At 73.6% G+C, this 47,017-nt stretch carries 35 protein-coding genes and 1 pseudogene; 16 read left to right on the forward strand and 20 right to left on the reverse strand.

All coding sequences use genetic code 11. The features are described from left to right. Positions 1-45: 45 nt before the first annotated feature. Positions 46-435 carry a hypothetical protein gene (locus FMEAI12_RS39900; protein ID WP_112106380.1) on the reverse strand — a complete coding sequence of 130 codons (390 nt, stop codon included), beginning with the start codon at positions 433-435 and terminating at the stop codon, positions 46-48. A gap of 118 nt (positions 436-553) precedes the next feature. Between FMEAI12_RS39900 and FMEAI12_RS14075 the strand changes: the two genes are divergently transcribed. The 3 genes from FMEAI12_RS14075 (at position 554) to FMEAI12_RS14090 (ending at position 7,595) form a co-directional block, all read left to right on the forward strand. After that, entirely contained in the window at positions 554-3,976 is a 3,423-nt protein-coding gene (locus tag FMEAI12_RS14075; protein WP_368672071.1) for a SpoIIE family protein phosphatase, read from the forward strand. A 185-nt stretch (positions 3,977-4,161) separates the two neighbouring features. After that, positions 4,162-4,995 (forward strand): ABC transporter ATP-binding protein, encoded by an 834-nt coding sequence (locus FMEAI12_RS14080; protein ID WP_112106381.1) that lies wholly within the window; start codon positions 4,162-4,164, stop codon positions 4,993-4,995. 2,258 nt (positions 4,996-7,253) lie between these two features. Further along, positions 7,254-7,595 carry an Lsr2 family protein gene (locus FMEAI12_RS14090; RefSeq protein ID WP_006542630.1) on the forward strand — a complete coding sequence of 114 codons (342 nt, stop codon included), beginning with the start codon at positions 7,254-7,256 and terminating at the stop codon, positions 7,593-7,595. A 257-nt stretch (positions 7,596-7,852) separates the two neighbouring features. Here the strand turns inward: FMEAI12_RS14090 and FMEAI12_RS14095 are convergent, their stop codons facing one another. Further along, positions 7,853-9,259 (reverse strand): aminopeptidase P family protein, encoded by a 1,407-nt coding sequence (locus tag FMEAI12_RS14095; RefSeq protein WP_071061332.1) that lies wholly within the window; start codon positions 9,257-9,259, stop codon positions 7,853-7,855. 460 nt (positions 9,260-9,719) lie between these two features. On the opposite strand from FMEAI12_RS14095, the gene FMEAI12_RS39905 reads away from it, so the two are divergent. The 3 genes and pseudogenes from FMEAI12_RS39905 to FMEAI12_RS14105 all read left to right on the forward strand — a co-directional run bounded on the left by FMEAI12_RS39905 (position 9,720) and on the right by FMEAI12_RS14105 (position 13,116). Next, positions 9,720-9,893, forward strand: a complete 174-nt coding sequence (locus FMEAI12_RS39905; protein WP_368672072.1) for a CoA transferase — start codon at positions 9,720-9,722, stop codon at positions 9,891-9,893. Then, a pseudogene (locus FMEAI12_RS14100) lies at positions 9,860-10,851 on the forward strand (CaiB/BaiF CoA transferase family protein). The gene FMEAI12_RS39905 and the pseudogene FMEAI12_RS14100 overlap by 34 nt, the downstream one beginning before the upstream one ends. A 549-nt stretch (positions 10,852-11,400) precedes the next feature. Beyond that, a complete protein-coding gene (locus FMEAI12_RS14105) occupies positions 11,401-13,116 on the forward strand; it encodes an LCP family protein (RefSeq protein WP_235013991.1) in 1,716 nt (571 codons plus the stop codon). A gap of 76 nt (positions 13,117-13,192) precedes the next feature. On the opposite strand, the gene FMEAI12_RS14110 is transcribed toward FMEAI12_RS14105, so the two are convergent. The 4 genes from FMEAI12_RS14110 to ppgK form a co-directional block, all read right to left on the reverse strand. After that, on the reverse strand, positions 13,193-14,278 hold the full coding sequence (locus FMEAI12_RS14110; protein ID WP_071061328.1) for a YihY/virulence factor BrkB family protein: 1,086 nt from the start codon (positions 14,276-14,278) through the stop codon (positions 13,193-13,195). Between the two features lie 188 nt (positions 14,279-14,466). Continuing rightward, the gene (locus FMEAI12_RS14115) at positions 14,467-14,667 is read right to left on the reverse strand and encodes a hypothetical protein (protein ID WP_020458878.1); all 201 of its coding nucleotides are present in this window, start codon (positions 14,665-14,667) and stop codon (positions 14,467-14,469) included. Between the two features lie 156 nt (positions 14,668-14,823). Continuing rightward, positions 14,824-17,094 (reverse strand): septation protein SepH, encoded by a 2,271-nt coding sequence (gene sepH / locus FMEAI12_RS14120; protein ID WP_112106383.1) that lies wholly within the window; start codon positions 17,092-17,094, stop codon positions 14,824-14,826. Between the two features lie 317 nt (positions 17,095-17,411). Next, positions 17,412-18,239: a polyphosphate--glucose phosphotransferase gene (gene ppgK, locus FMEAI12_RS14125; protein ID WP_041253742.1), complete on the reverse strand. Its 828-nt coding sequence runs from the start codon at positions 18,237-18,239 to the stop codon at positions 17,412-17,414. A 362-nt stretch (positions 18,240-18,601) separates the two neighbouring features. On the opposite strand from ppgK, the gene moaA reads away from it, so the two are divergent. The 3 genes from moaA to FMEAI12_RS14140 are packed head-to-tail and all read left to right on the forward strand — an operon-like array spanning position 18,602 to position 20,597. Then, positions 18,602-19,588, forward strand: a complete 987-nt coding sequence (gene moaA / locus FMEAI12_RS14130; protein WP_071061326.1) for a GTP 3',8-cyclase MoaA — start codon at positions 18,602-18,604, stop codon at positions 19,586-19,588. Next, positions 19,585-20,238: a molybdenum cofactor guanylyltransferase gene (locus FMEAI12_RS14135; protein ID WP_112106384.1), complete on the forward strand. Its 654-nt coding sequence runs from the start codon at positions 19,585-19,587 to the stop codon at positions 20,236-20,238. Before moaA ends, FMEAI12_RS14135 begins: the two co-directional genes overlap by 4 nt. Then, positions 20,238-20,597: a DUF6457 domain-containing protein gene (locus FMEAI12_RS14140; RefSeq protein WP_112106385.1), complete on the forward strand. Its 360-nt coding sequence runs from the start codon at positions 20,238-20,240 to the stop codon at positions 20,595-20,597. Before FMEAI12_RS14135 ends, FMEAI12_RS14140 begins: the two co-directional genes overlap by 1 nt. Positions 20,598-20,607: 10 nt before the next feature. Here FMEAI12_RS14140 and FMEAI12_RS14145 read toward each other — a convergent pair whose 3' ends face one another. Beyond that, the gene (locus tag FMEAI12_RS14145; RefSeq protein WP_112106386.1) at positions 20,608-21,042 is read right to left on the reverse strand and encodes a hypothetical protein; all 435 of its coding nucleotides are present in this window, start codon (positions 21,040-21,042) and stop codon (positions 20,608-20,610) included. Between the two features lie 403 nt (positions 21,043-21,445). On the opposite strand from FMEAI12_RS14145, the gene FMEAI12_RS14150 reads away from it, so the two are divergent. Both FMEAI12_RS14150 and FMEAI12_RS14155 read left to right on the forward strand, forming a co-directional pair. Then, positions 21,446-22,111 carry a hypothetical protein gene (locus FMEAI12_RS14150; RefSeq protein ID WP_071061321.1) on the forward strand — a complete coding sequence of 222 codons (666 nt, stop codon included), beginning with the start codon at positions 21,446-21,448 and terminating at the stop codon, positions 22,109-22,111. A 2-nt stretch (positions 22,112-22,113) separates the two neighbouring features. After that, the gene (locus FMEAI12_RS14155; RefSeq protein ID WP_112106387.1) at positions 22,114-24,522 is read left to right on the forward strand and encodes an AAA family ATPase; all 2,409 of its coding nucleotides are present in this window, start codon (positions 22,114-22,116) and stop codon (positions 24,520-24,522) included. Between the two features lie 438 nt (positions 24,523-24,960). Here FMEAI12_RS14155 and FMEAI12_RS14160 read toward each other — a convergent pair whose 3' ends face one another. After that, positions 24,961-26,625: an MFS transporter gene (locus FMEAI12_RS14160; RefSeq protein ID WP_235013992.1), complete on the reverse strand. Its 1,665-nt coding sequence runs from the start codon at positions 26,623-26,625 to the stop codon at positions 24,961-24,963. Between the two features lie 327 nt (positions 26,626-26,952). Between FMEAI12_RS14160 and FMEAI12_RS14165 the strand changes: the two genes are divergently transcribed. After that, positions 26,953-27,483, forward strand: a complete 531-nt coding sequence (locus FMEAI12_RS14165; RefSeq protein ID WP_235013993.1) for a DUF222 domain-containing protein — start codon at positions 26,953-26,955, stop codon at positions 27,481-27,483. A 252-nt stretch (positions 27,484-27,735) separates the two neighbouring features. Here FMEAI12_RS14165 and FMEAI12_RS14170 read toward each other — a convergent pair whose 3' ends face one another. The 10 genes from FMEAI12_RS14170 to FMEAI12_RS14215 form a co-directional block, all read right to left on the reverse strand. Next, positions 27,736-29,139 (reverse strand): acyl-CoA carboxylase subunit beta, encoded by a 1,404-nt coding sequence (locus tag FMEAI12_RS14170; protein WP_041253743.1) that lies wholly within the window; start codon positions 29,137-29,139, stop codon positions 27,736-27,738. A gap of 179 nt (positions 29,140-29,318) precedes the next feature. After that, positions 29,319-30,545, reverse strand: coding sequence for a beta-ketoacyl-ACP synthase II (locus FMEAI12_RS14175; protein WP_071061315.1), 1,227 nt, complete (start codon positions 30,543-30,545; stop codon positions 29,319-29,321). After that, entirely contained in the window at positions 30,542-30,790 is a 249-nt protein-coding gene (locus FMEAI12_RS14180) for an acyl carrier protein (RefSeq protein ID WP_020458891.1), read from the reverse strand. Before FMEAI12_RS14180 ends, FMEAI12_RS14175 begins: the two co-directional genes overlap by 4 nt. 17 nt (positions 30,791-30,807) lie before the next feature. Further along, a complete protein-coding gene (locus FMEAI12_RS14185; RefSeq protein ID WP_112106388.1) occupies positions 30,808-30,990 on the reverse strand; it encodes a hypothetical protein in 183 nt (60 codons plus the stop codon). Continuing rightward, complete coding sequence (locus FMEAI12_RS14190; RefSeq protein WP_071061313.1) at positions 30,981-31,919, reverse strand: beta-ketoacyl-ACP synthase III; 939 nt, start codon at positions 31,917-31,919, stop codon at positions 30,981-30,983. The genes FMEAI12_RS14185 and FMEAI12_RS14190 overlap by 10 nt, the downstream gene beginning before the upstream one ends. Beyond that, positions 31,916-32,902 (reverse strand): ACP S-malonyltransferase, encoded by a 987-nt coding sequence (locus FMEAI12_RS14195; RefSeq protein WP_112106389.1) that lies wholly within the window; start codon positions 32,900-32,902, stop codon positions 31,916-31,918. Before FMEAI12_RS14195 ends, FMEAI12_RS14190 begins: the two co-directional genes overlap by 4 nt. 244 nt (positions 32,903-33,146) lie before the next feature. Further along, on the reverse strand, positions 33,147-34,754 hold the full coding sequence (locus FMEAI12_RS14200; protein ID WP_235013994.1) for a CdaR family transcriptional regulator: 1,608 nt from the start codon (positions 34,752-34,754) through the stop codon (positions 33,147-33,149). A gap of 9 nt (positions 34,755-34,763) precedes the next feature. After that, complete coding sequence (locus tag FMEAI12_RS14205; protein WP_112106390.1) at positions 34,764-35,294, reverse strand: transglycosylase SLT domain-containing protein; 531 nt, start codon at positions 35,292-35,294, stop codon at positions 34,764-34,766. 82 nt (positions 35,295-35,376) lie between these two features. Then, complete coding sequence (locus FMEAI12_RS14210; RefSeq protein ID WP_112106391.1) at positions 35,377-36,132, reverse strand: tyrosine-protein phosphatase; 756 nt, start codon at positions 36,130-36,132, stop codon at positions 35,377-35,379. A gap of 7 nt (positions 36,133-36,139) precedes the next feature. After that, positions 36,140-36,880, reverse strand: a complete 741-nt coding sequence (locus FMEAI12_RS14215; RefSeq protein WP_071061306.1) for a NeuD/PglB/VioB family sugar acetyltransferase — start codon at positions 36,878-36,880, stop codon at positions 36,140-36,142. Positions 36,881-37,082: 202 nt separating this feature from the next. Between FMEAI12_RS14215 and FMEAI12_RS14220 the strand changes: the two genes are divergently transcribed. Continuing rightward, a complete protein-coding gene (locus FMEAI12_RS14220) occupies positions 37,083-38,054 on the forward strand; it encodes an NAD-dependent epimerase/dehydratase family protein (protein ID WP_112106398.1) in 972 nt (323 codons plus the stop codon). A gap of 30 nt (positions 38,055-38,084) precedes the next feature. On the opposite strand, the gene FMEAI12_RS14225 is transcribed toward FMEAI12_RS14220, so the two are convergent. After that, on the reverse strand, positions 38,085-39,980 hold the full coding sequence (locus FMEAI12_RS14225; RefSeq protein ID WP_235013995.1) for a nucleoside-diphosphate sugar epimerase/dehydratase: 1,896 nt from the start codon (positions 39,978-39,980) through the stop codon (positions 38,085-38,087). Between the two features lie 157 nt (positions 39,981-40,137). Between FMEAI12_RS14225 and FMEAI12_RS14230 the strand changes: the two genes are divergently transcribed. From FMEAI12_RS14230 to FMEAI12_RS36205, 3 genes are all read left to right on the forward strand, one after another. Continuing rightward, on the forward strand, positions 40,138-42,204 hold the full coding sequence (locus FMEAI12_RS14230; RefSeq protein WP_112106393.1) for a polysaccharide biosynthesis tyrosine autokinase: 2,067 nt from the start codon (positions 40,138-40,140) through the stop codon (positions 42,202-42,204). A gap of 167 nt (positions 42,205-42,371) precedes the next feature. Beyond that, on the forward strand, positions 42,372-44,126 hold the full coding sequence (locus tag FMEAI12_RS14235) for a DUF4012 domain-containing protein (protein WP_112106399.1): 1,755 nt from the start codon (positions 42,372-42,374) through the stop codon (positions 44,124-44,126). A 98-nt stretch (positions 44,127-44,224) separates the two neighbouring features. Next, entirely contained in the window at positions 44,225-45,379 is a 1,155-nt protein-coding gene (locus tag FMEAI12_RS36205; RefSeq protein WP_146776704.1) for a hypothetical protein, read from the forward strand. Between the two features lie 114 nt (positions 45,380-45,493). Here the strand turns inward: FMEAI12_RS36205 and FMEAI12_RS14245 are convergent, their stop codons facing one another. Continuing rightward, positions 45,494-46,831, reverse strand: coding sequence for an FAD-binding oxidoreductase (locus FMEAI12_RS14245; RefSeq protein WP_304598623.1), 1,338 nt, complete (start codon positions 46,829-46,831; stop codon positions 45,494-45,496). Positions 46,832-47,017 lie beyond the last annotated feature (186 nt).

Genomic DNA, 47,017 nt, shown 5'->3' on the forward strand with positions numbered 1-47,017 from the left:
CGGAGGGCGTCCCCCGCGGGCCGGCGGGCCGGTCGGCTGGCCTTCCTACGCTGACGTCACCGGCGGGGCGATGCCCGCCGGCCCGCGGGGGACGCCCTCCGAATGGGAGCCCCTCGTGGGGGACGGCGACGCGCCGGCGCTGGCGTCCTCGATCGGCCTGCCGCCGCCCCCGCCCGGCTCGCCGCCGCCGGGCGAGCCGCCGTCCGCCGGGTCCGGGGGAGTGGGACAGCTACCCGCCGCAGGCGTTCCCGCCGGTTCATCGCCGGACATCGTGCCGCTGGCCGGGCTGATCCCGGGGCCGCCGCCGTCGGTGTCACCGCCCGCGGGCGAGAACACGCCGGCGCCGCCGGTGCCCCCGCCGGGGGAGTCCGCTCCGCCGGCACCGCCGCCGACCGTGGCCGCGCCGTCGTCCGAGTTCCCGCCGTCGGGGTCCACACCTGCAGGGCAGGCCGCTGCCGGGCAGGAACCGCCCGGACAGGAGCTGTCCGGGCCCCCGGTGGGCGGGCCTGCGCCGTCTGGGCAGGTTCCGTCCGCGCACGGGCAGGCCGGGCCTGTGGCGTCCGCGTCGCCCGGTGGCGAGCGCGGTTTCCCCGGCGACTTCGGGCCCGGTTTCGCGGTCACACCCGGCTTCCCACCCGGGCAACCGCCGCACGGGCCGGCGTCGTCTGACTTTGGTACGCCCTGGGGGCCGCCGGCCCTCGAACCCGGCCCCGGGGCCGGCCCGGGCGGAGTCGGCGCCACCGGGGCGGGTCACGACGGGCCGGTCCCGGCCGGGCCGTCCCACCCGGGCGGTGGCGGGGCGTCCGAGGGCGCGGATCTCGCCGGGCTGGCGCTGCGGGAGGCCCTGTTCGACCAGGCCCCCGTCGGCCTCGCCCTGTACGACGCCGGCGGCCGCTACATCCGGGTGAACGACGTCCTCGCGCGGCTCAACGGCCGCCCGGCCGCCGAGCACCTGGGCCGCACTATGTCCGAGCTCCTCGGGGAGATCGGCCAGGAGATGGACGGCCTGCTGTCCCGTGTCCTGCGCACGGGCGAGGCGGTGACCGACCTCGAGATCGGAGTCGCCACCGGCGGCGCCGGGCCGAACCAGACCTGGTCGGCGAGCTGGTATCCGGCCACCGACCGGCTCGGTGCCCGCGCCGGCGCGGTCCTCGTCGCCCTCGACGCGACCCGCGCGAAGACCGCCGAGCGGGACCACGCCCGCGCCGTCGGCCGGGAGCGGGCGCTGGGCGAGGCCACCGCGGCGGACGTCTTCCACGCCGGCGAGGACGGCGCGCTCGACACCGACCTGCCCCGCTGGCGCGCTGCCACCGGCCAGAACGGCGCGCAGGCCGCCGGTTTCGGCTGGCTGGACGCGATCCATCCCGATGACCGCGAGCGGGTCGCCCGGGCCTGGCACGGCGCGATCGAGCGCCGCGAGCCGTTCGACGCCGAGTTCGGTGTCCCGGACGTCACCGGGACACATCGGACGATCACCGCCCGGCTGGTGCCCGTGGTGGACGGGCCGCAGGCCGAGTGGATCGGTGTGCTGACCGACGTCACCGAGGCCCGTTCCGCCCGCGACCCGCGACCCGCGCAGGACGGCGTGCCGGACGAGGCAACCTGGCGCCGTGAGCAGTCGTGGAGGCTGACCTCCGCCCTCGGCCGGGCGGTGACCGTCGACGACGTCGTCGCGGCGGTGCTCGACAGCGGCGGGCGGGCCGCGCGCGCCGTGGGCCGCGGCGTGGCGCTGATCGACGAGAGCGACGACCGGCTCCGGTTCCGCTCCCTGGTCGGCACCTCGGCGCAGTACGCCGAGCGCTGGTCGGAGGTCGGGCTCGGCGCCATCCACCCGCTCGCCGAGGTCATCCGCGGCCGGCGGCCGCTGTTCCTGCGCAGCCGCGACGAGCTCGGTGGGCGCTGGCCCGTTGCCGACCTGCTCGGCGCGGTCGAGTCGGGGCCGGAGCACGCCTGGGCGCTGCTGCCGCTCGCGACGACCGACGTGCCCTTCGGCGTCCTCCACCTCGGGTTCCCCTCGCCGCGCGAGTTCGACACCGACGACCAGGCGTTCCTGATGGCGATGGCCGAGCAGTGCGCGCAGGCCCTCGAGCGCGCGACCCTGTTCGAGCGGCTGGCCGCCGACACCGCGCGCAGCCGGCGGGACCGCGACGAGGCCGAGGCCGAGCTGACGGCGGCGCTGGCGGCGGCGGACGTCCAGCAGTCGGCGGCGGGCGCCGCGCGGCGCAGGCTGGAGCAGCTCGCCCGTGCGGGCGAGGCGGTGGCCTCGGCCACCAGCCCGGAGCGTGCTCTGTCGGCGCTGGCCGCGGCGGTTGCCGGGGAGATCGCCGACGTCTGCGTCATCCACCTGCTGCCGCCCGCGGACGAGACCGAGACGTCCGTAGCGCCCGGGCCCGGATTGCCGGGGTCGCGTCCGGCGGTGTTCGCGGCCCGTGACGGACTCACCGCCGCGGCGCCGCCCGGTGCTCCCGCGCTTGTTTTGCCGGGGGCGGGCCCGCTCGCCGCGGTCGCCGTCGGCGCCGCGCCCGTGCTCCTGCCCGCCAGCCCCGACGCCCCGTTCCTGGACGGCGCCCTGACCCCCGAGCTGGCCCGCTGGGTACGGGAGGCCGGGGGGCACAGCGCCGCGGCGGTGCCGATCACGTTCCGGGGCCGCCCGGCCGGCGTGCTGACGGCGATCGCCGCCGGTGAGCGCCCCGCCTTCACCACGGACGACCTGCCCTTCCTGACCGAGGTCGCGGCCCGCACAGCGTCCGCCCTGGAACGCGCCGAGGCCGGTGGCCGCGACGGTGGCGACGCGCTGGCGCTCCAGAAGGCGCTGCTGCCGCGCACCCTGGCCCCGGCGGGCCTCGACCTGGCCACCCGGTACCTGCCCGCGGGCGAGGACGACCAGGTCGGCGGCGACTGGTTCGACGTCATCGACCTCGGCGCCGGGCGGGTGGCGCTGGTCATCGGCGATGTGATGGGACGCGGTGTGCGCGCTGCCGCTCTCATGGGGCAGCTCCGCAGCGCCGTGCGCACCTGCGCCCGGCTGGACCTGCCACCGGCCGAGGTCCTCATCCAACTCGACGGGCTCGTCGCCGACCTCGGCGAGGACCTGATCGCCACCTGCATCTACGCCGTCGTGGAGACCGACACCGGACTGCTGACCCTCGCCAGCGCCGGGCACCCGCCGCCCCTGGTGGTCGCCCCGGACGGCCTGGTCTCCCGGCTCTACATGGCGGCCGCGACCCCGCTCGGCCTCGCCTGCGACGCGATGACCGAGTACACCGTCTCGCTCGGGCCCGGCTCGCTGCTGGCCCTGTTCACCGACGGACTCGTGCGCGGGCGCGGGCTGGACATCGACGCCGGGGTCTCGAACCTGGCCGCCGTCCTGGCCCGCCCGGCCGAGGAGTGGGACGGCCGGCTCGGCGACCTGGCCCGGGCCGCCTGCGCGGCGCGGGTCGGCGCGGGCGGCCCGCCGCCCGGCGACGACGTCGCGCTGCTGCTGGCCCGGCTGCCCGTGCCGGACCCGCTGGCCGAGCCGCTGGACGTCTCCGCCGATCCCTCGGTGGGGCTCAGCCAGGTCCGCGCGCAGGTGCGGGTGGCGCTGGAGAACGCCCTGACAGAGCCGCCGGTGATCGACACCGTGGTGCTCGTGCTCTCCGAGCTCGTCGGCAACGCGCTGGTGCACGGGCGGACCCCGCTGTCGGTCCGGGTACGGCGGATGGCGGCGTCGAGCCCGGCGGGTGCCGGTGCGGCGGGCGGCGGCTCGGTGGGTGGCGGTTCGGCAGGTAGCGGTTCGGCAGGTAATGGTGCCCGGCGCATCCTGGTCGAGGTGGGCGACGCGGGCGGCCGGATGCCCCGTCGCCGCCGGGCCGGTCCCGACGACGAGACCGGCCGCGGGCTCGATCTGGTCGGCCGGCTCGCGCTGCGCTGGGGCGTGCGGCCCGTCGGCGACGGCAAGCTGGTGTGGGCGGAGATCGACCCGAGCCGGGTCTGACGTCCAGCCGGGCTGGGCGCCGGGCCCGGCGCCCAGCCCGGCTGGACGACCTGAGAGGGATCGTCGCCCAACGGGCGGCGGAGCTGTGCCCGGCGGGTGTGCTCCGGTGGGGGCACGGTGGTGTGTTCGCGCCGGCAGGTCCACCCGCCTCCGGCCGGGGCCGCGCCTCGCGTAACGTGAGCGCCATGCCGGACGCGGTGCTGCGCCTCGACAAGGTCACGGTCAGGCGCGACGGGGTTGACCTGTTGCGGGACGTGAGCTGGGTGGTGAACCAGGGCGAGCGCTGGGTGGTGCTCGGGCCGAACGGCGCGGGCAAGACCACCCTGCTGCAGATCGCCTCCTCCCGCCTGTTCCCCACCGCCGGCACGGCCGATCTTCTCGGCGCGCGCCTGGGCCGGGTGAACCTGCATGACCTGCGTTACCGGGTCGGCGTCGTCAGTCCGGTGCTCACCGACGCGCCGCCGCCCGACGAGCGGGTCCTCGACGCCGTCGTCACCGCCGGCTGGTCCGTGCTGGGCCGCGCCGACGAGGCGTATGACGACGTCGACCTGCGCCGTGCCGCGGACCTGCTCGGCCAGTTCGGCTGCCGGGGCCTGGTCGAGCGCACCTTCGGCACGCTGTCGGAGGGGGAGCGCAAGCGGGTCCAGATCGCCCGGGCGCTGATGACCGACCCCGAGCTCCTGCTGCTGGACGAGCCGGCCGGCGGGTTGGACCTCGGCGCGCGGGAGGCCCTGCTGCGGCTGCTGACCCGGTTCGCAGCCGATCCGGTCGCCCCGGTCACCGTGTTGGTCAGCCATCACGTCGAGGAGATCCCGGTCGGCGTGACGCACGCGCTTCTGCTGCGCCGTGGCCAGGTACTCGCCGCCGGGCCGGTGGCGGAGGTCATGCTCTCCGAACGGCTCTCGGCCTGTTTCGGGATTCCGCTGGAGATAACGTCCTCGGCGGGCCGGTACGCGGCCCGCCTGGCGGCTCCGGCCCCCCGGCCGCGCCCGCCGGCTCCGGCGCCGGCGCCGGCCTGAGCGCTCCACGATGACCGACCCGGCGCTGACCCCGAGCGCTTCAGAGCTGATCTGAACGGTCCGCAGGACCGACCGGAACGGTCCGCGAGACGGGCCTGAGCGCGTTTCGGCGCCGGCGCCGTGCCGGCGCGGGCGGGCAGGCGGGCGGGCGCGGAGAAAGAACGGCCGCGAGATGCCTGGGCCGGTAGGCGCCATCGGCAGCGCCGCGGTCATCCGCAAAGGCGGTGTCTGGCCCGGCGCACCACGACACAGGTCGACCCTGTGCGACACGGGCGCTCACGCCAGGCCAACCACCACTCCCTCCCCGACCTCGACTCCGCCGTGCCGAAGCGTGGCCGTTGAGTGAGTCCATGGACTCACTCAACGGCCACGCTTCTCCAGAGGAGCAGTTAGGCACCAGTCAAATCAGATAGAAGCTGCGCATACCGGACGTCGCGGACGGCTTGGCTGGCAGGGGCTGGAGGCACGGACGGGGCGGGTGGCCGGCGCCCAACGGCGTCGGGCGGGTCGGGGCAGCTCGGCGCCCGACGGGCCGACCAGCACCTGCCGCGGCCCGCATATAACCCGCGCGCTTTACCTGGAACGTGCCGGAGGTGTCAGGACCGCCACCGGATGCCGTGCCGGCGCGCGCCACCGCCGGAGGGCTCGGTGATCGGTGGCGGATCTGCCGGGATCCGCCACCGGCGGGATCTCGGCTGCCCGAGACTCAGCCGCGCCCGCGCCGTCCAGGGTCCCCGGCGCGGCCGTGTCTGCGGGCCAGTAGCGGCCCTCAGAGCGTCCCTGTGGCCTTTGCGGCGGCTTTCCGAGGTTGTCCGCCGGCACCCCCCGATCGGGGTTGCTTCCGTCCCGGCTGAGTCCACTTCGCGCGGGCGGCCCGGCAGGTTCCGCCGACGACCGGCCGGCCCCGCACGCCGGGGCCCGGCGGCCCGTTGGGCCCATCTCCCGAGGGCCGCGTCGTTCGGAGACGTATCTCCGAGGGGTTCCCCTGTTCGGCGGCGTATCTCCAGCAGGACTCCACCGCCCGGGAGCCGTGTCTGGCGGGAGTTCCGCGTCTGGCGGGAGCTCTGTGTCTGTCGGGAGCTCTGTGTCTGTCGGGAGCTCTGTGTCTGTCGGGAGTTGTGCCGCCCGGCGCCGGGCGGACACCATCCGTCCGGAGTGCCGCGCTCGGCGGGGCGGAGTTCCCTCTCAGATAGGTGTGATTCCTGACATAGTTATTTTTCGCGATTCGGTGCGGTGACCTCGTCGAGGCGATCCCGAAGCCACCGGGAGCCGGCAACCCGCGCGCCCAAGGCGCGAACACGATCCCCCAGTGCCCGATCCGATGTGACGACCAGAGTCGGTCCCGCCGTGGTGCGTACGGCATCCACGATGGCGTCGTCCCCGCCCGCGGGAGCGTGGATCACCAGGAGTCGTGGGGGTTCGCCGGCCATTCCGGGTAACGGGCCCTTCAGTTCCGGCGGCACAAGCGGAGGCTGGCCTTCCGACTGTCCGGTGGATATATCGCCCGTACCGACCGTGGGGGGTACGAACTTCGGTGTGCTCGGGCCGGCCGGTACACCCGCTCGGGCGGCACCCTCCAGAACAAGAAGGACGCGTGACGGCCCATCGGCCCGATCGCGGTGGCCAACGGTCCGGGCGAGCAAGACGAGAATGTCCCTGTGTAGTCGGTCGGCCGCAGCCGAGCGGTCCCGCCACCACCCGTCCGGTCGTGCGCCAATCACGTTCGCCGCGTCCACCACCCAGGTGAGCCGGTAGTCCGCTCCGGTCGGGTGCATAGCGTCAGGGGCGGAATCCGGCGTACTCACCGGGCGCCGGGGTCGGCTTTGCCAAACACGGCGGTGGGTTCCCGGCGCCGGAGCGCGGCCAAAGTCGCCGCAGGCACGGCTCCTCGTTTGGCTGCCAATCGAACGATCCGCCAGGCGTACGAAGGTGGCCGCTCGTCCGCGTACCGGCGTCTGCGCCCCGAGGTGGGCCGCCGTCGGGTTGGCGGGCGGCGCGGTGGAGTCGTTCGTGGGTCGACGTTTCGAACCGGAAGGTGTGATTCGAAGAACATGATCATCCCTCTATCATGTCGATGTCGATCCGCTCCTTTGGGTGCGGTCGACACCCCACCACGAGCCCACCAAGACGGAGGGGACTTGCGCCATCGTCGCGGTTGCCTCGCGCGTCCGACGAACCAGGCGTGACAGTTCACCGTCTTCTCGTGGTAATACTAGACCCGTAAGTTTCTGCGGTCCGCTGACCTGAAGGAGAGTGGCATGGCTCAGAAGACCATCGTCTCGTTGATTGACGATCTCAGCGGAGAAGAGGCCGACGAGACGGTCCGGTTCGGACTGGACGGCGCACAGTATGAGATCGACCTGTCGGAGAAGAACGCCACCAAGTTGCGGGAGTCGTTGGCGCCGTTCGTCACCGCTGCCCGCCGTTCCGGTGGCCGGGCGGCCAGTGGCCGTCGCGGGGCGCGGGCCGCTTCGCGGCGTACCGGTGGAACCGACCGCACCGCCGACATTCGCGAGTGGGCGCGCAGCAACGGCTACACGGTGAGTGACCGGGGCCGTATCGCGTCGAACATCGTAGAGGCGTACGACAAGGCTCACTGAGCCGGGTCGCGACTGCTTTCCGGGTCGACGCGCCGAGCGGTTGACCCTGGTACTACCCGAGTACCACCGTGATAGCCGGTGGGTCTCCTCGGGCCGGCGGCCGAAGAAGACGTGATCATCTTATCGCGTCCCGGTTCCTGCCCATCGATCGACCGATGGGCAGGAACCGGACCACGGATCGCCGATTGCCGGCCGACGACCGTACTACGCTCGGGGGCGGTCAAATGGGCGGCCGGCCGGCTGGATCCTGTGTGGTTTCAGTGCCTGGCGGCCTCGCCGGCCATCCACTTTTCGACATCGTCGGCCGAGCGTGCGAGCGCGGCTGACATGTTCCGACTTCCATCCGGCGTGACCAGGATGTCGTCCTCTATCCGGACGCCGATCCCGCGCAGCTCCGGTGGAACAGTGAGGTCGTCCGGCTGGAAGTACAGCCCTGGTTCGACCGTCAGCACCATCCCGGCCTCCAGCGCGGCGTCGCGGTAGGTCTCGTCGCGCGCCTGCGCGCAGTCGTGCACGTCCAGCCCGAGCATGTGCGACGTGGAGTGCAGTGTGTAGCGCCGGTGCAGGCCGGCCCCGGGTGCTTTCGGATCCTCGTTGAGTGACTCTTCGACCGTGGCCGGCAGCAATCCCCAGTCGTGCAGCGCCTGCGCGATCACCCGCATCGCGGCCCGGTGCGGATCCAGGAAGGCGGCGCCGGGACGGACCGCGTCTATCCCGGCCTGCTGGGCCCGGTAGACGACCTCGTGAACCTGGCGCTGCAGCGGGCTGAAGCGCCCGCTCACCGGCAGCGTCCGCGTCACATCGGCGGTGTACAGCGAGCGGCCCTCGACCCCCATGTCGAGAAGTGCCAGGTCACCGGGCCGCACTGGGCCGTCGTCGCGGACCCAGTGCAGGGTCGTGGCGTGCGGGCCGCAGGCCACGATGGAGCCGTATCCGACGTCGTTGCCGTCGACGCGGGCCCGTCGCCAGAAGGTTCCCTCCAGCCAGCGCTCCCCGTTGGGGAGCGTCGCCGCGCGGCCGAGTTCGCCCACGCACTCGGTGAAACCGAGCACGGTGGCCGCGACCGCCTCGTCCAGCCGGGCGATCTCGAAGTCGTCCTTGACCAGCCGGAGCTCGGACAGCACCTCGGCCAGCGCGGCGTCCCGGTCGGCGGACGAGCCGGTCGGCGACCACCGGCTCACCGCGCGGTCCACCCGGGCGTCCAGCCCGCGCACGACGCGGGTCCTGGCGGGCGCGAGACGGGCCAGCGCTTCGGGAAGCTCCGGCAGCGGCCGGCATTCGATGTCGAGAGCCGCTGTGGTCTCCCGTACACCGGGCCGGGGGCCCACCCACAGTTCGCCGTAACGGCGGTCCGTGTAGAACGCGGAACTTGATCGGTCGGATCGGTCAGCGAGATAGAGCACGGCGTCATGGTCGCCGGCAGCGGTGGGATGCAGGATCAGGACGGCGTCCGGTTCGTGACATCCGGTGAGCCAGAAGAAGTCACTGCCGGGGCGGAACGGGTAATCGGTGTCGTTCGCCCGGACGTGTAGCCCGCCGCTTGGTATGACAAGCGCTTCGGTGGGGAATCGGGTGGCCAGAAGCGAGCGCCGTTTCGTGGTGTAAGGGGCGCAGTCGTCACGCACCGCGACGGTGTCATCCACCGGCGCCCAGCCGCTCGCCATGAAACGCCTGAAGGCCGCGTGGGGTTCCTCGTCGTGCTTAGCCTGTCCGGTCCTGCCCGGTTCGTCCGCGGCTTGTTCCTCCGTCGTCGGACTGTCTGCGACGGTGGGGGGAGTCCCCGGTGCGATGGTTACCCCCGCCGGCTCCTGTGCCCGGGTTGTCCCGATGGTCGGTTCCGGAGATTCCGGATCCGGCTGGATCGATTTCCCCGGTGGTACGGCGGGGGGCACCGGGAGCCCCGGTGTGCCGGTGTCCGGCGAAGATGCGACGCGTTCCACTTCCGCGCCGCCCGAAGCGGGAGTGGTCCGGTGTGCGACGTCGTCGGCCGTACCGCCGGGGGATCGCCCCGCGACCGGGCGTGAAGCTGGTGTTTGGTGGGACTGGGCACTCATGCCGCTAACGGTAGGCCGCTTCCGCCGTGCTCGGGTAGCGCCCTTCGCCGTGGCGACCACGGCCGGCCCGATGGCGGGACTTCTCATCGTCGATCTCACCCGGGTTTTGGCGGGTCCGTTCGCGACGATGATGTGCGCCGATCTCGGTGCCCGGGTCATCAAGGTCGAACGGCCGGGCGGCGGGACGACTCCCGTACCTACGGTCCGTTCATGGACGGCCGGTCGCTGTACTTCGCGCGGGTGAACCGTGGCAAGCAATCCGTCGTCCTGGATCTCAAGGACACGACGGACCGTGACCTTCTGTTGCGGATCGTCGACCGGGCTGATGTTCTGGTCGAGAACTTCCGCCCCGGGTGATGGACCGGCTGGGTCTCGGCGTCGATGTGCTCACCGCACGCAATCCCCGCCTCATATACGTCAGCATCTCCGGCTTCGGGCAAACGGGCCCGTGGCGGGAGCGGCCGGCATACGACTCCGTCGTGCAGGCGGCCTCGGGCATGGTGTCGATCATCGGACGCCCGGGCGAGGAGCCCGTCAAACCGGGTGTTCCGATCGCGGACCCGGCCGCCGGTCTCTATGCTTTCGGCGCCATCGGGGCCGCGCTGCAGGGCCGGAGCACCACCGGCCGCGGAACTCATCTCGAGATTGCCATGTTCGACGCGACGGTCACCCTGCTGGAGGGCGCCGCGCTGTCATATCTCGCGACCGGCGTCACTCCGCCACGGATCGGAAACGCCCACTACTCCATCGCCCCCTTTGACACGTTCGCGTGCGCGGGCGGCAGCATCATGATCTGCGCGGCCAACGACAACCTCTTCGGCCGGCTGTGCGCGGTGGTCGAGCGGCCCGACCTCGCCGCCAACCCGAGGTTCCGCACCAACGGCGACCGGCTCCGGGAACGCGAAGCGTTCAAGACGGAGATCGAGGCGACCCTGCGCCGGCAGGAGCCGGACCACTGGTTGAAGGCACTGCAGGCCGCGGGCGTTCCCTGTGGTCCGATCAATGATGTTCCGGCCGCGGTCGACTCCGCGCGGACGAGCGCCCGCCGGATGGTGATCGAGGCCGGCGGCCTCCCGCCGCCCGGTAATCCCATCAAGGCCGCCGGATATCCGGACCCGCTCGAACGTCCCGCCGCCCGCGCCCGCGCTCGACGCGGACGGCGCGCCGTGCGGGCGGAGTTCACGGGCCCCGCCACCGGCTGACCCGTCCCGCGGCCCGACCGGCCGTCCCGACTGCCGGGCGCGGCGTGGCCTTGCCGGCGCGGCCTGGCCGGCCCGGCTGATCGGCCTGGCCGGCGGGTCGGCCTGCCGTCGCTACCGCCTCCCGCCGGAGCGTGCGAGGCTGGGACAGAACGGGCAGCCCGGTTCCCGATATCGCAGATGGCCCGAAACAAGCGGTGACAGCACCGACCGGACTGCCGGACTACAGGCAACACCGTCGGATGTCGGCAGAGATACCGGTACAACGGAGCAAGCCGGCGGAACACCGGTAGAACAGTGATGGGCCGACGTGGAGGTCCGCGGGTCGCCCAGGCGGCGGCCCCGGGGGCTGGCCGCGGCGGTCCGATGGGTACCGAGTGGTACAGCACCGGCCAACCCGGTGTGAGCGTCGGACGAGATCCCGACCACCGCCCCGCCGTCGCCTCGATGCGGCCGGCGGCGCGGCGGGCAGGCGGTCTGCGGCGTGAACCTGTCGGGACCGCCGGGAACGATGATCCTCGTGCCCGGCGGGTGAGCGAGGGGAACGTGGCCATGACCTGGCCTCCGAACAGTGGCGATCCGGACGGCCGGGACCCGCGCGACCGCCGTCGTCCACCGCCCGGCGCCGGATCCGGCCGCCCCGGGTACCCAGGTCAGGGCCAGGGCCGTCCACCGGTTCCCGGCCGCCCGCCGCAGGAGCGCCCGGCGCGGGACAGGCGCGACCGCCCGGTGCAGGGACGTCCGGTGCAGGGACGTCCGGCACGGGACCGACCGGCCGCCGGCGAGGAGAACTGGCCGGCGGGAGCCTGGCCGCGCCACGAGCCCCGCTCGGCTCCCGCGCCGATCCCGCCCACCCGCCGGCTGCCTCCGCCGGGCGCCACCGACGGCGGGCGGACCTGGCCCGCCCCGAACGACGGGCCCGGCGGATACCGTGCGCCGGTCGGCCCGGGGCCCGGGTACGGCGGCCCGCGCGGGCCGTACGACACCCCGGGCGAGGACCTGCCCGCGGAGGAGCCACGCCGCCCGGTGAGCGGTGTGCGCCGGACGGTGACCCTGGTGGCCGCCATCGTCTCGGTGGCCGTCCTGGTCGTCGCCACGAGCGGCTGGGCCGTGCTGCGCCACTACGACGGCAAGGTGAACCACATCGAGCTCACGTTCTCCGACTCGGCCGCGCGGCCCTCCGCCGCCGGCGGAGGCACCCAGAACATCCTGCTGGTGGGCTCGGACACCCGCGCGGGCACCGGGGGCGAGTTCGGCCAGACCGAGGGGCAGCGCTCGGACACCACGATCCTCGCCCACCTCGACGCCGACGGCTCGACGACCCTGGTGTCCTTCCCCCGCGACCTGTGGGTGCAGATCCCGGGCTACACCGGCTCCGACGGCACCCAGCACGACGCGCAGAAGTCCAAGCTCAACGCGGCGTTCGCCTACGGCGGGCCGTCCCTGCTGGTCCGGACCATCGAGACGCTCACCAACATCCGGATCGACCACTACCTCGAGATCGACTTCCTGGGCTTCCAGGCGATGACGGACGCGCTCGGTGGCGTCACCGTCTGCGTGAAGGAGCTGACGCCCGAGCTCAAGGCACAGGGCTTCGACAACCTCAACGACCGGTATTCCGGCTGGCACGGCCAGGTCGGCAACAACACGCTCACCGGTGAGCAGGCGCTGGCCTTCGTCCGGCAGCGTTACGGCCTGCCCGGCAGCGACCTCGACCGCATCCACCGCCAGCAGCAGTTCCTCGGCGCGGTGTTCCGCGAGGTCGCCTCCACCGGAACCCTGCTCAACCCGCGCAAGCTGCTCGACGTCGTGGACGCGGCCACCTCCGCGCTGACCCTGGACGACCACACCTCGCTCACCGATCTGCGCCTGCTCGCCGTCCGGATGCAGGGCATCAGCACCGGTGGGGTCACCTTCGCGACCGTCCCGGCCACGCCGTCACAGGCCGGCGGGCAGTCCGTGCTCGTGGCGAAGACCGACGAGCTGACGACGCTGCTCGCCGGGATCGGCGGCTCCCCGCCGCAGGCCGCCGGGCCCCCCGCGCTCGACCCCGCCGGCTCGCCGTCCGGCTCGACGGCGGCCTCGATGGCCTCGGCGGCCTCCGTGGGCGCTACGGCCGCGTCCGGTGCAGTGCCGGCGTCCGGTACCGGCCACGGTTCGGTGGTCACCGCGGACCTGCGCGCCACCGGCGGGCGGCCCGCGGGCGGCGCGGTGACCCTGGCCCAGGCCACCCCCGAGCCGTCCGGCGGGGTGGGCTGCACCTACTGACGCGGGGAGCCGAACCCTGTCGCGGACGACCCGGGCCCTGCTGTGGGGGACCGGGTCGTGCCGCGGGGGCTGAGTCCTAACGTGGGGGAGTCGAACCCGGCCGGTCTGGCCGGGCCTTGGCGTGCCGCGGGACGCGGCGCTGGCGCGGGGGGCGCTCGTCGATCGCCGCGTTCAGCTCGGCGCCGAGCAGCACGGCCAGCGCCGTGATGTAGAAGAACAGCAGCGCGGCGACGGGCGCGCCGAGCGAGCCGTACACCAGCTCGTTGCTGAAGACCAGCTCCAGGTACATCCGCAGCAGGTAGCTGCCCACCAGCCACAGGAAGAGCGCGAGCGCCGCTCCGGGTAGTGCCCGGCGCCAGGACCGCCGCACGGGCAGCGCCAGGTGGTAGAGCGTCGTCAGCATCGCCAGCGACACCACCCCGACCACCGGCCAGAAAAGAATCTTCAGTAGGTCGTCGACCACCGGGTGACGGCCGGAGTTGAGCATGTCCGACAGCAGGCCGGGCCCGAGGACGAGCGCGGGCAGCAGCAGGACGCCCGTCGCCACCTGGGCCAGGAACAGCCCGAGCGCGAGCAGGCGGCTGCGGACCGCCGAGCGGAGCTCCCGCTGGCCGTAGGCGATCGTGATGGTGTTCACGAACGTCGCCATCGCCGTGGATCCCGTCCACAGCGACAGCACGAAACCGATGGAGATGACGTCCGGGCGGCCGCGGGAGAGGATCTCGTCGATCGTCGGCCGGACGGTGTCGTCGACCACCGACGCCGTCAGCAGGTTGTCGGCGCCGTCCAGGATGCTCAGGCGGACGTTGTCGAGGGCGTCGCCGCCGAGGAGGTCCCCGATGTAGCCGATCGTGCCCAGCAGCGCCAGGAGCAGCGGGGGCATCGACAGCAGCTGCCAGAAGCCGGCTTCGGCGGCGAGACCGAGAACACGGTGCCGCCAGGCGTTCGCGACGGTCGTCCGCGCCAGGCGCAGGGCCCCCCAGGGGACCCATGACCTTGGTTGCAGCAGCCGGCGGGCAAGATCACGCACCGCCGCGCCGCGGTCGGGCCCACCGGCACCCATGCATGCCCGTAACCAGCGCAGCGCCAACAGCGCCCGCCGGGCCGGGTCCCGCATGCCGGGGCGGGCCGTCGGACCAGGTCCACCCGCTGGGGGGGCCATGGCCGGCACCGCATCGTTCCCAGTGGTGGACACGCGCCCCACCGTATGACTATCGGCCCGCGGTTCCGGTGAGGGTGTCCTTGCGCCGGATGATGGTCGTCGTACCGGCCCGGTGGCCACGACACCGGGCCGGTGACGAGTCGAGGGCATGCCATGTGATCATGGCATGCCCTCGGGAGTCAGTCGTGTCAGGAGACGCTCAGCTTGTCGGTCTCGTCGTGGTACTCGACTGCGACCGAGCGGAGCTTGGAGTCGTGAGACTTCGCGTGATGGCGGCAGAAGAGCAGATCTCCGCCCCCAGGCAGAACGACCCGGACGTAGGCCTGGGCGCCACACCTGTCGCAACGGTCGAGGTTGGTCAGCGTCGGCATCGTGGTAGTCCCTGTCACACCTTCTCCAACTGTGTTGAGCGGCCAGACGTTCCGCCTGGCCATGTGACGGTTTACTCACAGCCGGCTCTCTCGGCGTCGTTGCATCCAGAGCGGCCTCCGCCCCCGGTGCCTCCTCGTGGCGGACCGGTGACGAATCTCGGGTTCGACCCCCTCCTAGGGCCGGCGGGCGCCGAACACGATGTCGTCCCATGCTGGCACCGACTTGCGTCCGCGTCGACCGCCTGCGGGACGTTCGCCGCTACGACCTGCCGCCGGCTGCCGTCCGCGGTTGCCCGCGGCGGCCTGCTGGGCGGCCCGTGCGGCCTGCTGGGCGGCCTCTGTGGCGGTGTCGTCGACCGTGGCGGCGGTGGTCTCCGCCGCGGTCTCGAACTCGCTGTCGGCCGCGGTGGACGGCTCGGCGGAGTGCTCCGCCGCGGTGGAGTCGGGGCGCGCGGGGCGGCCCGCCGGGCCGCCCTCGGCCCGGGCCGGTGTGGCCCGGCCCGCTGCCGGCCGGCGCGGTGCTCCGCCGCGCCCCGGGGCAGCGGCGCCTCGGCCGCCACCAGCCGGAGCCGCCGAGGCCGCAGTGCCGCCGTCCAGGTCCTCAGCGGCTGCCGCGAGCGCCCCGAGTGAACGGGCACCGCCAGCGGTGCGGGCGACAGCTGGCCGGCGGGCGGCGGTGGCCGCCGGACGGCGCGGCACCCGCTCCACCGGCGTCGTGGGTTCCCGTGCCGGCTCCGCGGCCGCAGGCGGCACGATCGCGGCCGGTCGGAGCACCGGCTGCCCTGTCGGCGCGGGAGCCGCAGGCTGCCCGGCCCCGCCGGGCGCGGCCTCGCTCACCGACCGGTCGCCGCCGTCCTCGGTGTCCTCGTCGTCGTCTTCGTCGTCCTCGTCCAGACCGGCGGCGTGCGCGGCCTGAACGGTCTCCTCCGGGTCGGCCGAGCCGCCCGGGGTGTTCTGGGCGTCCTCGCTCGGGATGCCGGGCTCGGTCGCTTCCGGCGCCGGGGCGAGGGCCGCCTCGGCCACCGCGACCAGGTCTGTCCTGGTGGACTCCATGTCAGCCGCGCCGGCGTGGCCGAACTCCGCCTCGTTGGCCGCCGCCGCGTCGACGGCGGTGGCGGTCACCTCGGAGTACTCGGTATCCGGGTTTGGCAGCGACCTCGGCTCGGCCGCCGGTGTCGGCGGTGGAACGGCCCGCTCCCGGGAGCCGAACCGGCTCGGGGGCGTGGTGCGCCGGCCTCCCGCGCCGCTGTGCCGCCCGGACAGGCCCGGGGCCCCACCCTGGGCCGCCGGCCACGCACCGGGCATGCTGCGCCGCGCCGCGCCGGCCGTACGGCTCGCGGTGGGGGCGGCCACCGGGCCCTGGTACTCGTCCGGGCCAGCCTGGTCCGGCGAGGTGCCGTGGCCGCCGGCTCCCTGCCCCGTGTTCGCCCGCGTCGCGGCGTCCTGGCCGGCGGCTTCCTGGGCGGAGCCTCCATAGCCGGAGGCTTCGTAGCCGGTGTTCTCGTAGCCGGTGTTCTCGTAGCGGGGGGTCGCGTAGTCGGGCGCCCCGTGGTCAGGAGTGGTGTGGTCCGTGGCGTAGTCGTCGCCGGCCCGCTCGGCCGGGCGGCGGTCCGGAGACTCACCCGCGGGCCCCTGGGCCGGCGACGGCCCGTACCCCGGCGCAGCCGCGCTGGGGAGGTAGCCCGTCCCGTTGACAGCCGCCGGAGCGGGGAAGGCCGAGGGGGGAGCCGTCGAGGGCTGCGTTCCCGGAAGCTGCTGGCCGGGTCCACCGGCCGCGGACTGCGTCGGGTAGGTGGCCGCCGCGCCCTGGTCGTGCACCAGGGTCAGCGCCGGGCCGGCGGCGCGCACGGGCGGCTGCGCCGGCTGCGGGGCGGGCGGCTCCGCCGATTCGGGGGCGACCAGCGCCCGGGCCGCGTCGTCGTGCGGGCGCACCCGGCGCACCACCGGGTCCCACGTCCACCGGGCGCACCTGCTGTCCGAGGTGAGCTGGACCAGCCAGATCCCGTCCACCCGGCGCCAGGCGTCCCACTGGGCGGTGTCCGGGTCGTCCTGCACGCTGAGCAGCCGTGCGTCGACCACCTCGCCGAGGGGACGGCCGGGCACCCCGCCCGGATCCTTGGGCAGCAGCGCGGCGCGCGCCTCCTGGACCACCCGGGCGCGTTCGGCCAGCACCGGCCCCTCGTAGCGCTCGACCCGCTCCACCGGGATGCCCGCGGCCCGCGCGACGTCGGCGGCGGTCTCACCGGCCCGAAGTCGGGCCTGGATCTCACGGGGGGTCAGCGCGCTTTCCGCGCGTACTTCACTACGTCGGGCTCCGCGCAGCGCCGCGCGCAGCCGATCGTCCACCGCGACGCGGAACTGTTCCGCATCCGCGCGCCCGGCGGCGTCGGCGAGCACGAGATAACCGCCGTCCTCGCTGAGTGCGACCGCCCGCAGCTCGCGCATGGCGCCTTCTCCTCCCGTCGATCTCCTGCCGTGCGGCCGAGCGTGCGGGGTGCCCTGTCGGACACCCCGAGGGCGCACCGGCGCACGAGTTGCGCGCGAAACCGCCTCGCTGCCATGCGTCCCGGTAGATGACAGCCTGCCATCGATGGCGCCGGACGGTCGCATTGCGGCGGGCGACACGCACAGTCTGACCCTCGCTGAGGGTTCTGAACACGTCGGGGGCCCGTCCCGTGCCCGGGTGTGACGCATCACCGCCCCGGCGCCCACCCGGCCGGGCGGCATGATCGTGCCCACCCGCCGGGCGCCGGGGCCGGCGCTCAGGGGCGACGGCCGCCGGGCGGCCGGGTCGCCGGCCCGCGCCGTCGGGCCGGGCGCGGGGCGGGCCGGGCGCGGGTCTGGTCACCACCGGCGTACAGCGCCGCCCCGACGACGCCCGCCTCGTTCTGGAGCTGGGCGGGCACCACCTTCGTGCGCAGTTCGAGGTGGTCGAAGAACTTCTCCGCCTTCCGGCTGGCGCCGCCGCCGATGATGATCAGATCCGGCCACAACAGGGCCTCGAGGGTGCTCAGGTAGCGGTTGACCCGCTTGGCCCACTTCTCCCAGGAGAGATCCTCACGCTCCCGGACGGCCTCGGACGCCCGCGTCTCCGCGTCGTGGCCCTGGATCTCCAGGTGCCCCAGCTCGGTGTTCGGTACGAGCTGGCCGTGCAGGAACAGCGCCGTCCCGATCCCGGTGCCGAACGTCGTCATGACGACGAGGCCGGAGGTGTCACGGCCGGCGCCGAACGCCATCTCGGCCACCCCGGCGGCGTCGGCGTCGTTGACGACGGCGACCTCCGAGCCGGCCAGCGCCGGCCCGAGTGCCCCGCCGAGCACCGCGGAGACGTCGGTGTCGATCCAGGCCTCGTCGACGTTCGCGGCGGTGCGGGCGACCCCGGACTTGATCACCGCCGGGAACGTGGCGCCGACCGGGCCCGTCCACTCGAAGTGCGCGACGACCTCCGCGACGGTCCGCGCGACCGACTCCGGGTCCGCGGGCTGCGGCGTCGGGAGCCGGAACCGCGGCGCGGCCAGCGTGCCGTCCTCGATGTCGACCGGGGCGCCCTTGATGCCCGTCCCACCGATGTCGACCCCGAAGACCCGCATTGCGCCGTCCTCCCGCATGTGTCGCTGTACGTCGCTCTCCTGGCGGCGGCGCGGCCTCCCGGCGGGAGCCCGCGACCTCCGGTACCTCCGGCGGAGGCGAGGGAATCGGTGAGGCCCGGCGCGGCGGGCGCCGAGCGGTCGTGCCCCGGACCCCGGGTGCCGCGTCGTGCCGAGCCGTGCCTGGCCTGGTTGTGCCTGTCGTAGTTTCGCAGGCCCGCCCGAAGCCGTGGCGGCGGCGGGCGCTTTCGGTGGTGAGCCCGGTCTCCGGCGGACGTCCATGCCGCTCCAGGCGGGACCGGAGATCGCCCGGGGTGGGCCGGACAACGCGTGTGTCCTGTTCTGAGGGCACCTACTCTGATGAGATGCGGTTGACCGATTCCCACGGGCGGGTCGCCACCGACCTTCGGGTGTCGCTGACCGACCGGTGCAACCTCCGCTGCAGCTACTGCATGCCCGCCGAGGGGCTCGACTGGCTGCCGAACCCGCTGCTCCTCACCGACGACGAGATCCTGCGGCTGGTCACGATCGCGGTGGCCCGGCTGGGCGTCACCGAGATCCGGCTGACCGGCGGCGAGCCCACGCTGCGTCCGGGGCTGGTGCGCCTGGTCGAGCGGATGGCGGCGCTCTCGCCCCGGCCCGAGCTCTCGCTCACCACCAACGGCCTGCGCCTGGCCGGCCTGGCCGGCCCGCTCGCCGCCGCCGGCCTGGACCGCGTCAACGTCTCCCTGGACACGCTTCGCCCGGAGCGCTTCGCCCGGATCACCCGCCGGAACCGGCTCGACGACGTCCTGGCCGGCCTCGCCGCCGCGGCCGACGCCGGGCTGATCCCGGTGAAGGTGAACGCGGTGCTCCTCCGTGGCCTGAACGACGACGAGGCCGCGCCGCTGCTGCGCTGGTGCCTCGCGCGCGGCTACGAGCTGCGCTTCATCGAACAGATGCCGCTGGACGCCCAGCACGGCTGGCGCCGCACCGAGATGATCACGGCCGGCGAGATCCTGACCCGGCTGGAGGCGGAGTTCGTCCTGACCGCGTTGCCGGGACGGGGGAGCGCACCCGCAGAGCTGTTCGCCGTCGACGGGGGGCCGGGCACCGTCGGGGTGATCGGCTCGGTGTCCGCGCCGTTCTGCGCGGCCTGCGACCGGGTCCGGCTCACCGCGGACGGGCAGGTCCGCAACTGCCTGTTCGCCCGGGACGAATCCGACCTGCGCGGCCCGATGCGGTCCGGCGCCACCGACGACGACCTCGCCGACCGCTGGGTCCGCGCGGTGTGGGGGAAACACGCCGGCCACGGCATCGACACGCCGGGCTTCCACCAGCCGGCCCGGCCGATGTCGGCGATCGGCGGGTGACGTCACTCTCGCCGTCGCCGTCGGGGGAGCTGGGCGAACCGTGGGACGCACTGGTCCTCGCCGGCGGCCACTCCCGGCGGCTCGGCGGCCAGGACAAGGCCAGCGCCGTTGTCGGTGGCCTGCGGCTGCTGGACAGGGTGCTCGCCGCCGCCGGCGCGGCCGAGCGGATCGTCATCGTCGGGCCGCCGCGCCCGGCCCGGCCCGGTTCCCGGTCGGTCCGCTGGACCCGCGAGGACCCGCCGGGCGGCGGGCCGGTCGCCGCCATCGCCGCCGGGCTGCGGCTCGTCGAGGCCCCGCTGGTAGCGGTACTCGCGGTCGACCTGCCCTTCATCGGCGCCGCGGAGCTCGCCGACCTTCTCGGATCGCTGCGCGGCGAGCCACCGGGTCACCGTGACGCCGACGTGGCGGTGCTGGCCGATCCGGCGGGCCGGCCGCAGTACCTTGCGGCGGCCTGGGGCACCGCCGCGCTGCGCGCCGCCCTGCCGGCGGACCCGGCGGGCCGCTCGGTGCGCTCGCTGCTGGCCGGGCGGGATGTGCGGACCGTCCCCGCCACCGCCGACGCCTGCCTTGACTGCGACGACCCGGCGTCGCTGGCGGCGGCCCGGGCCCGGGCGGTCCCCGGAACGCACGGCTCGGGCACGATGCCCTGATGACAGACGACAACGAGGCGGGCGGGCCCTCGGCGGCCGAGCGCCCCGCAGGCACTGGTGCGGCGGCCGCACCCGGGGCGGCCGGTGGCGAGGCTCAGCGTCTCGGCGATGTTCTGGACGAGTGGGTGAGCCGGGCGAGCACCGCGCTCGGCCTGGAACCCGGTTCCGTGGACGCCACGCTCATCCTCGACCTCGCCCGGGATGTCGCCCACGGCGTCGCGCGCCCCGCCGCCCCGCTGACGGGGTTCCTGGTCGGGCTGGCCGCCGGCCGCCGTGGCGGCAGCGCCGCCGACGTCCGAGCCGCCGCGGACACGGTGCTGGCCCTCCTACCCGAGCACGACTCCAGGCACGACGGCTAGTGCACGACGGCTAGTGCATGCGGACGGGGCCGGTCTCGTCCAGGTAGCCGCGCATGTCGATGGCCATCGTGTGGACGTCCTCGGCGTCTGGTTCGGGGACCTCCTCGGCGTCGTCGCGGGGGTAGCCGAAGGTGAGGCGCGGCAGCATCTGGGTGGGGGCGTCGACGAGCCCGGGCGCGGCCTCGATCAGCCCGGACTCCCAGTCGAGCTCGCGGCCGCTCAGCGGGCCGGAGGGCAGGTTCCGCGCGGCCGGTGACGTCGTGACGATCACGTAGTCCAGCACGCCGAGAGCGGCGATGACGACGAGGGCCGGCAGCGCCGCGAGTGGGCGCCACACCGTCAGGCCAACCATCACGAACACGGCCACCACGGTCAGGCCGCCGACGATGTGCCTGCGCACCGGGGGTAGCGCTGGAACCTTGCGGCCGCGCCGGTAATGCGCCATGCACCACAGTGTGCCCCCGTCGCCGGAACTGTCCAGACGGTGGGGTGTTGTCAACCGCCCGACTGGCGGCAGACAGAGACGCGACGCAGGGTGGAACCCGACGTCGGAAGCGAACCGGGGGAGCCGGCCGTGACAGCGGAGGGTACCCGCAATGCCTCTTTCCGGTGAAGGCTCTTCGGCGGTGCGCCGGAATGAGTCACACTTACCGTGGGAAATGAGAGATCCATGGCCCGACCCGCCGGTCAACGGTGTATCCATGGCCCGGTGTCGCACCATGGGATCGACCTCGCGAGGCTGGAGGATCGCCGTGGAGGTTACAAGTCGTGGCCGCTGGCCGCGACCGCTGCCACGACCCCGGCCAGGGTCGAGGCCGAGGTCAGCCCCGGTACTGGCCGTCGCCGCGGTGGTGGCGCTGCTCGTCCTGATCTCCGGGTGCGGGGCGTCTAGTTACGACTATGTGACGAACAAAGATGACGGCGCGTTCCTGAAGGTGCCGGCGGCCTGGACGTATCAGGAGATGCCCGGGCCGGCCCTGTTCGGCATCGACGCCCGCAATGTGAGCCCCGAGATGTTGCGCGGCCTGATGTCACGCGAGTGGGTCGTCGGGCTGGATGCCGCCGAGAAGTTCGACGAGACCAGTCTGTTCGTTCCCGACGCGCCGCTGCCGAAGGGCTTCGTCCAGGTTCGGCATCTTCTTCCGGAGGAGGCCAATGCGGTCTCCACGAACGACCTGCGCAACTTCGTGGTCACCGTCGACGACGCGGTCGCGGCGCAGGAGGAGGCCGTCCGCCAGGACCCGTACGGCGCGCGCCTCGCGCCCAGCTTCCTGCTCCTGGCCGACGAGAAGGTGGCGCAGGACAGCGGCGTCCACGGCGTGCACCTGATCTACCAGGTCGCCACCGCGGCCGGGCTGGTCACCATCGACCAGACCAGCCTGCTGGATCAGAACCAGACCGTGCTCTACCAGCTCGTCCTGGCCTGTTCAGCGCTCTGCTACACCCAGCACGGGGGGCAGATCGGCGAGGTCACGGGCTCGTTCACCATCAAGCCGACGGACCGAGGGCAGTAGGCATGAGCGCAACCGACCGGGCGACCAGTTCGGGTTCCTCCGCGCCCGCGGGGGAGACCACCGCGGGCGACGCCGCTTCCGACTCCTCGACCGCGCCGCGCCGACGTCCCGCGGCGCTGTGGGACAGAACCAAGTTCCTGCTCCTGCTCGGCGCGCTCTTCGCCTTCGTGGTCGCGGCGGACGTCTCCGGCAACCCGCTGATGACCTGGGGCGACGCGTTCCGCATCCAGTCGCGGTCGAGCTGGTGGATCCTGGCCCTGTTCGGGCTCGAGGTGGTCCACCAGATCCACATCTTCCTCGGCGAGCGGTCGTCGCGGTACTACGTGTTCTGGACGGACAAGATGTTCGGCCGCGCCGAGCGCCGGCTGCTGCGCTTCAACGACTGGAACCGGTACCGGGCCAGCCGGGCACTGAAGGTCGTGGCCGCGTTCGCGCTGTTCCTGTTCGTCTACGCGCGCATCGTCGACCAGTCCATCTTCGAGGCGACGGTCGGCCTGCCCGGCGCGGCGTGGAAGGCCATCCCGCTCGTCCTGCAGATGGTGCTGCTGCTGGTGGTCGTCGTCGGGCAGTTCGTCGCCATCTTCTGGTTCCTCTCCAAGGGCGGCGTCGAGGTCTACTTCCCCGAGGACATCAAGACCCGCTTCGCCGACGTCTGGGGCCAGGACCACGTCGTCAGCCGGGTCCAGGAGAACGTCTTCTACCTGGAGCGCCCCGAGGAGATCGAGGACAGGGGCGGTTACGTCCCCGGCGGCATTCTGCTGTGGGGCCCGCCCGGCACGGGCAAGACGCTGATCGCCGAGGCGGTGGCCGGCGAGACGGGCAAGCCCTACGTCTTCGTCGACCCGGGCGCCTTCTCTGCGATGTTCATGGGCGTCGGCATCATGAAGGTGAAGTCGCTGTTCCGCAAGCTGCGCAAGCTGTCACTGCGCTACGGCGGCGTGATCGTCTTCTTCGACGAGGCCGACACGCTCGGCAACCGTGGTCAGCTCGCCGGTGGCTTCAGCGGCGGCGGCAAGCTCGGCGCGGGAGCGGCGGCCTTCTCCACCGGGCACAACCCGTTCGGCGTGCCGGTGGGCGCGGAGTCCGTGGACGCCTGCAACGGCTTCTCCTACCTGGACTCGTTCGCCCGGGCCCAGATCGCCCGCGACCACGCCCAGCGCGAGAACTTCGTCATGGGCGGGGGGATGGGCGGGTCCGGTGCCGACGGGACCCTGCAGGCCCTGCTCACCGAGATGTCCGGCCTGAAGAAGCCCCGCGGATTCCTCAACCGGATCGTCCGGCGGACCCTCGGCATGCGTCCGAAGCCGCCGCCGAAGTACCGCATCCTGGTGATGATGGCGACGAACATGCCCCAGTCGCTGGACGAGGCGCTGCTGCGGCCCGGGCGCATCGACCGCATCTACAAGGTCGGCTACCCCAGCAAGGAGGGCCGGATCCGGACCTTCGAGGGCTACCTGGCCAAGGTGCGCCACGAGCTGACCCCGGACCAGGTCGAGCGCCTCGCCATCATGAGCCCGGAGGCCACCGGCGCCACGATCAAGGACACGGTGAACGAGGCGCTGGTGCAGGCCGTCAAGGACGGCCGCGAGATCATCACCTGGCAGGACATGCTGCGGGCCCGGGTGGTCAAGGAGTACGGCCTCGCCGACGACCACGAGCACATCGCCCGCGAGCGGCACAGCATCGCGCTGCACGAGGCCTGCCACGCCGTCGTCGCCTACCGCACCCAGCGCGGACGGGTCATCGACCTGGCGACCATCGAGCGGCGTGGCGGAGTCGGCGGGTTCGTCGCGCACGTCGCGGTCGAGGACCGCATGTTCATGTGGAAGTCGGAGATCGAGGTCCAGGTGATGGTCTCCCTCGCCTCGCTCGCCGGCGAGCGGATGTTCTTCGACGGCGACAACACCGTGGGTGTCGGTGGTGACCTGCGCAGCGCCACCCTGCTGGTGTCGAGCAACATCTCCTCGGCCGCGATGGGCGAGACGCTCGCGTCCCGGCTGAGCATGATCGAGCACCAGATGGGCCAGGCGTCCATCGACTCGGACCGGCCCTTCGGTGAGCAGGTCGAGGCCAAGCTGCGGGAGATCTACGCCCGCACCGAGGCCGTCCTGTCCGCGAACCGGCGTGAGGTGCTGTCCCTCACCCATGCGCTGGAGACCCACAAGACGATCACCGGCGAGGACGTCGAGGCCATCATGGAGGGGACGGTCGGCCCGACGGTCGACGGCCGCCGCTACATGGAACCGGGGTTCATGGCCGTCGCGGAGGACTACCACCGCTCGGCGGTTCAGGCACACCGCGGGATGCACCACGACGATCTCCGGGAGCTTCCCGAACTCGGCCGGGCAGCCGCCCGCGGGGCGCCCCCCGTGCCACGGGCACTCCCGGAGGGCCCCTCCACCGCCAACTGACGTCGCCGCCGCCCCGCCACGGGCACTGGCCGGGCGGTGCCGATCGGTGTCGGTGTTCGGTGGTGTCGGGCGGTGTCGGTGCCGGTCGGAGCCCTGGCCGCGCGCCTACTCGCCTTTTGGTTTTCTTCTCGCCGTTTTGTAGCCAGATTCGGCGGAATCCGGCCCGAAACGGCGAGAAGGGCGCCAAAGGGCGAGCGGGTTCCCTCGATATTCGGGGTGTTTTGCCCGATAGGTGGCGGTCTGGGTAGTCCCGTGGTCGGGGCAGTCCCGCGGTGATGAGGCCGCCTTCGCCTCCTGCGCGGGCGAGACCGCGTGGACGGCTGGTCTCCTCGCGTTCAATCTACGACCCCCGACCTCGGACCCCGACCCGTGATCTCGGACCCCCGAGCCGTGATCTCCGAGCCCCGAGCCGTGATCTCCGAGCCCCGGCGCGGGGTGTCAGACGTCCTGGAGAGCCGGCCCGCGCTGCGGTGCGGCCGCCGCGCTCAGAACACCCGCGACCGGGTTACCGAGCACGGTGTCGGTCGGCGCGGACGCAGTTGGGTCATCCGACATCGCGGTGCCTCCCGCCGTGCCAGCGTCGCCCACTGTGCCAGCGTCGCCTGCCGTGCCAGCGCGGTGTGTGGGGCCGGCGGTGAGCGCTGTGTCAGCGTCTCCTGCTGCGTCAGCGTCGCTCACTGTGCCAGCGATGAGAGTGGTGCCACCGGTGAGCGTTGTGTCCGCGTCGAGCGCGGTGCCTTCTGCGGTGACGATGCCTGTGGCGAGTGGCGGGTCGACGCCTGGCGCGGCCGGTGGTCCGGGGCTGGCCGCGGCCGCCGGGACAGCCTGCGCGCGCGCCGCCTGGCTGCGCAGGGACACCGCCGCGAAGGCGGATCCGGCCAACGCCGCCACGCCGGCCATCGCCAGGCCGGCCCGCGCACCGAACGTCTCGGACACCCAGCCCGCGATCGGGCCGCCGACCGGGGTCGAGCCGAGGAACGCCACCGACCACAGGGCCATCACCCGGCCACGCATCTCCGGTGCCGCGGAGAGTTGCACGGTCGCGTTGCCGGTGGAGATGAACGCGACGCTCGCCGCGCCGACCACCACGAGCGCGGCGACCTCCAGCGCCAGCACCGGGGCCGCGGCTGCTACCAGGGTGACCACGCCGAACACCCCGGAGGTGACCGCCAGGGCCGGGATCCCCACCCGCCGGTGCCGGGCGACGACCAGGCCACCGGCCACGGCCCCCGCACCCATCGCGCCGGTGAGAAGGCTGTACGTCGCGGCCGACCCGGCAAAGGTCTCACGTGCCACGAGCGGCAGCACGACCTGGAACTCGTAGGACAACGCTCCGATCACGGCCATCATGAGCAGCGGGATCCGCAGGCTCGGCGTCCGCATCGCGTAGGCGAGCCCGGAGCGCACCTGCCCCGGTGCCCGCGGCACGGGACGTCGGCGCACCAGCGCCGCGGTGTCGATCCGCTGCAGCGCGATGACCACGGCGACGAACGAGGCGCCGTTCAGCAGGAAACAGCCGCTGGTGCCTACCAGGCTGATGAGGATGCCGGCGATGCCCGGCCCGACGACCCGGGCCGCGTTCATGGTCACCGAGTTCAGCGTGACGGCGTTGGGCAGGAACTCCGACCCCACCATCTCCTGGACGAAGCTCTGCCGCGCCGGGTTGTCCACCGCGCTGGTCATCCCGATCGCCGCCGCGACGGCGGCGACCATCCACAGCTGGGCCGTGCCCGTCAGGTCCAGGACGCCGAGCAGGACGGCGAGGGAACCGAGAATGATCTGGGTGGTGATCAGGAGCCTGCGGGTGTTCGAGCGGTCGGCGATCAGCCCGCCGTAGGCGCCGAACAGCAGCACGGGCAGGAACTGGGCCGCGGTGACGAGCCCGAGTTCGGTGCCGGACGCGCCGAGCGACAGCACCAGCCAGCCCAGGGCGATCATCTGCATCCAGGTCCCGCAGAGCGAGACCACCTGACCGCCGAGGAAGAGGCGGAAGTTCGGTACCTGTAGGGCGGCGAAGGTGCCTGTGGACGACAGCGCCCGGGTGCCTGCCTCCTCCGCGCCTCCTGCGCTCGTCCTCGACGTGACCTGGTCCGAACGACTCATGCGGTGCACCTCCGAGGTTCACAACACGCCCCGGCCGATATTTATTTCGCGCAGCTAAGTATTTCGTGGGCGGGTGGGAACGAGGGTGGAGCAGGGTGGCTCGGGGTCGCGGATCGGTCATGTATCCGGGCCGCGGCTTGGTGGCTGGGTGATGATGCCCTAGCATTCGAACATGTGTTCGACAGTCTCGGTGTGGCCGGGTGGGCAGGCGCTGCCCGCAGGCGGGGCAGGGGCCGCCGGTAGGGCAGGCCCCGTCGGCAGGGCCTGCGGAGGTGGCGGGCGCGTGGGGTGGCGCCGCACACGGGGCGTTCAGTGAGTGGAGTGCGGGTGTCGGACAAGGAGGCGGCTGTGAAGGATCTCGACGCGCAGGTGGCCCGGCTGGCGGCCGTGGATCCCGGAGAGGTGCCGGACGCCGAGCTCGCCCTGCTGGTGATGGACGTGCGCCGGCTCGTCGACGCCACCGACGCCTGCTGGGTCCGTCTGCTCGCGGAGTTCGACCGGCGCGAGCTGTGGAACCTCGACGGTGCCCGGTCGGCGGCCGCCTGGCTGCGCCGGGAGTGCAGGCTTGTCCACCCCACGACGACCTCGGCGCTTACGGTGGCGCGCGCGCTGCGATCCCTGCCGGTGACCGCGGAGGCCTTCCGGACGGGCACGATCAGCTTCGACCACGTCCGCGCCATCGCCCCCGCGCTGGAGGCCGCGCGCGGCGAGCTCGCGCGCAGCGCCGACCCGATCTTCGCCCGCGCGGCCCTGTGGATGAACCCCCGTCAGATGGGCAACGTCGTCCGGACGTGGATCCGCCTGGCCGAGTCGGAGAGCCCACGTCTCCCGGGCGGGTCTGAGCCCCCTGGGTCGTGACGGGCCCACTGCGCCGGGCGGGCCCACTGCGCCGGGCGGGCCCGGTGGGCCGCGACGGCGTCCGGTGGCGAGGCCCGGGAGCACGGGCCGGAGGGCGACAGCCCCGAGATGAGACGTGGCGGCCGGGGGAGTCCAGAGACTCGCCCGGCCGCCACGTCTCGAAGTCCAGCGCCGCTGAAGTCCAGCATCGTCGAGGGCCGGAGCCGTCGAGGGCCGGCGCCCCGGCCGGCGGGCCGGGCGGAGCGGGAGGAACTACAGAGGGATGTTGCCGTGAACGTTCTTGTCCACCCGGGCCGCGGCGACCGCGTCGGCGAGCGCGGCCGCGACCGCCCCGCGGGTCGTCGCCGGTGTGACAACCGCGTCCACCACGCCCAGCTCCACCGCGCGGTCGATCCCGCCGACGGTGCGGACGTGCTCCTCGGCCAGCTCGGCCATCACGTCCGGGCGGCGCTGGGCGGGCACCTCGGCCAGCTGCCGGCGGTGCAGGATGCCGACCGCGGCCTCCGCCCCCATGACCGCGAGCTGCGCGGTCGGCCACGCGTAGACCGCGGTCGCGCCCAGGCAGCGGGCGTTCATCGCGATGTACGCGCCGCCGTAGGCCTTGCGGGTGACGACGGTGACCCGGGGCACGGTGCACTCGGAGAAGGCGTAGAGCAGTTTCGCGCCGCGCCGGACCACACCCTCCCACTCCTGGCCCACGCCGGGCAGGTAGCCGGGGACGTCGACGAGCACCACGAGCGGGATCCCGAACGAGTCGCACATCCGCACGAACCGCGAGGCCTTCTCCGCCGAGAGCGCGTCGAGGCAGCCACCGCGGCGCAGCGGGTTGTTCGCCACCACGCCGACCGTCCGCCCGCCGAGGCGGCCGAGGGCCGTGACGATGTTGCGAGCCCACTTGGGGTGCAGCTCGACGACCTCGTCGTCGAGCAGGCCGGCGACGAGCGGTCGCACGTCGTAGGCGCGGCGGGGGTTCTCCGGCAGCAGATCGCCGAGCTCACGCTCGGCGACGTGGCCGATGGAGCCCTGGTCGGCCAGCAGCGCGGTGATCGCGCGGGTCCGGTCGAACGCGGCGTCGTCGGTGTCGCAGGCGAGGTGGACGACACCGCTGCGGGTCGAGTGGACCTCGGGGCCGCCGAGGCTGTCGGCCGTGCACTCCTCGCCGGTCACCGAGCGGACGACGTCCGGGCCGGTGACGAAGACCTTCGCGTCGGGCCCGGTGATGACCAGGTCGGTGAGCGCCGGGCCGTAGGCGGCGCCGCCGGCCGCGGCCCCGAGGACCAGCGAGATCTGTGGCACCCGTCCCGAGGCGCGGACCGTCGCGGCGAACACCCGGCCGACGCCGTCGAGCGAGGCCACACCCTCCTGCAGGCGGGCGCCCCCGGAGTGCCAGATACCGATCACGGGGCAGCTCATCCGGACGGCCGACTCGATCGCGTGCACGATGCGCGCGCAGCCGTCCCGGCCCATCGCGCCGCCCTGGACCGTGGGGTCGGTGGCGAAGGCGACGACCTCGTTGCCGTCGACGAGGCCCTGGCCGGCCACGACACCCGAACCGTCGGCGGAGGCGAACAGCGAGAGCGTGTCCGGGTCGAAGAAGCGGCTCAGCCGCGAGACGGGAGTTCGGGAATCGGTGCGGTCGATGGTGGACAGACTCACCGTAGGTCTCCTTGGTTGAGCGGTATCAGCCTGCTCCTGCGCAGATGGCGGCCCCGGTGCGGCCACCGTGAGGTGTTTCCTGGCCGGGGCTTGGATCCCGGCGAACCGTCCCGGCGCCCCCGGGCGTGCCGCCGCCGCGGCGGCGGCACGGTCTTCCCTCGGGGCGCCGGGCGTGCGTCCTACACCGTGAACGCGAGACAGACGTCGTGCCCACCGAACCCGAACGAGTTCGACAGGCCCGCGCCGGTGCCGAGCTCCCGGTTGTCGATGCTCACGACATCCAGGGCGATCTCGTCGTCGAGCGCGTCGAGATTGCGCGTCGCGGGGACGACGCGCTCGCGCAGCGAGAGCAGCGTGACCACGGCCTCCAGCGCGCCGGCCGCCCCGAGCAGGTGGCCGGTCATCGACTTGGTCGAGGTCACCGCGATCGAGTCGAGCGCGGAGCCCAGCGCCAGCCGAAGCGCGATCGACTCGGCGACGTCTCCGGTCGGGGTCGACGTCGCGTGCGCGTTGACGTGGATGACGTCCTCGGGCTCCAGGGAGGCCGAGCGCAGCGCCGCCCGGATCGCCCGGGCCGCGCCGGCACCGGTCGGATCCGTCGCGGCCACGTGGTAGGCGTCCGAGCTGATGCCGGCGCCGGCGAGGGTCCCGAGGACCCGCGCGCCGCGTGCCTGCGCGTGCTCCGCCGCCTCCACCACGATGACCGCCGCGCCCTCGCCGAGCAGGAAGCCGTCCCGGGCCTTGTCGAACGGCCGTGAGGCGGTCTCGGGAGCGTCGTTACGCCGGGAGAGCGCCTGCATCTGCGCGAACCCGGCGATCGGCAGGGCGGCGATCGCCGCCTCCGTGCCGCCGGCGATCACGATGTCCGCCCGGCCGGCGCGGATGATGTCCAGCGCCAGCGCGATCGCCTCCGAGCCGGACGCACACGCGCTGACCGGCGCGTGCACACCGGCCTTGGCACCGAACGCCAGGCCGACCGTGCTCGCCGGGCCGTTTGGCATCAGCATCGGCACGACGTGCGGCGACACCCGCCGAGCCCCACGCTCCCGCAGCACGTCGTGCTGGTTGAGCAGGGTCAGCACCCCGCCGATCCCGGACGCCACGCAGACGGCGAGGCGCTCGGAGTCGACTTCCGGGGAGCCCGCGTGGGCCCATGCCTCCCGCGCGGCGACCAGCGCCATCTGCTGGCTGCGGTCGAGAGTTCTGGCCTCGACGCGGCCCAGCGGTGGCTCGACCGCGAGCGGGGCGGCGATGTGGACGGGGAGCTGTTCGACCCAGTCCTCGGTCAGGCGACGCGCGCCGGAGCGGCCGGAGAGCAGCCCCTCCCACGTGGACGGCACGTCGCCGCCGAGGGGAGTGGTAGCCCCGAGGCCGGTGACGACGACCTGCCTGGGGGTCGGGGTCACGCGGCGACACCCGCCCGCTGGATGTACGAGACGGCGTCGCCGACGGTCTTGAGGGTCTTGACGTCCTCGTCCGGGATCTTCACGCCGAACTTCTCCTCGGCCGCGACGACGACCTCGACCATGGAGAGCGAGTCGACGTCCAGGTCGTCGATGAAGGTCTTGTCCGCGGTGACGTCGGCCGGGTCCACACCGGCGACTTCCTCGAGGATCGCGGCGAGGCCGGCGAGAATATCGGTTTGCGACATGGCTTTCCTCCTGTGCGTTACGGGATCAGCGTTCCGGCCGAGCCGGTGGCTGGACGGGCGGCCCGCGCGGGCAGCTCCGTCCGGCGGTGGTGCGGGGCCCGGTCGCGGCACGGGTGGCCGCGGCTCGGGCCGGGGTACTCGGGGGCAGCGGAGTACCTGGGAGAAATGTGGTGCTCGGGGACGTCGGTGCTCAGGGGCATCGGACGACCTGTCCGCAGTAGGTCAGGCCGGCGCCGAAACCGAACAGCAGCACCGGATCGCCCGAGACGACCTCGCCGGCTTCCATCATCCGGTCGAGCGCCAGCGGGATGCTCGCCGCGGACGTGTTGCCGGAGTCCACCACATCGCGGGCGATCGGCACGTCGGGGACACCGAGGCCACCCGCGAGCGCCTCGACGATGCGCAGGTTCGCCTGGTGCGGCACGATCGCGGCCAGCTCTTCGGGCGCCACACCGGCCCGGTCGCAGACCGTGCGCAGGGTGGGAACGAGCGAGATGGCCCAACGGAACACGGCCGGGCCCTCCATGCGGAACGAGTTGTCGCCCCGCCCGGGAACCTGGATCGCCTCGGGCCGCGACCCGTCGTGGCCCCAGACAGCCGGGCCGATGTGATCGGTCTCGGCGGCGCCGATCACGACCGCGCCGGCGCCGTCCGCGAGCAGGATGCAGGTGGAACGGTCACTCCAGTCGGTGTAGTCGGAGAGCCGCTCGGTCGCGACGACCAGCACGTGCCGGGCGCTGCCGGCCCGCACCATGTCCGCCGCGGTGGAGACGGCGTAGCAGAAGCCGGCGCACCCGCCGTTGATGTCGAAGGTCCCCGCGGCCGACGCGCCGAGCCGGGCGGCGACCTGCGGCGCGGTGCCCGGGATCTGGGACGGCGCCGTGCAGGTCGCCCCGATCACGGCGTCGACGTCGCGGGCGGCCAGCCCGGCGGCGGCCAGCGCCTTGTCCGCGGCGCTGACCCCCATCGCGACCGTGGTCTCGTCGTCGTCGGCGATCCGCCGGGTCGAGATGCCGGTCCGGGTGCGGATCCAGAGGTCCGAGGTGTCGACCTGCCGGGTGATCTCGTCGTTGGTGACCAGCCGGCCCGGGCGGTAGGTGCCCAGCCCCAGCAACCGCGCCCCTGTCATGAGGTCGCCCCGACCAGGGACTCGGTCTGGGTCGGCACGGCCACTCCGGCGGGGGGCAGGTACTCGGCGACGAGCTCGCGGGCGGCGTCCAGATCGGCGGGCGTCTTCACCGCGACGATCTTCGCTCCCCGCAGCTCGCGCCGGGCGATGCCGGCGAGCGTGCCGGCGGGCGGCAGCTCGATCACGGCGGTCACCCCGGCCTCGCGCATGGCGGCCAGGCACAGATCCCAGCGCACCGGTGCCGCCACCTGGGTGACCAGCCGGGTGAGGAGGTCGGCGCCGTCGTGCACCGCGGCGCCGTCGGCGTTGGAGAGCTGGCCGAGGACCGGAGCCCCGGGCCGGATGCCGCCCGCGACGGCGCGCAGCGCGTCGCCGGCCGAGGCCATGTGGTGGGTGTGGAACGCGCCGGCTACGGACAGGGGCCGCAGCTTCGTCTTCGGTGGCGGGGAGTCGGCGAGTTTCGCGAGGTCCTCGAGCGTGCCCGCGGCGACGATCTGCCCGGCGCCGTTGCGGTTCGCGGCGGTGAGGCCCATTCCCTCCAGCGCCGCGGCGACCTCGTCCGGGTCGCCACCGAGCAGCGCGGTCATCCCGGTGGGGGTCCGCGCGGACGCCTCGGCCATCGCGCGGCCCCGCAGGCCGACGAACAGCAGCGCCGACTCCGGGGTGAGCGAGCCGGTGATCGCGGCGCCGGTGATCTCGCCGACGCTGTGCCCGGCCACGACGGCGCGGGCGCCGCCGGCGGGGGCCGCCGGCAGCAGGCCGAGCTGCTCGGCGGCCAGCAGCCCGTTCGCGACGATGAGCGGCTGGGCGACCGCGGTATCCCGGATCGTCTCCGCCGGTGCCTCACAGCCGATGTCGACGAGGTCCAAACCGGCCGCCGCCGACCACCAGCGCAGCCGGGACTCGACGCCGTCGAGTTCCAGCCAGGGACGGAGCTGTCCCGGCGTCTGAGCACCCTGTCCTGGTGCGAGGATCGCGAGCACGTATTCACCTAACCCCGTGTGGCCGGTCGTTGTCGCTGGCGACGAGTCACCGATGTCTCGTCGGCTCGTTGTCGGTGTCCTACAAAGCGGCAGGCTCCGACGGTGCGTTAGTGCCCCTCCATGCCTCTGGACCGGAATCCGGTGACAGGGCGGTAAATTTGCTTGGTGTGACGGTTCTCGCACCGACGGGAGGGGCCGCGCGGGCGGGTCGCGGACGGGGGTCGGGTCCGATCTGACCTGTAGGTTACGTACCGTCCAGGCGACCGAGTACCAGAGCGATGTGCAGTATGAACCGCTCGCGGTGATCGGCGGGATCGAGACCGCAGACGTCCGCGGCCTTGCGCAGCCGGTAACGCACCGTGTTCGGATGAAGGTAGAGCGCCCGGGCGGTCGCCTCCAGCGACGCGCCGAAGTCGAGGTATGCGCCGGCTGTCTCCAACAGCGGGGTGCCGGCGTGGCGCAGCGGGAGGTAGACCTCCCTGATCAGGCTCTGCCGGGCGTCCGGATCACCGGCCAGCGCGAGCTCCGGCAACAGTGCGCTCGCCGAGACCGGGCGCGGCGCCGCCGGCCAGGCGGCGACGACGTCCGCGGCGGCGAGCGCCGCGCGGGCGCACCGGGGCGCCCCGGTGAGATCGCCCGCGATCGGCCCGACCACCACGGGGCCCGGCCCGCAGGCGGGCAGCAGCGCGCGGGCGGCCTCCAGCGCGGTGTCGGCGTCGCCGGACGGCGGCGGGGTGTCGCCGCGGCCGGACCCGCCCCCGGTACCCGTCGCGGCGGACGCGGACCCGCCGACGCCGCCAGGCCCACTCCCACCGTGCCCAGACCCACCGTGCCCAGACCCACCGTGCCCAACGCTGCCGGGCCCGCTTCCGCCGCTGGTCGCCGGCGGGCCCGGCGGGTCGCCGTCATCAGGGCCGAAGGCACCGCCGACGACCATCACGAGCCGGTCGTGGTGGACCCCGGCGAGCACCTCGAGGCCGGCTCCCCGCGCCAGCCGGTGCACCTCGTCGACGGCGACCTCGGGCGAGGTCGGCGGCGCCGCGCCGACGACGACGGTGACCGACGGCGGGTTGCGCCAGCCGACCGCGGCGGCCCGCGACGGCAGGCCGCGGTCGACCTCGCCGCGCACCACGTGGTCGACGACCAGCGCCTCCAGCCGGGCGTCCCACGCACCGCGCTCCTCGGCGGCCCGCGCGTACACGACCGCGCCGGCGAACGCGATGTCCCGGGAGTAGCGCAACACGTCGGCGAGCAGCCGCTGCTCGTGCTCCGGGCCGGCCAGCGTCGGCACCTCGGCCTCGATCGCCTCGACGGCGACCCGGACGAGGTCGACCAGTCGGCGGAAGGTCACCGCCCGCACCAGCTCGCGGGGCGCGACCCGGAAGACGTCGCCGGACAGCTCCCGGGCGTGCTCGGGGCGGCGGCACCACTCGACGAACGACGAGATCCCGGCCTGCACCACGAGCTGAATGTCGGCGCGGTGCCGGGCGGACATCGCCGGGTACCAGGGGAGCACCTCGGTCATCCGGGTGACCGCCCGCGAGGCGAGCCGGCCGCTCGCCAGCTCGACCCGGCGGATCACCTCGTCGGTGGAGCCGCGGGGCGGAAGCGCGCGGCCGGCCGGTGCGCCGCCGAGGGCGTCGTCCCGCGCGGGCGGCGCGGTCCGGGCCGGCGGCACGACGTGGCCGGGCCCCGACGTCGAGGAGACGGGGGTGGAGGAGGAGAAGGAGGCCGCGGTGGCCGGCGAGAGGGACGGGGGCAGCGGAGCGCCCTCCGCCGGCGATCCCGGACCGGCCGGGGGTTCGTGCGCGGATGCCTCGCCGGACCGGTCTGCTGCCACGGCGTCGAGCATGTCACGCCGTCAGAGCTGGTCCCGATAGGTGGCGGCCCAGTCATGCACCCGAGCGACATAGGAGCGGGTCTCGTCGAAGTCCGGGATGCCTCCCGCGACGCGGACGGCGTCCGGCCCCGCGTTGTAGGCCGCGAGCACCAGGGAGATGCGATCCCCGGGCAGATTGGCCACGGCCTCGGCCAGGTGTGCCTCGTAGTGGGCCGCCGAGACGATCGCGTCGCGGGGCTCGAGGGGGTCGGCGCGGCCGTCGCCGCTGCCGTCGATGCCGAACTCCGCCCAGGTGGTCGGGAGGAACTGCATCATGCCGCGGGCGCCGGCGTGCGAGACGGCCGCGGGATCGAAGCTGCTCTCCACCCTGGCCTGCGCGGCGAGCTGCGCCGCGCTGAGGACCCCGTAGGTGGCCGCCGCGGCCTGGAACACGGGGATCAGGTCGGCGGGCACGTCGGCGAAGGGTCGTTCGAAGATGTGGCTGCATCCGGACAGCAGCGCGATCACGATGACCACGGCCAGGACCGCGGTGACGGGCGCGCGCCGGATCATGCCTCCTGTTGTCCGTTCCGTACGGGTGATGTGTCCGAGCGATTGTGGTCTTCGCCGCGGCCGTTCCAGCCGTCGCCCCCCCTCACCCGACAAGCCGTGACCGCAGCGAGCGCAGGTCCTCCTCGGGGACGCCCGCCCCGCGCGCCCAGGCGGCCGGACCACCCCAGATCTCGGCGACACCGCCGAGAAAACCGCGCATGACCTCCGGCCGGCAGCTCATCTTGTCGATGGTCAGCGGATCCTCGGGCCGGTTGTAGGACGGGCGGCGGGCGAGCCGGGCGTCGACCCGGGCGATGCGCTCGTTGGTCAGGGTGTAGTCCTTGATGATCGCCTCGTCGTCGACGCCGACGATCCCGAGCAGGAGCGCCGACAGTACGCCGGTGCGGTCCTTGCCGGCGGCACAGTGGAACAGTGCCGGCCCCGTCACCGGCTGGGCGAGCAGGCGGATGGATTCGGCCACGGCGTCCCCGGCCAGGCGGAGGTAGTCCAGGTAGTGCTCGACCCGGTCGACCGAGTCGAGGTCCTTCACGATCGCGGGGAACCGGGGATCGTCCGGCATGATCCATTCGCCGGGCAGGAACGAGTGGTTGTGGTAGGCCACGTCCTCGTACTCCAGCGGGCCGCGGCCCTCCCGCGCGGCCTCCACCCGGGCCCGCAGGTCGAGCACCGTCCGCAGGCCGAACACCTCGCGCAGCCGGGCCACGTCGGCGGTGGTCAGCTCCTGCAGGGTGTCGCTGCGCAGGAAGGCGCCCGACCGGGTCAGGCGCCCGTCGGACGTCGGCATCCCGCCGAGGTCACGGGTGTTGTCAGTGCCTGCGAGGTCGAACCAGCGGTGCACCTCCCGATCATAGGTCGGCTCGGGGTGCCCCGGACTGGGGTTCGGGTGTCCTCGGTTCCACTATCGGTGGCCGGGCGGCGTCCGCACCGGCGTCGGACGGGTCGATCGGGCGGGCCGGCACCCCGGCCACGACGAGTCCGGGGCGCACGTCGCCGGTGACGACCGCCCCGGCGCCGACCACCGCCCCGGCGCCGATCCGCCGGCTCCGCACGACGCTGGCCTGCATCCCCACCCAGGCGCCGGGGCCGACCTCGACGCCGCCGCCGATCCGGGCGCCGGGGGCGAGCGTCGCGTAGTCGCCGAGGCGGCAGTCGTGCGCGATGCCGGCACCGATGTTCACCAGGACGTGCCGGCCCGTCTCGATGTTGGTGGTGAGGCTCGCGAGCGCGCAGACCACGGTGCCCGGCCCGAGCTTCACGTCGCCGCCCAGGTGGGCGCGGGGATGGACGATCGTGGCCGGGCGCCGTCCGCACGCGCTGGCGTACCGGTCGATGCGGGCCCGTGAGGCCGCCGCGCCGACGCCGATCAGGTAGTCGGCCTCGAGGCTGGCCAGCAGGTCGAGCCCGCCCAGCACGGTGCTCCCGCGCCGGGCGAGCGGGTCGGGATCGACCTCGCCGTCGTCGAGGAACCCGAGGAACCGGTAGATGTCCCGGTCGCTGGCGGCGTTGACCGCCTCGACGAGGTCGAGGAGCTCGCGGCCGTGGCCGCCGGCTCCCACGATGACGAGCTGGCGTCCGAGGTCTGGCACGGGGCCGACCGTAGAGCGATGACGGCTCCCGTTCAATCAGACACTCTGAGTAGTCGATCCCGTCGGGCGGTGCCGCCCGCCTGGAGGGTGCGCCGCCACGGGATGTGCGGTATCGCCGGCCGCTTCCCTCGACTCGATTACTATGGGTATCTGATCGGTTGCTTATCGTCGCTTGATGTGCTCATGGGGAGTGATTCGGACGATGAGGGTCGTGGTGACCGGGGGCGCCGGGTTCATCGGTGCCCACCTGACCCGTGCGCTGCTGGCCCATGGCTGTGAGGTGGTCGTGGTCGACGACCTCAGCACCGGAGCCCGGTCGAACCTGCTCGGCCTGCCCGCGCGCCTCGTCCTCGGCAGCGTCACCGACCGTGAGCTGCTGGAGGACGCCTGCACCGGGGCGGACAGCGTCGTCCACCTGGCTGCGCGGCCCTCCGTCGAGCGCTCGCTGCTCGACCCGCTGGCCACCCACCACGTCAATGCGACCGGCACACTGACCGTGCTCGACGTGGCGCAGCGGGGCGAGACCCACGTGGTGGTCGTCTCCTCCGCTCTGGTGTACGGGACGTCCGGCGGCCGCCCCCAGACCGAGGACGACCCGCCGCGTCCGACCAGCCCGTACGCGGCCAGCGCGCTGGCGGCCGAGGGGTACGCCCTGGCGCACCAGGCGAGCTTCGGGCTGCCGGTCCTGGTCGCGCGGCTGTTCAACGTCTACGGCCCGTACCAGCCGGCCCGGCGCGCCCACGCCGCCGTCGTGCCGTCGTTCATCGACGCCGCGCTGCGTGGACGTCCGTTGCCGGTGCACGGCGACGGCCGGCAGACCAGGGACTTCACCTACGTCGAGGCGGTCGCCGGGCTGCTGGCCGACGCGGCCTGCCGCCGGCTGGCCCACCCCGGGCCGGTGAACCTGGCGTTCGGGACGAGCACCGACCTGCTGGCGTTGGTCGCCCACCTCGAGGACATCCTCGGCCGCCGGCTGGACGTGGCGCACGGCGCGCCGCGCGCCGGGGACGTCCGCGACTCGTGCGCCCGCCCGGACGCCATGCACGCGCTCTTCGGCTCCGTCGAGCGCTCTGACCTGCGGGCGACCCTGGAGGAGACCGTGCACTGGTACCGGGAACGCCTCGGCGAGGCCCCCGGCGCCGCGCCCAGATCCGCGGACACCCCCCACCGCTGACCGTCACTGCCGGCTCACCCGACCCGAGCCTCACCCGACCCGAGCCTCGGGCGGCCCGTCCTGGCGCGGCCCGTCCTGGCGTGGACCGGCCTGGCGCGGCACTTTCGGCGTGGGCTGTTCGGCGGCCAGCCGGGCCAGCGTGGCCCGGATCAGATCCGGCGCCGCGTACGGGTCGACGTCCCGGACGGCGGCCGGGTCCAGCGGCGGCACCGGTACCTGCGAGATCAGCGGGTGTCGCGGCCGGGAGTCCCACTCGCCGGCGCCCAGCAGCTCCTCGTGCAGCTTCTCGCCCGCGCCGAGCCCGGTGTAGACGATGTCCACCGGCGCGGGCGCGCGGGCCGCGATGCGACGGGCGACGTCCGCGATGCCCACCGGTTCCCCCATGTCGAGGACCAGCGCCTCGCCGGCCGAGCCCAGCGCCCCGGCCTGCAGGACGAGCTGCACGGCCTCCTGGACGGTCATGAAGTAGCGGGTCACCTCCGGGTGGGTGACCGTCAGCGGCCCTCCCGCGGCGAGCTGGCCGGCGAAGACGGTCAGCACCGAGCCGTTGCTGCCGAGCACGTTGCCGAAGCGGACGCTGACCAGCACCCCCGGCGCCTGCCCGGCGACGTGGGCGGTGAGGCGCTCGGTGATCCGCTTGGAGTGGCCGAGCACGCTGCTCGGGTTGGCGGCCTTGTCCGTCGAGATGTTCACCAGGCGCCGCACCCCGCAGGCGACCGCGGCCTCCAGGACGGTCAGCGTCCCCCACAGGTTCGTCTTCACCGACTCACCCGGGAAGCGCTCCAGCAGCGGGAGGTGCTTGAGCGCCGCGGCGTGGAAGACGACCTCGGGCCGGCGGGCGGCGAACAGCGAGGCCATCAGCTCGGTGTCGCGGATGTCACCGAGGACGATCGCGTCGTCCTCGAGCATCGCCCGGCCGTGCAGCGAGAGCTGGACGGCGCGCAATGCCGACTCGTCCCGGTCCAGCATGATCAGCTCGGCCGGCCCGAAGGCGTGGATCTGCCGGCACAGCTCCGATCCGATCGACCCGCCGGCGCCGGTCACCAGGACGCGGCGCCCGGTGAGGTACCGCTCGGCGGCTGTCATGTCGGTCTGGATCTGCCGCCGGCCGAGCAGGTCGGCGAGGTCGAGATCGCGGATGTCCGCGACGTCGACGGTGCCGTCCACCAGGTCGACGACGCGGGGGAGCACCTTGACGGCGAGCCCGGCCGGTTCGGCCAGCGCGCTGATCTCCCGCAGTAGGGCCGCGTCCGCGCTGGGGATCGCGACGAGCAGGGTGCGTGCGCCGGTGGATGCCGCGACGCCGGCGATCGCGTCCCGGCCGCCGCGGACCCGCACCCCGGAAAGCTGCAGGTTCCAGGTCCGCTGGTCGTCGTCGAGCAGCGCGACCGGGTAGTAGGGGCTGCTCGGCGTGCGCAGCATCGCGGTGAGCACCATCTGCCCGCCGTCGCCCGCGCCGAAGACGATCAGGGGCTCGGCCGCGTCCGGGGCCGGCCGGCGCAGCCGCTCCTCCGTCAGCCTCCACAGGTAACGGACGCCGAACATCAGTACCAGGGTCACCGCCCCGCCGAGCGGCGGCACGCTGAGCGGAACCGGCCGGGGCGCGCCGAACGCCATCACCACGACGAGCACCCCGAGGACGGTGAGGGCCACCGTGACCAGGATGCCCAGCACCTCCTCGAACCCGCCGAACCGGTACCGGCCCAGGTAGAGGTGCAGCGCCGTGCCCAGGAAGTGGAGCAGGCAGGTGGCCAGGAAGACGATGACCCAGAAGCTTGGGTCGGCCAGCGCGGCCGGGTCGAGGTCGAGCCGGCCGACCTGGGCGGCGGTGAACCCGAGCGCGAGCGCACAGACGTCCAGGACGATCTGGAGCCCGACCCGCTGACGGAGATTGAGGCGCGACACGCGCCGTGCGACCGCTGTCATCCACAGACCGTGACGCGATCCGTCTACTCTACGTCTCCACATGAGGCCATAGAGTAATTGCCACTGTGCGTAAATGGACGACTACCGGTGCGGTACGTTGTGTCTGTTGAGTGTCACGGTGAGTGTTCGGGAGAGGTCCCGGGAGGGTGGTCGGCGAGTGGAACTGCGCGACTACGTGCGCGTCCTGCGTCGAAGCTGGTTGCTCGTGCTGACCTGCGCCCTGTTGGGAGGTCTGCTTGCGGCGACGGCGACCTGGCGCGCGACCAAGATTTATGCGGCGACGGTGACGATGGTCGTCTCATCGTCCGGCAGCGATGAGGGCATGGCGTCCGCCTACCAGGGCGGACTGCTCTCCGAGCAGCGGGTCAAGTCCTATGCGAACCTGGTCGCCAGCGAGCGGGTCGCCGCCGCGGTCATCGACCAGCTCAACCTGGACGACAGTGCGTCCCAGCTGCGCGGGCGCATCGAGGCGCAGGCCGTGCCGGACACCGTGCTGCTGCGCGCCGTCGTGCGCGATGCCGACCCCCACCGCGCGCAGTCGATCGCGGACGCGGTCGGTGAGGCGTTCTCCGCGGCCGTCGCCCGGATCGAGAGACCGGCCGAGGACCAGCCGCCCTCGGTGCGGGTCCGAGTCTGGGAGAAGGCCAAGCTCCCGGCGGCGCCGGTCTCCCCCCAGCCCGTCCGCAACATCGCGCTCGGGGTGCTGCTGGGGCTGATGATCAGTATCGGCGCCGCGCTTCTCCGCCACCGGCTGGACACGAGCGTCACCGGGGAGTCGGACGTCAGGGCGGTCACGGGGCTGCCGAACCTGGCGATGATCGCCTACGATGCGGGCGCCGGCCGGCGACCGCTGATCATCCACGCCAACCCCCATTCGCCGCGCGCCGAGGCGTTCCGCCAGCTCCGCACGAACCTGCAGTTCGTGGATGTGGACACCGCCCCCCGATCGATCCTCATCAGCAGCTCGTTGCCGGGGGAGGGAAAGACCACGACGATCTGTAACCTCGCGATCATTCTGGCTCAGGGCGGAGCCCGTGTGTGCCTCGTCGAGGGTGACCTGCGGCGGCCCTCCTTCGGCGAGTATCTGGGAATCGAGTCCGCGGCCGGGCTGACGTCGGTGCTGATCGGCGCGGCCGACCTCGACGACGTGCTCCAGCCCTGGGGCGAGGGCCGGGTCGGCGACGGCCGGGTCGAGGTGCTGCCGAGCGGCCCCGTTCCGCCGAACCCGAGCGAGCTGCTCGGATCCCGCAACATGGCCGACCTCATCGACGTGCTCTGCACCCGCTTCGACTTCGTCCTCATCGACGCCCCGCCGCTGCTGCCGGTCACGGACGCCGCCGTGCTGGCGACCCGGGTAGACGGCGTGCTGCTGGTCGCCAGGGCGGGACGGACGCGGCGCGAACAGATCCGCCGCGCGGCGGATGCGCTGCGGGCGGTGGACGCGCGCGTGATCGGAAGCGTTCTCAACATGGTGCCGACCAAGGGAGCGGACGCCTATTACTACGGGCGGTACGAATACGCCCCGCGGGCCCGGCACGCGCGTTCCGGTGACAGGAGCGGAGTTCGCCTTCCCGGCGCCACCGACCGCGGGCTGCGCCCGGCCGGCGTGGCAGCCGCCCCCGTCTCGTCCACGGACACGCGCCCGGCGTCAGGCCCGGCGGGTGTTCCGTCCGCTGGAGCGCGGACACCGGCCACGTCCTCGCCGGGCGGGTCCTCGACCGGCGAGCTCGGGGCCGCCGGTCGCAAGGCCGTGAGCCGGAGGGCTGGAGCCGGATCGCGGTCGGCCGCGAAGGGATCGGCGCAACCACCGTCCGCGACCCGTCCCGGCGCCGCGCCCGGCGTCGAGAGCTCGCGGGGCGGCGTCCCGGTGGCCAGGGGATCAGCTCCTGAGGAGGCGGCCCCCGCGGGTGGCGCGGGCGGCTCGGGTCGTGCGCCGGCCGGGTCGGGAGTTCCCGTATCGACGGCGGCGGGTCCGGCGGAGGTGTCCAGCGGTTCCACGTCGCCGGCCACGGCGGCGAGTGCCGTGCCGTCGGTCGCCGGGTCGGCGGGCGAGTCCGCCGTACCGCCGGGGGCGTCCGTGGGGCGGGCACGTGAGAGCGGCGCGGGGGAGCGTGAGAATCCGCCGGTGGTCGAGATCGTCACCCAGCGGGAGCCGGAGGACCGCACGGCGCCGCTCGCCTACGGCGCGTCGGATCATGGTTCCGACCGTTCCGCGGACCGGTGAGGGAGCCGTTTTCGGGGGAAACGGAGCACACGAGTGACAGTGGTGGGGGGCCTGCGGTCGTTCACCGGGCCGGGGAGGAGGATCGCCGTCCGTCGCCGGTTCGGCGCGGGTGGCGACCGGACCGGCGGGTCGTAGCGGGCGGCGCCGTGCTGTTCGCCCTCCTGCTGATGTTTGGCACCTGGATCGTGGTGCGAGGCCTGCTCGCGCAGTCCCATCTCGAGGCCGCCAGGGCGCAGATCTCCCGGCTGCAGGCCACTGTCGCGAACGGTGCGGTGCCCGAGGAGGCCGAACTGCGCCGGGCCATCGACGAGGTCGCCGCGCGCACGGAGGCGGCCCGGTCGCTGACGTCTGATCCGCTGTGGTCGCTGGCCGGGCACATCCCGTTCGCCGGCTGCCCGCTGCACTCCAGCGCGGCACTCGCCGCCGCGCTGGATGACGTGGCCACCGACGCGCTGCCGTCGGTCGCCGAGCTCGGCGACGGGCTGGCCCCGTCCAGCCTGCGGTCGGGGACGGCCGTGAACATCCGCGCGCTGGCCGCGGCGCGGGCGCCCGCCGAGCGGGCGCGTGAGGCCGTCGGCTCGTTCGACGCCGCGGCGCGGAGGGTCTCCGGGTGCGGCTGGCTCGGCGGTGCCCTTGGCCTCGACGAAGCCCGCGGGCAGGCGGTCGCCACTGCTTCCCGGTTGTATGGCGCGCTCGACACGCTGGTCCTGGGGGCCCGGCTGGGGCCGGGCATGCTCGGAGCGGACGGGCCCCGCCGCTACCTGCTGGTCGTGCAGAACCCGGCCGAGTCGCGGGCGAACGGCGGCATCATCGGCGGGTTCGGCGTGTTGACGGTCACCGACGGCCAACTGGAGCTCGACAACATCTCGGGTAACGGCAGCCTGCCCGGCGGACCGACGCAGGCCCGGCCGGCCACCGACCTGTCTCCGGAGTTCGAGGCGCGCTACGGCGGGTTCTGGCCCGCGCGCGTGTGGGCGAACGCCAACCTCACGCCCGACTACCCGACCGTGGGGCGGCTGTACTCCGGGCTCTACCGCGCCGGCGCGGGGACGGCGCTCGACGGGACGATCAGCCTCGACCCCACGGCGCTGTCCTATCTGCTGGCGGCCACCCGCCCGGCCGTCCTCCCCGACGGCCGTGTGATCCCGGCGAACGAGCTCGTGGAGCTGGTTGAGTCCCGGGTCTATCAGGAGATCGACGACGTCGCGGGGCGTGACGAGTTCTTCGCCATGGTCGGTGAGGCCGTCTACGAGGCGGTTATCTCGGACACGGGTGCCGCGGGCAGTACGGAGGACCTTCTCCGGGCGCTGGCTCGAGCCGCCCGCGAGGGTCGACTCCAGGTGTCAAGCAACCACGCCGATGAGGAGGAGGTAATTTCGTCGACCGCGCTGGGTGGGGCGCTGCTGGATGTGCCTGGCCCGTTTCTGGGGGTCGTCACGCAGAACGCGACGGCGAGCAAGCTCGACTACTGGTTGCGGCGCCGCACCACCTACCGCATGGAGCGCCAGCCCGATGGAACCGGACGCGCGATGATCACTGTTCGGCTGACGAACGTGGCGCCGGAGGGTCTGAGCGACTACGTCCGTAACCGCCAAGACGTCGACATCCCCGGCTGGAAAAACGAAGAGGCGCAGAACAACCTGTGGGTCTCCCTCTATACGGGGCGCGGGAGCTGGTTCGTCGACGCCCGCCTCGACGGCCAGCCGGTCGCGCTGACGTCGGGTGAGGAGCGTGGCCATCCCGTCCTGTCGACATATCTGACGGTCGATCGGGGGCAGACCCGGACGCTGCAGGTGCGCGTCCTCGAGCCCGCCGCTGGCCCGACACTCGCCGTTCGTACTCAGCCTCTGACGGTTCCCGAGCAGCTGGTGGTAGAGGGCCTGCCGACCACTTCGGTTTGGTCGCGCAGGGTCGCCAAGTAGGCGCGGAGCGTTCTAGACACGGATGGTGACTCTCTGTAGTCTCCCTGTAGTCAATCATCCGACTGCTTGAACGAATCATCCGCAGGGAGAGTGTCTGAATGAAGTTCCGAACTCTCGGCGTCGCGCTGGTGGCGGGCGGCGGGCTGGCGCTCGCCGCGCTGCCGGCTTCTCCAGCGGCGGCATTCGATGACAAGCCCGATCGCAAGCCGTACCCGCCGGTTCACTGCTCCGGACCCATCGGGGAGGGCACTGTCAGCAAGTCGGTCCTTTTGGTGGGCGAGGCCGCGGTGTTCAGCGGGTGCGGCTTCTGGCCGGGGTCGCGAGTGAATATCGAACTGAACGGCGTATACAAAACCACGACGCAGGCCAACGGGTCCGGTGCGTTCAGCGTACCGATCACCTTCCCCACGGCGGGCACGCAGACGCTCGCCGGTATCGGCCAGACCGCGCGCCACACGGCCGCCACATCGCCGGCGGGGATCCTCCCGGATCCGACCCTCTCCGACGAGCCGCTGGTCGAGGAGACCGACCCGGAGACCCTCGAGCCGGACCTGACCCTCTCCGACGAGTCGCTGGTCGAGGAGACCGACCCGGAGACCCTCGAGCCGGATCAGATCGCCTCGCCGGTTGCGGCCGACCCGTCGCAGCTCGGGCTCGCCTCTGAGCTCGCGCCGCCGCGGGGCCCACACAAGGACACCCGCATCGTCACCGCGACGGTGCTGGTCATCGGCCTCGGTCAGGGCGGTATCACTGGCCTGCCGTTCGACCCGGCCCTGGTCGGGAACTGGATCAGCCACGGGGGCGGCTGGGGCCTCGGCGATCACGACAGGGACGACTCGTGCTTCGGTGACGGCTTCGACAAGGACCGTGACCGTGTCGACGGAGCCAGAGACGACAAGTTCGACGAGCGCCGTGACGACAAGTTCGACGGCGAGCGCCGTGACGGACTCGCCGCTCCAGTGGCCACCCCGCTGGCCGACGGGTGGGACGACAAGGACGGGTGGAACGACAAGGATGACAGGCACCGCGACGGTGACTGCATCATCGCCGGTGGTGTGGTCGGTGTCGGTGGTGTCGGTGGTGTCGGCGCGGGTGCGGGAGCCGGCGGGGCCGGCGGGGCCGGTGGGGCGCTGCCCTTCACCGGTGTCGAGACCGGTGCCATGGCCTCCATCGCCGTCGCGCTGCTCGGCGGCGGTGTCCTGCTTCGGGTCGCCGCGCGTCGTCGCAGGCTCGCCGGCCGGGCGCAGGGCTGACCCGACGCACCGGGAGAGGTGATCCGGCACCACGTCTGAGAGGCACGGGCCGTCCGCGCGAACCTGGCGCGGGCGGCCCGTCGCCGTCCTCGGGGATCTGTCGGTGCGGCGGATCTACCAACCCCAACGGGTCGACGGGCGCCGACGGGCCCAACGGGTCGAGCGGCTCCAGCGGGTCGAGCCGGACCAGGGGGCCGACCCGCGCAGCGGGTCGAACGGGGCCAGCTCGGGTGGTGTCCGCCCGTCGACCAGTGCCTCAGCCACCAGCCGCCCGGTGATCGGGCCCAGGGTGATGCCCCACATCCCGTGGCCGCCAGCCACGTGCACCCGCGGTGAGGACGTCGGCCCGACGAGCGGCAGCCCGTCCGGCGTGCACGGGCGCGGGCCCACCCACTCCAGTGTCCGCGAGCGCAGGTCGACCCCGCGCAGCAGCTCGCCCGCGGCCGCGGCGATCGCGTCGACGCGGCGCGGGTCCGGCGCGGCGTCGGGACGGCGGAACTCCATCATCCCGGCGATCCGCAGGCCGTCCCCGATCGGGGTGCAGGCCACCCGGGAGGCCGGGAAGTAGATCGGCCCGGTGGGCGGCTTCTCCACCGCGGCGGTGAACGAGTAGCCGCGGCCGGCCTGCACCGTCGACCGCACCCCGTAACGGGCCGCCAGCCGGGGCAGCCAGGCGCCGGTCGCCAGCACCACCGCATCGAAGTGCACAGGTGGCTCGGTGTGGTCGGCCAGCGCGAGCACCACCCGGGAGCCCAGGTCGATGACCTTGTCGACGCCGACTCCCTCCCGGATGATCCCGCCGCGCTCGCGCACCGCGTCCGCCAGCGCGGCGACGAACCGGCCCGGGTCGCAGTAGCGCTGCCCGTGCACCTGGACGACGTGGGTGATCTGGTCGGAGAGCAGGGGAGCGAGGTCCCGCGCGGTCAGTGGATCAAGCGCGACCGCGTCCACCGGCTGGCCGCAGGCCCGGACGTCGTCGAGCTCGGCGAGCAGCGCGTCGGCGCCGCGCTGGTCGCGGTAGCAGGCCAGGAACGGGGCGGCGGCCCGGGTCGGCGCGGCCACCCCGCCGTCCGCGAGGTCGTCGAAGGCGTCCAGGCTGCGCCGGGTCAGCGGGGACAGCGCCCGCATCGCCGCCCGCCACCGGTCGTGCGTACTGTGCGCGACGAAGCCGGCGAGGAAGCGGCCGAGCGCCGGGTCGGCTGCCGGAGGCAGGTAGACGGGGCTGTCCGGCCGGAGCAGCATCCGCAGGCCATAGCGCAGCACGGCCGGTTCCGGCAGGGGCGTGGCCAGCCCCGGGGTGAGCCAGCCCGCGCTGCCCCAGGACGCGCCGGCCCCGCCCCAGACCGGACCGGGCGTCACCCGGTCGCGTTCGAGGACGGTGACGCCGACCCCGCGTTCCTGGAGGAACCAGGCCACACAGAGCCCGACCATGCCGCCGCCGACGACGGCCACGTGGTCGGGGCGTGGCCCTGCGGAGCGCGCCCTGGGGGCGGAGGAGATGACATGCGCGGGACGAGGGTCCACGACCGAAGATGTTCCCGCCCGTGGGCCGTTCAGCCCTCCGGCCGCCGAAACAGCCACCAACCGGGCACCTGCGGGCCACCCCGCCAGGTGGGCGGGGCGGCCGGCGTCGAGTGG

Origin of the sequence: Parafrankia sp. Ea1.12, from assembly GCF_900465275.1 — a bacterium.
GTDB lineage: Bacteria > Actinomycetota > Actinomycetes > Frankiales > Frankiaceae > Parafrankia > Parafrankia soli.

What these genes read in the sequence shown, in the direction of transcription:
- FMEAI12_RS14190 (WP_071061313.1), bottom strand. Translation starts at nt 31,919, where the DNA reads ATGACAGGGGCGCGGTTGCTGGGGCTGGGCACCTACCGCCCGGGCCGG.
- FMEAI12_RS14225 (WP_235013995.1), bottom strand. Translation starts at nt 39,980, where the DNA reads ATGACAGCGGTCGCACGGCGCGTGTCGCGCCTCAATCTCCGTCAGCGG.
- FMEAI12_RS14090 (WP_006542630.1), top strand. Translation starts at nt 7,254, where the DNA reads ATGGCTCAGAAGACCATCGTCTCGTTGATTGACGATCTCAGCGGAGAA.
- FMEAI12_RS14080 (WP_112106381.1), top strand. Translation starts at nt 4,162, where the DNA reads ATGCCGGACGCGGTGCTGCGCCTCGACAAGGTCACGGTCAGGCGCGAC.
- FMEAI12_RS14105 (WP_235013991.1), top strand. Translation starts at nt 11,401, where the DNA reads ATGACCTGGCCTCCGAACAGTGGCGATCCGGACGGCCGGGACCCGCGC.
- FMEAI12_RS14185 (WP_112106388.1), bottom strand. Translation starts at nt 30,990, where the DNA reads ATGCCCCTGAGCACCGACGTCCCCGAGCACCACATTTCTCCCAGGTAC.
- FMEAI12_RS14110 (WP_071061328.1), bottom strand. Translation starts at nt 14,278, where the DNA reads ATGGCCCCCCCAGCGGGTGGACCTGGTCCGACGGCCCGCCCCGGCATG.
- FMEAI12_RS39905 (WP_368672072.1), top strand. Translation starts at nt 9,720, where the DNA reads ATGGCGGGACTTCTCATCGTCGATCTCACCCGGGTTTTGGCGGGTCCG.
- FMEAI12_RS14160 (WP_235013992.1), bottom strand. Translation starts at nt 26,625, where the DNA reads ATGAGTCGTTCGGACCAGGTCACGTCGAGGACGAGCGCAGGAGGCGCG.
- FMEAI12_RS14235 (WP_112106399.1), top strand. Translation starts at nt 42,372, where the DNA reads ATGTTTGGCACCTGGATCGTGGTGCGAGGCCTGCTCGCGCAGTCCCAT.
- FMEAI12_RS14205 (WP_112106390.1), bottom strand. Translation starts at nt 35,294, where the DNA reads ATGATCCGGCGCGCGCCCGTCACCGCGGTCCTGGCCGTGGTCATCGTG.
- ppgK (WP_041253742.1), bottom strand. Translation starts at nt 18,239, where the DNA reads ATGCGGGTCTTCGGGGTCGACATCGGTGGGACGGGCATCAAGGGCGCC.
- FMEAI12_RS36205 (WP_146776704.1), top strand. Translation starts at nt 44,225, where the DNA reads ATGAAGTTCCGAACTCTCGGCGTCGCGCTGGTGGCGGGCGGCGGGCTG.
- FMEAI12_RS14200 (WP_235013994.1), bottom strand. Translation starts at nt 34,754, where the DNA reads ATGCTCGACGCCGTGGCAGCAGACCGGTCCGGCGAGGCATCCGCGCAC.
- moaA (WP_071061326.1), top strand. Translation starts at nt 18,602, where the DNA reads ATGCGGTTGACCGATTCCCACGGGCGGGTCGCCACCGACCTTCGGGTG.
- FMEAI12_RS14220 (WP_112106398.1), top strand. Translation starts at nt 37,083, where the DNA reads ATGAGGGTCGTGGTGACCGGGGGCGCCGGGTTCATCGGTGCCCACCTG.
- FMEAI12_RS14145 (WP_112106386.1), bottom strand. Translation starts at nt 21,042, where the DNA reads ATGGCGCATTACCGGCGCGGCCGCAAGGTTCCAGCGCTACCCCCGGTG.
- sepH (WP_112106383.1), bottom strand. Translation starts at nt 17,094, where the DNA reads ATGCGCGAGCTGCGGGCGGTCGCACTCAGCGAGGACGGCGGTTATCTC.
- FMEAI12_RS14155 (WP_112106387.1), top strand. Translation starts at nt 22,114, where the DNA reads ATGAGCGCAACCGACCGGGCGACCAGTTCGGGTTCCTCCGCGCCCGCG.
- FMEAI12_RS14180 (WP_020458891.1), bottom strand. Translation starts at nt 30,790, where the DNA reads ATGTCGCAAACCGATATTCTCGCCGGCCTCGCCGCGATCCTCGAGGAA.
- FMEAI12_RS14140 (WP_112106385.1), top strand. Translation starts at nt 20,238, where the DNA reads ATGACAGACGACAACGAGGCGGGCGGGCCCTCGGCGGCCGAGCGCCCC.
- FMEAI12_RS14095 (WP_071061332.1), bottom strand. Translation starts at nt 9,259, where the DNA reads ATGGCGAGCGGCTGGGCGCCGGTGGATGACACCGTCGCGGTGCGTGAC.